Below are 40,690 nucleotides of genomic sequence, written 5' to 3'. Positions count from 1 at the left end.
CATTTTATGACTTAGGTGCTTTTATGCATGAGCTTTTGCTCAGGCGAACCTTTATTACCTTAGTCATTTTATGACTTTATAGACTTTACTATTCAGTGAAACTGGATTAGTAAGTCTTATGCATTTGCGTAGGCAAATGCATACCTTTATTTATAATAAACGAAGCACAAGGTTCAAATTGCGGCCTTGTGCTTTTCCTCTATTACCTTAGTCATTTTATGACTTTATAGACTTTACTATTCAATGAAACTGGATTAGTAAGTCTTATGCATTTGCATAGCCCAAATGTATACCTTTATATAATAAAAGAAGCACAAGGTTCAAATTGCGACCTTGTGCTTTTCCATAAATTGTATCAGTCCTCTTTGACAAAGAGCCAAAAAAAGCCTCCCGAAGGAGGCTTTAAAAATTCTATCAAAGATAGAAATCTATATTATTCGTTGATTACTGTAACAACGCCTGATCCAACAGTACGTCCACCTTCACGGATAGAGAAACGAGTACCGTCTTCAATAGCGATTGGAGAAATTAATTCAACATCCATTTCAACGTTATCGCCAGGCATAACCATTTCAGTACCTTCTGGTAAAGTAACAACACCTGTTACGTCAGTAGTACGGAAATAGAATTGTGGACGGTAGTTAGTGAAGAATGGTGTATGACGACCACCTTCATCTTTTGATAAAACGTAAACGTCCGCTTTGAATTTAGTGTGTGGTGTAATAGTACCAGGAGCAGCTAAAACTTGACCACGTTGGATGTCATCACGTGAAACGCCACGTAATAAAGCACCAATATTGTCACCAGCTTCAGCGTAGTCTAATAATTTACGGAACATTTCTACACCAGTAACTGTTGTTTTGCTTGACTCTTCTTGCATACCAATAATTTCAACTTCTGCACCAACTTTGATTTGACCACGTTCAACACGGCCTGTAGCAACAGTACCACGACCAGTGATTGAGAATACGTCCTCAACTGGCATCATGAATGGTTTGTCAGAATCACGTTCTGGAGTTGGGATGAAATCATCAACTGCTTGCATTAAGTCTAAGATTTTTTGCTCATAGTCAGCGTCGCCTTCAAGAGCTTTTAATGCTGAACCAGAGATTACAGGTACATCGTCACCTGGGAAGTCATATTCGCTTAATAAGTCACGAACTTCCATTTCTACTAATTCTAATAATTCTTCATCGTCAACCATGTCAACTTTGTTTAAGAATACAACTAATGCTGGAACACCAACATTACGTGATAAAAGAATGTGCTCACGAGTTTGTGGCATTGGGCCATCAGCAGCAGATACTACTAAGATAGCTCCGTCCATTTGTGCAGCACCAGTGATCATGTTTTTAACATAGTCAGCGTGACCTGGGCAGTCAACGTGCGCATAGTGACGTTTTTCAGTAGTGTACTCAATGTGAGAAGTATTGATAGTAATACCACGTTCTTTTTCTTCTGGAGCGTTGTCAATCATGTCATATGATTGTGCTACAGAGTCACCATTTTTTGCTAATACAGTTGCAATAGCAGCTGTTAAAGTAGTTTTACCATGGTCAACGTGACCAATAGTACCAATATTGGCATGTTCTTTTGAGCGGTCAAATTTTTCTTTAGCCATTATAAAATCTCTCCTATTCGTTAGAAAATTATTTTTAATTTATCTCTCATGACAGTTTCTCACCATCATGAGAAGATGGATTATAATTTGGAAATAAAGGTCCATACAGTACCTTTATAATGCATTTTTCCCAAAAAATCAATTGATAAAACAACAAGCTATATAATTAAGCTTTATGTGTATTGTACAGACAGTCGTCGTACAATACAAGTTTAATTATTCGGCTTTATTGCCAGTGTTTTTCTTAACAATTTCTTCAGCAATTGATTTTGGAACTTCAGCATAGTGATCAAAGTACATTGTATAAGTACCGCGACCTTGAGTGTTAGAACGTAATGAAGTTGCATAACCGAACATTTCTGAAAGTGGTACAAAAGCATTTACAACTTGTGCGTTACCACGAGGTTCCATACCATCAACACGTCCACGACGAGATGTTACGTCACCCATGATGTCACCCATGTACTCTTCAGGCATTTCGATTGTAACTTTCATCATTGGTTCTAAGATAACTGGATCACATTTTTTAGCTGCTTCTTTAAGCGCTAATGATGCAGCAATTTTGAAGGCCATTTCTGATGAATCGACATCATGGTATGAACCATCAAATAATCTAGCTTTAACATCAATTAAAGGATAACCAGCTAATACACCGTTTTCCATTGAATCTTTAAGACCTGCTTCAACTGATGGAATGTATTCACGAGGAACTACACCACCAACGATAGCGTTTTCGAATTCGAAACCGCCACCTGTTTCGTTAGGTGAGAATTCAATTTTAACGTCACCATATTGACCACGACCACCTGATTGACGAGCAAATTTACCTTGAACTTCAGCTGATGCTTTAAATGTTTCACGGTATGAAACCATTGGCGCACCAACATTACATTCAACGTTAAATTCTTTCTTCATACGGTCTACTAAGATATCTAAGTGAAGTTCACCCATACCACCGATAATAACTTGTCCAGTTTCATCGTCAGTGTGTGCATGGAATGTTGGATCTTCTTCTTGTAACTTAACTAAAGCTGTAGTCATTTTGTCTTGGTCTGCTTTAGATTTAGGTTCAACTGATAAGTGAATAACAGGTTCTGGGAAATCCATAGATTCCAAGATGATGTCATTCTTCTCACCACATAAAGTATCACCAGTACCAGTATCTTTAAGACCTACTGCAGCTGCGATATCTCCTGAATATACTGTGTTTAACTCTTGACGAGAGTTAGCGTGCATTTGTAGTAAACGACCTACACGTTCACGTTTGTTCTTCGTAGAGTTTTTAACGTAAGAACCTGATGTTAACGTACCTGAGTAAACACGGAAGAATGTTAATTTACCAACATAAGGGTCAGTCATTACTTTGAACGCTAAAGCAGCGAACTCAGCATTGTCATCAGCTCTTGCGATAACTTCTTCTTCTGGGTTGTCAGCACGGTGACCAACGATTGGTTTTACGTCTAACGGTGATGGTAAGTAATCAATTACTGCGTTAAGCATTAATTGAACACCTTTGTTTTTGAAAGCTGTACCAACAAGAACTGGATAGAATTCAATGTTGTTTGTAGCTTCACGGATAGCATCTTTTAATTCAGAGACAGAAATCTCTTCATCAGCAAGATATTTCTCCATTAATTCATCATTAGTTTCAGCTACTGCTTCAATTAATGTTGAACGAGCTTCTTCAGCTCTTTCTTTATGATCTTCAGGAATTTCAATTTCTTCAATTTCAGTTCCTAAGTCATTGTTGTATTTGAAACATTTCATTTCAACTAGGTCAATGATTGCTTCAAATTCGTCTTCTGCACCAATTGGTAATTGGATTGGTTGTGCATTTGCTTGTAAACGGTCATGGATAGTGCTTACTGCGTATTCGAAGTTAGCTCCTAATTTGTCCATTTTGTTAACGAAAACAATACGAGGTACGCTATAAGTTGTTGCCTGGCGCCAAACTGTTTCAGTTTGAGGTTCAACACCTGATTGAGCGTCTAATACTGTTACTGCGCCATCAAGTACACGTAATGAACGTTCAACTTCTACAGTGAAGTCTACGTGTCCAGGTGTATCGATGATGTTAACACGGTGGTCATCCCACTGTGCTGTTGTTGCTGCAGATGTGATAGTGATACCACGATCTTGCTCCTGTTCCATCCAGTCCATTTGTGAAGCACCTTCATGTGTTTCACCAATTTTATGGATACGTCCAGTATAGTAAAGAATACGTTCAGTCGTAGTTGTTTTACCAGCATCGATGTGAGCCATGATACCGATATTACGTGTTCTATCTAAACTAAAATCTCTAGCCATGTATTTTTCTCCTTCCAGTATAACTGCGAATAAATACTATAAATATGGCGATGCCCTAAACACGAACCTGTGATAGTAATCTATCAATATGGAACATGTTCAGGGAAACAGCTACTATCCTACCAGCGATAGTGAGCGAATGCTTTGTTAGCTTCAGCCATTTTGTGTGTGTCTTCACGTTTCTTAACTGCGCCACCAGTGTTGTTAGCAGCATCTAAGATTTCGTTAGCTAAACGTTCTTCCATAGTTTTTTCACCACGAAGACGTGAATAGTTAACTAACCAACGAAGACCTAATGTAGTACGACGTTCTGGACGAACTTCTACTGGTACTTGATAGTTAGAGCCACCAACACGGCGAGCTTTAACCTCTAATACTGGCATAATGTTATCGATAGCTTCTTCAAATACTTCAACTGCTTCACGACCACTACGTTCTTTAACTAAGTCGAATGCAGAATAAAGAATTCTTTGTGCTGTTCCACGTTTACCGTCTAACATAATTTTGTTGATCAATTTTGTAACTAATTTAGAGTTGTGAATTGGATCTGGTAATACGTCTCTTTTTGGTACTGATCCTTTACGAGGCATAATATAAATCCTCCCTTCCGATTATAATATAATTCTTTAGTTTATAGCGAAAATTTACGCAATCTTAAACTTATTTTTTAGGTTTTTTAGTTCCGTATAATGAACGGCCTTGTCTACGTCCATCAACACCTGAAGTATCAAGTGCACCACGTACAATATGGTAACGCACACCAGGTAAGTCTTTTACACGTCCACCACGTACAAGTACAACACTGTGTTCTTGTAAGTTATGTCCGATACCAGGAATGTACGCATTGATTTCAATGTTGTTAGACAAACGAACACGAGCATATTTACGTAACGCGGAGTTAGGTTTTTTAGGTGTCATTGTTCCTACACGAGTACAAACACCACGTTTTTGTGGAGAATTTAAGTCAGTAAATTTTTTCTTTTTACTGTTAAAGTTTCTATTTAATGCTGGTGAATCAGATTTTTTAGATTTACTTTGTCTAGGCTTACGTACCAATTGGTTAATAGTTGGCATTGAATGTTCCTCCTCTCTTCATTTATAATCCCACACATCCAGGTGGTTCATTTTAAGGGTAAATAAAATTTAGTAAGAATGGTTCTTACTAATCTCATTTTAATAATGCAACGATTGTTGCACTAACGTTTATACCTACATATTCTCCTAAAGCCTTTTGGCTTTTGAAAAATGAAACAGGCATGTGTTTGTGATTGATTTGGCTTAACACGCGAGTCATAAGATGAATCTCAACGTCTTCAGCGATAATCAATGATGTAACTTGATCTCTATTCAAAGCTTTGAGCGTTTGTTTAAGACCAATAACATGATGTTGTTTGTTAAAGCGTGCAACTTTTTCATTAGACATCAAAATATCCTCCAAAGTTCTGCTTGCATCAACCTTAATAATAATAACACTTTCAGTACTGCTGAGTCAACTTTTATTCGTACTTTTCAATAAAAATTTTAAAAACATCAGAAGTCGGATAGAAACCACAATTTCAAATGTGGGTTTCTAGTTCCACTTCTATAGTCAATAGCATTAAAGAGCCCGAGACATCTAATAACATCTCGGACTCTATGTTTATTGAATACTAAATATTATATTTCAGTAGTTTGAGCTTCTTCAATAATTTCAGTATCTGGTGTTGCTTTGTCGTATTCAACGTCTCTATAACGTCTCATACCTGTACCAGCTGGAATCAATTTACCGATAATAACGTTCTCTTTAAGTCCGAGTAAGTTATCACGTTTACCTTTGATTGCTGCATCTGTAAGCACACGAGTTGTTTCTTGGAATGAAGCTGCTGATAAGAAGCTTTCAGTTTCAAGTGAAGCTTTCGTGATACCTAGTAATACTGGTTTAGCTGTTGCAGGACGTTTACGTTCTTTGAACGCTTCACGGTTAGCATCAGTAAAGCTATGAATATCTACTAATGAACCAGGTAATAATTTAGTATCTCCTGCTTCAATGATACGTACTTTACGTAACATTTGTCTTACCATAACTTCAACGTGTTTATCATCGATTTCAACACCTTGCATACGGTAAACTTTTTGAACTTCTTTTAATAGATAACTTTCTGTTGCGTTTAGACCTGATACAGATAAATAGTTCTTAGGCTCAATTGAACCTTCAGTAAGTACTTCACCACGTTCAACACCTTGTCCAACTTCAACTTTCAATCTTGAAGTACCAGAAGCTAGATAAGATTTCGTTTCGTTAGCACCTTTAATTACGATTTCTTGTTGACGGTCTTTAGCAAGCTTAATGTCATCAACGACACCTTCGATTTCAGTAATCACGGCTTGTCCTTTAGGATTACGTGCTTCGAAAATCTCTTGGATACGAGGAAGACCTTGTGTGATATCGCTACCTGCTACACCACCTGTGTGGAATGTACGCATTGTAAGCTGTGTACCTGGTTCACCAATTGATTGGGCAGCAATTGTACCAACTGCTTCACCAACTTCAACTTTTTCACCAGTCGCAAGGTTTTTACCGTAACATTTTTCACATACACCATGACGTGTATTACATGTAAATGCTGAACGGATATACATTTCTTCGATACCTGCATCTGTAATTTTCTTAGCAATGTCTGGTGTAACTAATTGATCTGGGTTAACAATAACTTCATCTGTCTCTGGATGACGGATTGTTTCTTTAGAATAACGACCTTCAATACGTTCAATGAATGGTTCTATCATTTCTGTACCTTCTTTGATATCAGAAACAAGTAAGCCACGGTCAGTACCACAATCTTCTTCACGGACAATGACATCTTGAGCCACGTCAACAAGACGACGAGTAAGATAACCTGAATCGGCAGTCTTAAGTGCTGTATCGGCAAGACCTTTACGCGCACCGTGAGTAGAGATGAAGTATTCTAATACTGTTAAACCTTCACGGAATGATGAAGTGATTGGTAATTCAATAATCTCACCAGAAGGCGCGGCCATAAGTCCACGCATACCAGCTAACTGTGTAAAGTTAGATGCGTTACCACGGGCACCAGAGTCACTCATCATAAAGATTGGGTTTGTTTCTTCAAGTGATCCCATTAGTTCATTTTGAATTTGGTCTTTTGCATCAGTCCAAATTTCAATTACAGCATTGTAACGTTCGAAATCAGTAATTAAACCACGATTGAACTGTTTCGTTACTTTATCAACTAATTTTTCATGTTCATCAAGGATATCTTGTTTATCTGGTAATACCACGATATCAGACACACCAACAGTAATACCTGCTTTAGATGAGAACTTGAATCCTAAGTCTTTCATTCTGTCTAACATCATTGACGTATCAGTGATGCTGAAACGGTTAAACACTTCGGCAATAACATTTCCTAAGAAATTTTTATTGAACGGTTTAACTAATTCTTGCTCATCAAAGTAAGCTTTCAATCCACCTTCACCAATTTCTGTTGGTGCAATGAAATATCTTTCCGGTGTTTTATTTTCTAAATTTGTTTGTGTCGGCTCGTTAATATATGCGAATGAATCTGGAATGATTTCATTGAATATTACTTTACCAACAGAAGTTAACAAGATTTTTTTGTTTTGTTCTTCAGTAAACGTTGGATTATTGAATGATGATGCGTGTACGCCAATACGTGTATGCAAGTGAACATAGCCATTTGCATAAGCTTTGAGTACTTCATTTGTATCATTATAAATCGTACCAGTGTTCACAGCTTCTTTACGTTCAAGAGTTAAGTAATAGTTACCTAATACCATATCTTGTGATGGCGTAACAACTGGTTTACCATCTTTAGGATTCAAGATGTTTTGCGCAGCTAACATTAACATACGCGCTTCAGCTTGTGCCTCTTTAGATAATGGTACGTGAACAGCCATTTGGTCACCATCAAAGTCAGCATTGTAAGCTGTTGTAGCAAGTGGATGTAGACGAATGGCACGACCTTCAACTAATGTAGGTTCGAAGGCTTGGATACCTAATCTGTGAAGTGTAGGAGCACGGTTTAAAAGAACTGGATGTTCTTTAATTACGTCTTCCAATACATCCCATACTTCGTCATCCATACGCTCAATTTTACTTTTCGCGTTTTTGATGTTTGTTGCAATTTCACGCTGAACTAACTCTTTCATAATGAAAGGTTTGAATAACTCTAATGCCATTTCTTTAGGTAGACCACATTGATACATCTTCAAGCTTGGTCCAACTGCGATAACTGAACGACCTGAGTAGTCAACACGTTTACCTAATAAGTTTTGACGGAAACGACCTTGTTTACCTTTTAACATATGTGAAAGTGATTTTAATGGACGGTTACCTGGTCCAGTAACTGGACGACCACGACGACCATTATCGATAAGTGCGTCAACAGCTTCTTGTAACATACGTTTTTCGTTTTGAACGATAATGCCAGGAGCACCTAAGTCTAATAAACGTTTCAAACGGTTATTACGGTTAATAACACGACGATATAAGTCATTTAAATCACTTGTTGCGAAACGGCCACCATCTAATTGAACCATTGGTCTGATTTCAGGTGGAATGATAGGAAGTACGTCTAAAATCATCCATGCTGGATTATTACCAGAATGTCTAAATGATTCAACAACTTCTAAACGTTTGATTGCACGTGTAAGTCTTTGACCAGTAGCTGATTCTAACTCATCACGTAAATGTTTAAGTTCAGCATCTAAGTCTATTTCTTCAAGTAATTCTTTAATACCTTCAGCGCCCATTTTAGCAGTGAATTTGCCTGGGAATTTATCGTAGTACTCTCTAAATTCAGCTTCAGATAATAATGTCTTCTTCTCTAACCCGGTTGGACCTGGATTAACAACAACGTATGAAGCAAAGTAAATAACTTCTTCTAACGCTCTTGGTGACATGTCTAATAATAGACCCATACGACTTGGAATACCTTTGAAGTACCAAATGTGAGATACAGGTGCAGCTAGTTCAATGTGCCCCATTCTTTCACGGCGCACTTTAGATTTAGTTACTTCTACGCCACATCTGTCACAAACCATACCTTTATAACGTACACGTTTGTATTTACCACAACTACATTCCCAGTCTTTTGTAGGTCCAAATATTCTTTCACAGAATAGACCATCTTTTTCTGGTTTTAAAGTACGATAGTTAATTGTTTCTGGCTTTTTAACCTCACCAAAAGACCATGAACGGATTTTTTCGGGTGAAGCAAGTCCTATTTTCATATAATGGAAATTATTTACATCAATCAAGGAGCCTACCTCCTTCAATTTAGATTAGCTGTGCAAATTGATTGATTGCTCTATATCAATAATAGAATAACCAATGTAGAGACTTAGTCCATTTCTAAACTTCATCTCTACAAGGCTATTCATTTATAAACTTAAATGCAATTAGTCTGTAACTTCTTTTTGTGATTGCGGTGCATCTTTTTGTTGAAGATCCACTTTACGCTCAACGACATCATCATCTTCATTGTCTTGCATGTCAATTTCATTGTCATGCTCATCCATGATTTTAACGTCTAGGCCTAAACTTTGTAATTCTTTCATCAATACTCGGAATGATTCTGGAACACCAGGTTTAGTGATGTTTTCACCTTTAACAATAGATTCGTATGTCTTAACACGTCCTACTGTATCATCTGATTTATAAGTTAAAATTTCTTGAAGTGTATATGCAGCACCGTAAGCTTCAAGTGCCCATACTTCCATCTCACCGAAACGTTGTCCACCGAATTGTGCTTTACCACCAAGTGGTTGTTGCGTTACTAATGAGTATGGTCCAGTTGAACGCGCATGTAATTTATCGTCAACCATGTGTGCAAGTTTCAACATGTACATTACGCCGACTGAAATTCTATTATCGAATGGTTCACCAGTACGTCCATCGTATAAGACGGTTTTACCATCACGTGCCATACCAGCTTCTTCGATTGTTGACCATACGTCTTCATCACTTGCACCATCAAATACTGGTGATGCAACATGGATACCTAAGTTTTTAGCAGCCATACCTAAGTGGAGCTCTAATACTTGTCCGATATTCATACGTGATGGTACACCTAGAGGGTTCAACATGATATCAATTGGTGTACCGTCTGGTAGATAAGGCATATCTTCTTCAGGAACAAGTTTAGAAATTACACCTTTGTTACCATGACGACCACACATCTTATCTCCTACGTGAATCTTACGTTTTTGAACGATATAAACACGAACTAATTGGTTAACACCTGGAGATAACGTATCGTCTCCTTCTTCACGGTTAAAGACTTTAACATCTAGAACAATACCACCTGCACCATGAGGTACGCGTAATGATGTATCGCGAACTTCACGTGCTTTTTCACCGAAGATTGCGTGTAATAAACGTTCTTCTGCAGTTAATTCTGTCACACCTTTAGGTGTTACTTTACCTACTAAGATATCTCCATCATTAACTTCAGCACCGACATATACAATACCACGGTCATCTAAGTTTTTAAGCGCACTATCTGAAACGTTTGGAATATCACGTGTGATTTCTTCAGGCCCTAGTTTTGTATCACGTGCTTCTGATTCATACTCTTCAATATGGATAGAAGTATACACGTCATCTTTAACTAGGCGTTCACTCATGATTACAGCATCCTCATAGTTATAACCGTCCCAAGTCATGAAACCAACAACTACGTTTCTACCTAATGCCATTTCACCAAGTTCCATAGAAGGACCATCAGCTAAAATTTCGCCTCTTGCCACTACGTCGCCAGAAGCAACGATAGGTCTTTGGTTATAACATGTACCAGTGTTTGAACGTTTAAACTTAGCTAATGGGTAGCGATCTAATTCGCCTTCGTATTCTTGGCCATCTTCTTCAATAAGTTGACGAACAAGGATTTCATTAGATTCAACGTGTTCAACACGGCCTTTACGTTTTGCAACAATTGCCGCACCAGAATCACGTGCTGCCACGTGCTCCATACCTGTACCAACAAATGGTGATTCAGGGTTCATCAATGGCACTGCTTGACGTTGCATGTTTGCACCCATCAATGCACGGTTAGAGTCATCGTTTTCTAAGAAAGGAATACATGCTGTCGCAGCAGAAACAACTTGTTTTGGTGAAACGTCCATGTAGTCCATTTTTTCTTTAGCCATAACTGTGTTATTACCACGGAAACGACAAACGACTTCATCATCTAGGAAACGACCATTTTCATCTAATTTAGAGTTGGCTTGTGCTACCACATAGCTATCCTCTTCATCAGCTGTTAAGTAATCGATTTGATCAGTAATGCTGTTTGTTTCAAGGTCTACTTTACGATACGGCGTTTCAATGAAACCAAATTCATTTACACGTGCATAACTAGACAATGAGTTGATAAGTCCAATATTTGGACCCTCAGGCGTTTCGATTGGACACATACGACCATAGTGAGAATAGTGAACGTCACGTACTTCCATTTGAGCACGTTCACGTGTTAAACCACCGGGTCCTAGAGCAGATAAACGACGTTTGTGCGTTAACTCTGCTAATGGATTAGCTTGGTCCATAAATTGTGATAATTGTGAACTACCAAAGAACTCTTTGATAGATGCAATAACAGGACGAATATTGATTAATTGTTGCGGTGTTACAGAATCTGTGTCTTGAATTGACATTCTTTCACGTACCACACGCTCCATTCTTGATAAACCAATACGGAATTGGTTTTGTAACAATTCACCTACTGAACGTAGACGACGGTTACCAAGGTGGTCAATATCATCTGTGAAACCAATACCACTTAATAAGTTAAAGAAGTATGACATTGATGAAATAATATCTGCTGGAGTAATACATTTCACTTCTGAATCAGGGAATGCATTACCAATCACTGTCGTTGTACGTCCTTCTTCATCATTAGGGACATAAACTTTAATTGATTGAATCTCAACAGGTTCATCAATCACTGTACCTTCTAATTCAAAGACTTCACTGTTAGCATTTGATTCTAGTACATCCATGATTTCATCTAAATTACGACGATCAAGTACTGTACCTTCTTCAGCTACGATTTCACCTGTTTCAGAATTAACAATTGGTTCTGCTAATTTTTGGTTAAACAAGCGATGTTTCAAGTGAAGTTTTTTGTTTGCTTTATAACGACCTACACTTGCTAAATCATAACGTTTCGGATCGAAGAAACGTGAGTATAAAAGACTCTTAGCATTTTCGACTGTAGGTGGTTCACCAGGGCGTAAACGCTCATAGATTTCTAATAGCGCTTGATCTGTATTTTCTGTACCATCTTTTTCTAACGTATTACGTAAATATTCGTTTTCACCTAAAAGATCAACGATTTCTTGATCAGTAGAGAAACCTAAAGCACGTAATAATACTGTTAATGGTAACTTTCTTGTTCTATCAATACGTACATATACTACATCTTTAGCATCAGTTTCATATTCTAACCATGCACCACGGTTTGGAATAATTGTTGCATCGAAGTTTGTACGGCCGTTTTTATCTAGTTTTTCATTGAAGTATACGGATGGTGAACGAACTAATTGTGATACGATAACACGTTCAGCACCGTTAATTACGAATGTACCTGTATCTGTCATTAATGGGAAATCACCCATAAACACTTCTTGTTCTTTTACTTCGCCAGTTTCTTTGATAATTAAACGCACTTTAACACGTAGAGGTGCAGAATACGTTGTATCACGGTTTTTTGATTCTTCTAAATCATATTTCGGTTCTCCGAGTCTATAATCTACAAACTCTAAAGATAGATTGCCTGTGAAATCTTCAATCGGTGAAATGTCTCTAAACATTTCTAATAAACCTTCTTCTAAGAACCAATCGTAAGACTTAGTTTGAATCTCAATTAAATTCGGTAATTCTAATACCTCTGAAATTCTCGCATAGTTTCTACGTTTACGATGTCTTCCATATTGGACAAATTGACCTGCCAAACAGATTCACCCCTCAAAAATTGCGTGTTTACTTTTAGTAAATCACCAAATATAATTAGACAAAAAGAAAACGGTAGCATACTTATGACACCATTTTCTATTTCACCTTATATACATTGTTAATTTATACGTAAAAGTACACACTTATTGAACATAATTTTTTACATTCTATTACTATATCAGAATACAGCTACTTAATCAACCTTTTACACTTCTTAAAATGTAATAGCCTTTGCTTTTTTCTAATACTTCAACGTTGTCGAATGTTTCTTGCATTTTTTTCTTTGCAGATGGCATACCTTGCTTTTTTTGAATTACTACAAAAAGTTCGCCATCAAGTTTTAATTTAACATAAGCGTCTTCCAAAATGCGATGTACAACTTCTTTTCCTGCTCTAATCGGCGGATTAGTAAGGACAAAGTCATACGTGTTGTCTTCTACTTGTGATAAACCATCACTTTCTTTAACTTCAACATTGTCTATACGGTTTCTTTTTTTATTTTTTCTTGATAAATTTAGCGCGCGTTGATTCACATCAACCATTGTCACTTCGTGGTGTGGGGAAACTTTCGCAATCATTAAACCGATAGGGCCATAGCCACAACCAACATCTATGATATTCTTTGTAGGACCAGGGGGATATGTTTTCAAAAAAGTTTTCACTAGTAAATCAGATCCAAAATCTATTTTCCCTTTTGAAAATACACCAGCATCTGTTACAAGTTCTAAATCATGGTTATCGTAGGAGTACGTAAAAAGCGATTCTTCACTTTCTACTTCAGGATTTTCATCATAATAATGACTCATGACTACACCTCTTTTAATCTAATTCGTCTTAGATTAATACTATACCCAAATATTTTAAATTTCGACTTCAAAGCCTTCATTTAAATATTAAAAATAGGTAATAGATAAAATAAGATAAAACCCCGTTATAGTAATAACGGGGTTTTCATTTCTCAAAGACTTCAGATAGTCCATGATACGCTTAATATCAACGTACCGAAGCAGTTAATGCATTAAGCTACACGAACCATCTTCCATATATAATTATCAACTGTTAACCAGCAGAAATTATTTTAATTCTACTGTTGCGCCAGCTTCTTCTAATGTTTCTTTAAGTTGTTCAGCTTCTTCTTTAGGTAAAGCTTCTTTAACTACTTTAGGAGCTCCGTCAACTAATTCTTTAGCATCTTTTAATCCTAAGCCAGTTGCTTCTTTAACAGCTTTAACGACTTTGATTTTTGATGATCCAGCTGAAGTTAATTCAACATCGAAATCAGTTTTTTCAGCTTCAGCGTCTCCGCCACCAGCTGCGCCTGCTGCTGCTACTGGAGCTGCTGCAGTTACACCAAATTCTTCTTCAATTGCTTTTACTAAGTCGTTTAATTCTAAAACTGACATTTCTTTAATCGCTTCAATGATTTGTTCTTGATTAGCCATTTTTAATATTCCTCCATTAATTTTAATTAGTTTATGCGCAATTACTCAGCGCTTTCTTCTTTAGATTCTTTCTCTTCTCCAACAGCTTTAACCGCATAAGCGAAGTTGCGTACTGGAGCTTGTAATACTGATAATAGCATAGAAACAAGACCGTCGTGTGATGGTAATGTACCAACAGTGTTAACTTCTTCTGCAGAAATAACGTTGCCTTCCATAACACCTGTTTTAATTTCTAATGCTTGATGTTCTTTTGCAAATCCTGCGATAACTTTTGCTGGAGCAACAACATCTTCTGTTGAAGTAGCAACTGCAGTAGGACCTACTAAGAATTCATCTAAACCGTCGATACCAGCTTTTTCTGCTGCACGGCGAACCATAGTGTTTTTGTAAACTTTGTACTCAACACCAGCTTCACGTAATTGTGAACGTAATTCAGTTACTTCAGCAACGCTTAGACCACGATAGTCAACGATAACTGTAGATACTGAGTTTTTGAGTTGTTCAGCAATGATATCAACTTCTTGTTTTTTTGCATCGATGATAGCAGACATTTAGACACCTCCATAGATTTTAGTTTGGTGCTTTTAATTTTGAAGTAATCATTAACGAATCGTATTCGCTTGGTATTACTCAATAAAAAAAGCACTTTCTACCCGTGGCAAAAAGTGCTTGAAAGATCTAAATTCTTCACGTTCAAGTCAATTTTAGCCTCGGTAGGATTTAATTTTAAGTTATTACTAACTCCTACTGTCTTAGGTAAAATAATACATTAACCAATATAACTAAATTAATGTACTATGTCAATATTTTTTTAAAGGCTGAAAGCATAAACTTTCAGCCTAAATAACTTTTATTTTAATAGGTTAAAGTTTGATGCTTGAAGTATCAACTTTAACTCCAGGACCCATTGTTGTAGTTACAGCAATAGATTTGAAGTACGTACCTTTAGCTGAAGCAGGTTTTGCTTTAGTTAATACGTCTTGTAAAGCTCTGAAGTTTTCAACAAGTTTGTCTGTATCAAATGATGTTTTACCAATTGATGCGTGAACAATACCTGATTTCTCAGCACGGTATTCTACTTTACCAGCTTTGATTTCTTCAACTGCTTTTTTAACGTCCATAGTTACTGTTCCAGTTTTAGGGTTTGGCATTAAACCTTTAGGTCCTAATACACGACCAAGTTTACCAACTTCACCCATCATGTCTGGTGTAGCTACTACTACGTCAAAATCAAACCAACCTTGTTGGATTTTTTCTACGTATTCGCCTTCGCCAACGAAATCTGCACCTGCTGCTTCTGCTTCAGCTGCTTTTTCTCCTTTAGCGAACACTAATACACGTTGTGATTTACCAGTACCGTTTGGTAGCACTACTGCTCCACGGATTTGTTGGTCATTTTTACGTGTATCAATACCTAAACGGAATGCTACTTCAACTGATGCGTCAAAGTTAGCAATGTTTGTTTCTTTAGCTAGTTCAACAGCTTCTTGTACATCGTAATGTTTTAAGCGATCGATTTTGCTAGCTGCTTCTTGATATCTTTTGCTTTTTTTAGCCATTTCATGTTCCTCCTTTAGTGGTTTTAGCGGAATTTCCTCCCACATTTACTTGCTTTCACAAGTTAAGAGCAGATAACAGAGAGGTATAAATTATGTTTTATCTTAGAATTAAATTCCTTAATAAATGACATTTTTCCTCATATTACGACAATATTGAACGCTGTCATCATGTTTGTCATTTCTGTCATCTGCTTCTATCGTCAATCTATATATTCATTAATGTTTTTATTATTGAACTGTGATTCCCATACTACGAGCAGTACCTTCAATGATACGAACTGCCGCTTCTTCGTCTGAAGCGTTTAAATCTTGCATTTTTTGGTTCGCAATTTCACGTACTTGATCTTTAGTTACTGTAGCAACTTTGTTTTTATTAGGTTCGCCTGAACCTTTTTCAACGCCTGCTGCTTTTTTAAGTAATACTGGAGCCGGTGGTGTTTTTGTAATAAATGTAAATGAACGGTCTTCATAAACACTGATTTCTACCGGAATGATTAAACCTGCGTCTTCTTGTGTACGTGCGTTGAATTCCTTACAGAATCCCATAATGTTCACACCCGCTTGACCTAATGCTGGACCAACTGGTGGTGCTGGATTTGCTTTCCCTGCAGGAATTTGTAATTTAACTACTTTTTCTACTTTTTTAGCCACGATGTGCACCTCCTTGATATCGTGATGTGGTCACAGGACTGAGTTTTGTCCTCCCACTCTTCTACATTTCGTGACGAAATGAACGCTCTATGAGCGCGACCACAGTATTATAACATTAATTCATTACGTAAAGCAATGGTAAAATGTAAGTTTTTTTTATAGAACCCCTTATCATTTTAATGATTAGGGGTTCTTAATGCATGTCATGTAAAGTAATATTTCTTGCTTTAGCAAGTTTAGCATTTCTTAATATAAGTACTATTGCACTTATATTCCCTTATAATTTTTCTACTTGGTCAAACTCCACTTCTACCGGTGTTTCTCTACCAAACATGTCTACAAGAACAGTAAGTTTGAATTTATCAGTTTCAATTTCTTGAATTTCTCCAACTTGGTTAGCAAATGGTCCTGATTTAATTCTCACTTGTTCACCTAATTCAACTTGGACATCAATCGTTTTCTCTTTCATGCCCATTTGTTTAAGAATGAAGCGTGCTTCTTCAGGAAGTAATGGATTAGGTTTTGATCCAGCACCAGCCGAACCAACAAATCCTGTTACACCAGGTGTGTTTCTTACTATATACCATGATTCATCAGTCATAACCAATTCAACTAACACATAACCAGGAAAAGTTTTTTTACTTAATGTTTTGGCTTTGCCATCTTTAACTTGTGTCTCTTCTTCTTCTGGTATAACAACTCTGAATATTTTTTCGGTCATATTCATAGATTCAACACGTTTTTCTAAATTCTTTTTAACTTTATTCTCATAACCAGAATAAGTATGCACAGCATACCAACGCTTTGCGCCGATTTCTTCAGACATGTCGTCACTCCTATCTATTTAATTAATTCTATAATTCTACCAATTCCTAAGTCTAAGGCATAGAAGAACACTAAGAAAAATACTACTGTAGCTACAACAATGACTGTGTATTTAAATAATTCTTCTTTCGTTGGCCAACTTGTCTTTTCCATTTCTGACTTTACGCCTTGGAAGAAATTTTCTTTTTTAGCCATTTATAAGACCTCCGTATATTTCGTTATTCCTTATTTGCTTATTCCATACAACAAATCAAGCAAATACAATACTCTCATCTTAATTTGGAAGGGCATGTTTACTCAATCGTGAACTTTCATATGTCGTTATATTATTTTGATTCCTTGTGCAACGTATGTGCATTACATCTCGAACAAAACTTTTTTAATGCTAATCTAGATGTTAGATTACTTTGTTTGGGAACGTTATAATTTCTACTACCACATACATCACAATTTAATGGTACTTTTTTCATTAGACTTCCCCTTACTCATTATAATACCAATCTACTATACATAACATCTGAGTCAATTGTCAATCGTCAAACGTGGACCTACACACGCAATACAACTCTTTTCACTAACAATCATAAACCTTTGAATTGTGCTAATCATCATTCATCTATATGATGTCTTAGTTTTATTTTACAACGATGTATCGCGTTGTAAACTACTTTCTTCTCTAACTTTAATAATTGAGCAATTTCTTTCGGCTTATAATCTTTTAACAAATAAATGATAACCATTCGTTCTAACTTAGTTAACTTCAACATACATTGTTGTATATGTTCGCCTACTTCTATAGCTAGGATGTGTTTGTCTATAGGGTGTTCCATCTTGTTATTATTGTAAGATACTATAAACTCATTAATCAATAAAGTTTGTATTTCATAACCATAAAACTTCTTGCGAATATAGTCATTTTTAACATTTTTAATGACACGATTCACATAATGTTCAATAGGTGTAGTATCCTTAAAGTCGAAATGTTTAAAAGCTTGATAAAGTTTAATAAGCACCTCTTGGCATAAATCCTCTTGATCATTCGGATGAATAGAGAAGTGTTTTAACCTTTTACGAATTAAAGGCATGAGCGTCGTAAATATTTTTGGTAATTCTTGTTTTTCAAAAGTGATTTGTGCTGAATTTTTCAAGGATGTAAAGTCATTGTTGTTTTGTTCTAACATAGCAGCTTCCTTTCTTAAAAAGTAAAGATAGGATACAGCGGCTATGGCAAAAAAATCAAGTAGACAATAATTTTATTGATGATTGTCTCCACGTCTAAGTTTTTCAAATTCTTCTAAAATTTCATTTGAAAGTTCTATCCTTGTTCGCGGCTTTTGTTCATTAAAGCCATCTAGTTTTTTAGACACAGACATTTCATTTTCTCTTAAGTCTCTCCACATTTCTCGTGAAGATACACGATATGCTCCAGCGCCAAATATTGCATGTTGTTCACTCATATCGCTCGTGACAACTGTAATGTGTCTAGTATGCTTATCATATAAGTCATACACATAGCGTTCAATATAGCTGTCTGCTGTTTCTTTTTCTTTGGTGAATATCGTTTTAACGCCATGATACATATATTCAGAATGGGCACCTGATTGCTCATAAGCATCAAAAACACAGACCACTTCATCAGCAATTACTGCATTGTAGTTTGCTATCGCTATAAGCAATTGTTCACGTGCTTCTTCAAGATTATCTTGCGCAATACGGCTCAATTCCTGCGAATGACCAATCATATTATATCCATCAATGATTAAGTACCTATCCTTCATGTCTTATCTCCAGTGTTGTTACGTTTACGAAATACCTCGTACATCATTAAACTCGCTGCTACAGAGGCGTTCAAGCTATTTACATGTCCAACCATCGGGATATTGATATAAAAGTCACATTTTTCTTTTACTAAACGACTCATACCTTGGCCTTCGCTACCAATAACGATTGCTAACGGCATCGCTACATCCATTTCTCTATAGTCCGTAGAGTTATCCGCTTCTGTACCCACAACCCAATAGCCATTGTCTTTTAATGTTTCAATTGTATTGGCTAAATTGGTCACTCTCATAACTGGTATATGTTGAATCGCACCAGTAGATGCTTTAGCTACAGTTTGTGTTAACGCTACTGACCGTCTCTTAGGTATGATGACGCCATCAACACCTGAAGCATCTGCAGTTCTCAAGATAGAACCTAAATTATGCGGATCCTCCAAACCATCTAATATTAATACCGTAGATAGTTTATCTTGTGCTTTTTGCTTTTCTAAAAACGCATCAAAATCTGCATATTCGTATGGCGCAATATAAGCTGCTATCCCTTGATGAGGAGAGTCAGATAATCCATCAATTTTTGATTTTGGCACTGATTGAACTATAATTTTTCTATTATTTGCCTTTTTTAAAATTTCATTAATTTGGCCTTTTTTGATAGTATCTTGAATTAAAATTTTATTAATTGTATGCCCTGAAACGATTGCTTCTTTCACAGCATGTCGCCCAACGATTACGATCTCTTCCATATTATCACTACCTTTCGTTTACATTTTGTACGACGCTTTCCAATAAAGCTGTCAAACGTTCTTGTTCTTTTTCTAAATATAAATAGCCAATGACTGCTTCTAAGCCTGAACTTTTTCTATATGTTTGTATATCTGTATTTTTAGCTTTAGTATAACTTTTAGCATTTCTACCTCGACGAACAATATCTAATTCATCTTCAGTGAACCAATCATTTCCCATTAAAAACTCAAGCGTCTGTGCCTGACTTTTAGCAGAGACATAACGTTTGGCTTCTTGATGTAACCTATTAGGTTTCGCTTTTAATTTTAGTACAATATATTCCCTTACGTGTTGATCTAAAACTGCATCGCCCATATAGGCAAGTGTTAGCGGATTTAATAATTTATTATCAATATTAGCCACGTTTAAATCTCACACCCTGAGCCGTGTCTTCAAGTATAATGTTTTGCGCTTTTAATTGGTCGCGAATTTCATCAGCGCGTGCAAAGTCTTTTTCTTTACGGGCATTGTTTCTTTCTTCTATTAAAGCTTCAACTTGCTCATCTAATAATTCGTCATTTGCCTTATCTTTTAACGGAACACCAAGGACATCGCTGAATATTTTGTACACTTCTTTAAAGCGCGCTAAAACTTTTACAGAAGTAGTATTTTCTAACACATATTTATTAGCCAATTTCGCTAAATCATACCAAGCTGTAATTGCATTAGCAGTATTAAAATCGTCGTTCATTACAGTTTCAAATTGTCTTAAAATATTATCGATTTCAGTAATATATGCAGATTGATCCTCTACATCTGTCGCAATTGCTTCGCGTTCTTCAATAGCTTGATAACTATTACGCACACGTTCTAAACCACTTTTCGCCGCTTCAACAAGTTCCATATTATAGTTGATTGGGCTTCTATAGTGTACGCTAATCATGAAAAAGCGTAGAACATCTGGGTCAATTTGTTTAATAATGTCATGTACTAATACAAAGTTACCTAATGACTTACTCATTTTTTCATTATCTATGTTTATAAATCCATTATGCATCCAATAATTAGCAAAAGGAGCATGGTTATGTGCTTCTGACTGCGCAATTTCATTTTCATGGTGTGGGAATTGTAAATCTGTACCACCTGCGTGAATATCAATTGTCGCACCAAGTTCATGGTATGCCATAACTGAACATTCAATATGCCAACCTGGTCTACCTTCTCCAAATGGACTCTCCCAGCTTATCTCGCCCGGTTTCGCTTTTTTCCATAATGTGAAATCTAATGCGTCTTCTTTTTGTTCACCCTGTTCAATACGTGCGCCTACTTTAAGGTCATTAAGTGATTGATGACTTAATTTGCCATAATCCTCAAATTTACGTGTTCTAAAATAAACATCGCCACCACTTTCATATGCATAGCCTTCGTCCACAAGCTCTTTTATAAACTTGATTATATCGCCCATGTGATTCATCACACGTGGATTAGATGTTGCTTTTTTTACATTTAAAGCACCTACGTCTTCATAAAACGCTTCGATGTAACGATCCGCAATTGTTTCAACTGATTCATCCAATTCTTTAGAACGTTTAATTAATTTATCATCAACATCAGTGAAGTTAGATACATAAATCACTTCATAACCTTGATACTCAAAATATCTTCTAACTACGTCATAGTTTATTGCTGGTCTTGCATTACCAATATGAATGTAATTATATACAGTTGGTCCACAAACATACATTCTCACTTTACCTGGTTCAATAGGTTCGAACGTCTCTTTTTGACGTGTTAATGTATTATATAATGTAATCATCTTGAATCTCTCCATTTCTTGTTTTCTCAAGTTGTTTTTCTAATTCTTTTAATTGCTCGTAAATTGGGTCAGGTAAATTACGATGATCAAACGTTTTCCCGATACGTCTACCATCTTGTTTCACGATATGTCCTGGTATTCCTACTACTGTTGAATAACTTGGCACTGAATTTAACACTACTGAATTAGCTCCAATATTCACGTTAGCATTAATTGTTATATTACCAAGCACTTTTGCTCCCGCAGCAATTAATACGTTATCACCAATATCTGGGTGGCGTTTTCCTTTTTCTTTACCCGTGCCGCCTAACGTTACGCCTTGATAAATCGTTACGTTATCACCAATACGACATGTTTCTCCAATGACTACGCCCATGCCATGATCGATAAACAAACGTCTACCAATTTGGGCACCTGGATGTATCTCAATGCCTGTAAAAAAACGTGTGACTTGAGAAATGAGTCTTGCCAATACGTACTTTTTCTTTTTGTACAGCTCATGTGCAATCAAATGGCTCCAAACTGCATGTACACCTGCATAAGATGTAACGACTTCTAACGTAGTACGCGCAGCTGGGTCTTGTTCAAACACCATATTCACATCATCTTTAATTCTTTTCAAAATTTTAAACAAGGTTGCTACCTCCTTATTAAAAAAGCGCCTCTAACTAAAATTGTTAGAGGCGCTTTTGCTTTAGCACGGTTCCACTCTTATTTTAAACACAGTCACTTGTTTAAATGCATTCGCAATTACCCAAAGTTAAACGACTTTTGTTTAATCTTTATAGTTTATTTAGTTTATTTGTACAAAGGTGCATTCCACAATTTCAGTGATGTGCTTGCAGCTACCGCACACTCTCTATACACTTCCATCACGTACTAATCCTTTGCCATTTTCAATGTTAATCATAGGTTGTTTGATGTAATTTTTCAAGTGTTATCTATTTAACACAATCTTTACATGTCACAACTTTACTTTAAACGTATTTTTTTAAGCGAGACAATACTTTTTCTCTACCTAAAACTTCAATAGTATTCGGAAGTTCAGGGCCATGCATTTGGCCAGTCACAGCTACACGGATAGGCATAAATAATTGTTTACCTTTAATACCTGTCTCTTTTTGAACTTCTTTGATTGTTTTTTTAATTTCAGCCGCTTCAAATGGCTCAAGTGCTTCTAATTTACCGTATAAATGGTTCATAAGTTCAGGTACTTGTTCACCATTAATCACTTCTTGCTCGTCGTCACCTAAAATTTGTTCGTCGCGGAAGAATAGTTCTGATAAAGGTACAATTTCTCCAGCATAACTCATTTCTTTTTGATAAAGCGCTACAAGTTTACGTCCCCAGTCTAAATCTTCTTCTGTTGGGTTTTCAGGAATTAACTCTGCTTTAATAAGGTGTGGTAACGCTAATTCAAATACCGTTTCACTGTCTTTTTGCTTCATATATTGGTTATTAACCCAAGCTAGTTTCTGTTTATCGAAAAATGCTGGCGACTTAGATAAACGTTTTTCATCAAAAATCTTAATAAATTCTTCTGGAGAATAGATTTCATCTTCACCTTCTGGTGACCAGCCTAACAATGTAATAAAGTTAAATAATGCTTCTGGTAGATAACCTAAATCACGATATTGTTCGATAAATTGTAAAATTTGTCCATCACGTTTACTTAATTTTTTACGTTCTTCATTAACGATAAGTGACATATGAGCAAACCTAGGCGCTTCCCACCCAAATGTTTCGAAAATCATCAACTGTTTTGGCGTGTTAGAGATATGGTCATCTCCACGAATAACATCAGAAATTTCCATATAATGATCATCTATTGCTACAGCAAAATTATACGTAGGAACGCCATCTTTCTTAACGATAACCCAATCACCCATATTATTTGAATCAAATGAAATTTCGCCTTTTACCATGTCATCAAATGAGAAGGTTGTATCTTTTGGTACACGGAAACGTATAGATGGTTGACGACCTTCAGCTTCGAACTGTTGACGTTCTTCTTCTGTCAAGTGCGCGTGTTTACCACCATAACGTGGCATTTCACCACGTGCGATTTGTTGTTCACGTTCTTCTTCTAATTCATCTTCTGTCATATAACATTTATAGGCTTTATCTTCATCTAATAATTGCTGAATTAACGGGTTATAAATTTCCTCCCGTTCTGACTGACGATAAGGACCATAACCCTTATCTTTATCTACAGACTCATCCCATTCTATGCCTAACCATTTTAAGTTATCAAATTGTGATGATTCTCCATCCGCTAAGTTACGTTTACTATCCGTATCTTCAATACGAATTACAAAATCTCCGTCATAATGTTTAGCAAATAAATAGTTAAATAATGCAGTTCTTGCGTTACCGATATGCAAATAACCTGTTGGACTTGGCGCATATCTCACTCTTACACGATCACTCATTATGTTCACTCCCGTTTTAAATGTTTATTTTTTATTGGTTAAGTTAATATTCAGATTACACAAATTCACACAGTAAATAGGCCGAACGTGTGTTAACTCGTCTATGCGTAGTTCACCAAGAAAATAACGCTCAACTATTAATAAGTTTATGATTTATCGCTTATTAATCATACCATAGCTTATAATTTTTTAAAGTATCCTATATGAAAAGCACTTTGCATAATTTTATACAAAAGAATAAACAATTCACCTTTATAGAAATACAATTTCGCTATCTATTGTAGCACTTTAACTAGTAATATGATATCTCTGTGCTTAAATTATCCTATAGTTCTACTTATTTTTTCAAGACGTTTATTTACAAAAAAATAAAGGTTTCATATGAAATTGTAACTGTAAGCGCTACAATTATATACGAAACCTTTACTTATGAATTAATTTATTTTTTTAGCAAAAATAATTCGACCCGAAGAAGTTTGTAACAAACTTATTACTTCTAAATCGATATGTTCACCAATATGTTTTTTAGCATTATCTACAACAACCATCGTACCATCGTCTAAATAACCTACTGCTTGACCAGACTCTTTACCCATTTTCGTAAGCAGTAGCTTAAAACGATCACCTTGATGTACTGAAGGTTTAATTGCTTCAGATAGATCATTAACATTTAACGCTTGAATACCTTGAACATGGCACACTTTATTAAGATTAAAATCTGTCGTTATAATATGTGCTCTATAATGTTGTGCTAATTTAATTAACATCGCGTCTATATCACTATGAGACTTAGTTGGATGAATGATTCTTGTTGGATGATTTGTATCATATAATTCATTTAGTATATCTAAACCTCTTTGGCCTTTTTCCCGCTTCACACTGTCATTCGCATCTGCAACGACTTGAAGCTCATTAATAACACCTTGAGGAATTAATATTTCTCCATCAATAAAGCCACACTCGATAATATCTAATATACGGCCGTCGATAATAGCACTTGTATCAATAATTTTAGGCACCGCGTTACGGGCATTAATTGACATTGAACGCGCCATATTTTCTGGTAAAAATAGTAACATTTCATCACGTTTTCGCAAACCAAATTGAAAGCCGAAATAACCTAAAATGATTGTAACTATAATTGGCACAAAATGATTAATGATATTATTGCCGATAATTTGAAAAATAAAAGATATCATAACAGAAATTAATAAACCGATCATTAGTCCAATTGTAGCAAATAATATTTCTACTGCACTTTGACGCATAATTGTTTGTTCTAATTCTTTTAAAGCATATGTTGCTTTTTTAATAAACCAACCAAAGATTAAAAAGAATATAATAATCCCTAGTAGCCCATTGAAATAAGTATTTGTTAATAGGGGTAAATGATTTAGACCAGCGTCATTGACTACCTCTGGTAACAGATACACACCTATACTTGCACCCAAGATAATATAGCACAAGATAACAATGAGTCTTATCATGTTCACAGGTTAACTCACCTTCCTTAAGAAAGTCATTTAGGCCAAATATATTTTATACTTAGCCTAAATAGCTTTGTGTTTTTAAATTAATGTTTGGTTAGTGCATATTTTAATGCTTCATGGACATTTTTAACACCTATGACCTTGATGTCATTTGGAAATTGCCATCCACCTATATTTGATTCCGGAATAATCACACGCTTAAACCCTAATTTTTCTGCTTCTTGTACACGTTGTTCTATACGTGAAACACGTCTAACTTCTCCTGTAAGCCCTACTTCTCCAATAAAACAGTCTAAACCGTCGACCGTTAAATCTTTGAAACTTGAAGCAGTCGCAACAACAATACCTAAATCTACAGCTGGTTCTGTTAAACGTACGCCTCCTGCCACTTTAATATAAGCATCTTGTTGTTGTAGTAAATAATTCTCTTTCTTTTCCAATACTGCCATCAGTAAGCTCAATCTATTATGATCGATGCCCGTGGCCATACGTCTTGGATTATTAAATGTAGTAGGTGTCACTAATGCTTGTACTTCTATAAGTAATGGTCTTGTACCTTCCATCGTAGAAACAATGGTCGAACCAGGCACATTAGTTGATCGTTCTTCAAGGAACATTTCTGAGGGGTTTTTCACGCCTTTTAGCCCAGTTTGTTTCATTTCGAAGATGCCCATCTCGTTTGTAGAACCAAAACGGTTTTTAACTGCTCTTAAAATACGATACGCGTGATGCTCATCACCTTCAAAGTATAGGACTGTATCTACCATATGTTCCAGTAAACGCGGGCCAGCTATTTGGCCTTCTTTCGTAACATGTCCCACAATAAATGTAGCTATATTTAATTGTTTCGCTATATTCATCAAACTTTGCGTACTTTCTCTAACTTGGGACACAGAACCTGGCGCAGAACTAATTTCTGGATGAAAAATAGTTTGAATTGAGTCTACTACAAGTAAATCTGGTTTAAGTTGTTTAACTGTTTCATGTATTACTTCTAAATCTGTTTCAGCAAACACATTTAATTCGCTTGAATCTTCGTCTAATCTTTCCGCTCTTAATTTCGTTTGATTTAATGATTCTTCACCAGTAATATACAGGACATTTTTAGATTGTGATAATGCTGCACAAATTTGTAAAAGTAATGTAGACTTACCGATACCCGGATCGCCACCTATCAATACAAGTGAGCCATTTACTATACCGCCACCAAGCACTCTATTAAATTCTTCAGAATTTGTTTTTACTCGTGGCGTTGTTTCATGTTTAATATTATTTAATTTTTGTACTTTAGAAATATTGTCTCGACTGCGTACGCCATGTTTTGGACTCGCGGCCTTTTGTTCGACTATTTCTTCCATTTGGTTCCAACCACCACAATTCGGGCATTTCCCCATCCACTTTGGAGACTGGTAACCACAGGCCATACATTCAAAAATTACTTTCTTTTTAGCCAAAACAGCACCTCCATCTTTCATTGAACAAATCTATTTTAAACCTCTGTCTGTTTAAAAACAAATTTTATTCATAATCAAACAATTCAATCGAATAATATTCGTATATAGTTATTTAAAAATCTTAATAATTTAAAGATTCTAATATTTAGCTAAAAGCTATTTTTATAAAATACCACGCTTGTGTTTATAGTAACACTGATATTATATTTTGACTTTTTAAATATTACTCGTTTATAAATATAAATACTACTTTATTGTTTATAAAACTCTAAAAAACAAAGCAGCACTCCCCAAATATGCACTTACATATTTGAGAAGTACTGCTTTAATTCATACTTAACTTTTAAGATTCAGTTGTTTCTTTATCTTTAGTTGTATCTTTTCTATCATGAATATCATACTTAAATTCTTTACCGTCATGATTAATTATAACTTCTTTACCTTCAACTTGATTACCTTCTAAAATTAATTCACTTAAGTTATCTTCAACTGTTTTTTGAATTGCACGGATTAATGGTCTAGCACCATATTCAGGGTCATAACCTTCTTCAGCAATTTTTTCTTTTGCCGCTTCTGTAACCTTAATATTAATATCTTGTTCAGAAAGGCGTTCTGTAAGTTTATCCACCATCATAGTTACAATTTCTTTCAATTCTTCTTTAGAAAGTTTGTGGAATACGATAATATCATCAACACGGTTTAAGAATTCTGGACGGAATGCGTTCTTCAATTCTTTCATCATTGTCTTACGGATTGTTTCGTAATCTTGGCCTTCAGACGCGCCTCCAAAACCAGCAAAACGTTGGTCTTGTAATTCTTGCGCGCCTACGTTAGATGTCATAATAATAACTGTATTACGGAAATCTACGCGGCGACCTTTTGTATCTGTTAAGTGACCATCATCTAATACTTGTAACAGAATATTGAACACATCAGGGTGTGCTTTTTCAATTTCATCAAATAAGATTACTGAGTAAGGTTTACGTCTTACTTTTTCAGTCAATTGGCCACCATCGTCATGACCTACATAACCTGGAGGGGCACCAACTAAACGACTGACAGCATGTTTTTCCATAAACTCACTCATATCAACTCGGATCATTGCATCATCTTCACCGAACATAGACTCAGCTAATGCACGTGCTAATTCAGTTTTACCTACACCTGTTGGTCCTAAGAAGATAAAGCTACCGATAGGACGTTTAGGATCTTTCAATCCAGCTCTAGCACGTCTAACTGCTTTACTAATAGATGTAACGGCATCTTTTTGACCAATCACTCTATTGTGAAGTGTGTCTTCTAAGTTAAGCAGACGGTCTGATTCTGTTTCATTAATTTTTGTTAATGGGATTCCTGTCCAACCAGCGATGACTTCACCAATATCTTCTTCTGATAGAGATGTGTTATCACCATTTTGAGAATTTTTCCAGTTGTTATTTGCTTCTTCATATTGTTTTTCTAATTTTGTTTGTTTATCGCGCAAGTTTGCTGCATTTTCAAACTCTTGAGCATGAACAGCTGCATCTTTTTCATTCTTAACTTGTTCTATTTGTTGTTCAATTTCTTTTAAGTTTGGTGGTGTTGTATGACTCTTAAGTCTTACTTTAGAACTTGCTTCATCAATTAAATCTATCGCTTTGTCTGGTAAGAAACGATCTGAAATATAACGGTGACTTAATTTAGCAGCTGATTCTAAAGCTTGATCTGAAATGTTAATACGATGATGCGCTTCATAACGGTCACGTAATCCTTTTAAAATTTCAATTGTATCTTCGACAGTTGGTTCACCAACTTGAACAGGTTGGAAACGACGTTCAAGCGCTGCATCTTTTTCAATGTTTTTACGGTATTCATCTAAAGTAGTTGCACCGATACATTGTAATTCGCCACGAGCTAATGCTGGTTTCAGAATATTAGATGCATCTATAGCACCTTCTGCACCACCTGCACCTACTAATGTGTGTAATTCATCAATGAATAATACTACATTACCTGCTTGATGGATTTCTTCCATTACTTTTTTCAAACGTTCTTCAAACTCGCCACGATATTTTGTTCCAGCAACAACTGTCCCCATATCTAGTGACATTACGCGCTTACCTTTAAGCGTTTCAGGTACTTCGTTATTAACAATGGCTTGAGCTAAGCCTTCAGCAATCGCAGTTTTACCAACACCCGGTTCACCAATTAATACAGGGTTGTTCTTAGTACGACGACTTAAAACTTCAATGACTCTTGTAATTTCTTTTTCTCTACCAATGACAGGGTCTAAAGTGCCATCTTTTGCGATAACTGTTAAGTCACGAGCAAGACTGTCTAGTGTTGGTGTATTATTAGATTTATTAGCTTGAGCATTTTTATTACTTGTTTCTGGACTGCCTAAAGCTTTAACAACTTGTGCGCGCGCTTTCGTAATATTTAAATCTAAGTTTGCAAACACACGAGCTGCCACTCCTTCATTTTCTCTGATTAATCCAAGTAAGATATGCTCTGTTCCTACGAAATTATGGTGTAATTTTCTAGCTTCATCCATTGATAATTCAATTACTTTTTTCGCACGAGGTGTATAGTGTAATGCGCCCATTTGTTCTTGACCATGGCCGATTAATTTTTCTACTTCTTCAACTACTTTTTCTTCAGTAATATCAAATGTTTCTAAAACTTTAGCAGCAATACCTTCCGGCTCTTTCATTAAACCTAAAAGTAAATGTTCAGTTCCAATATTTGAATGATTTAAGCGTATTGCTTCTTCTTGAGCATGTGCCAGTACGCGTTGAGCACGTTCTGTTAGTCTACCAAATAGCATATAGTATGACCTCCTAATTTATATGTTCTCTTAATATATCTGCTCTTTTTTCATTAACTGCTCTATCATCTTCTTCGTCTAATAAGAATGGCGATTGTATTGCAACCATTAACTCGTTAAACTTGAAGTCTTCTAATTCAATATAGCCTAAATCTAAACCAAGTTTCACTTCACTTAATCTTAGCGAAGCTTCCTCCATAGATATTAGTCTACTATATTTTAATATTCCTAACGAACGATATACTCTGTCTAGTGTTTCAATATGATTATGTCGGTTTAATCGTTCGCGAATTTGCATTTCTTCATTAATAATTTGTTGCACTACCTCTGATAAACTTTCAATGATTTCTTCTTCTGTTTTACCTAAAGTAAGTTGATTTGAAATTTGGTATATATGACCATAAACTTGGGATCCTTCTCCATAAATACCTCTAATTGTAAAACCGAAACGATTAATTGTTTGAGCAATACGATTCATACGTTTCATTATTGTCAAACCAGGCAAATGCAACATCACACTAGCACGCATGCCTGTTCCAATATTAGTAGGGCATGTTGTTAAATAACCTAAAGTTTCATCAAAACTTACATCTAATTCACTATCAAGTTGATCATCAATTTTAGAAGCTTTTTCATATAAAGATGATAGTGATAAATCGTTACCCATGGCTTGAATACGAATATGATCTTCTTCATTAATCATAATGCTTAAAGATTCATCTTCATTGAGTAATACGGCAGAAGCAGGTTGTCTTATTAATTCTGGACTTATAAGATGTTTCGCGACAAGCTTGTATTTGCTTTGTTGATCCATTGAATCTAAGCGCTGTACAGACAAGTCAGGAAGCGCATCTTGTACATCATTAATTATTCGAAAACCATCTTGTTCAGATAAAAACATTAATGGGTGCACATGATTTTCTAAATTTCTTGCCAATCGTATTCGCGAAGACATGACAATCGGGCTTTCTTCTCTATCACGCATCCATTCACTCATGTATGCACTAATATCATTTTTACTCATCATGCTTCACCTCGCCATCTTCTTTCAATGCTTTAATTTCATCACGAACAACGGCGGCTTCTTCAAAGTTCTGTTCTTCTATCAATTGTTTTAAATAGGAACTTTTTTCTTCTATTTGTTTTTTTAATGCTAACTTTCTATGTGAAGAATGTGGTGTTTTTCCTACATGTTCAATTTGACCACCTTGTACGCGTCGTACAATATCAACGATGTCCTCTTTGAATGTCGCATAGCAATCTGAACAACCAAATTTACCAACATGTGCGATATCTTTTAATGTCATATGACAAGTAGGACATCGTTTTTCTTCTTTAAAAGCAATTTCGTCAAAATCGATACCGTGCTTAGCAGCTAAGTGCTGTAAGATTTGCTTTACTACAAATGCGCCTTCAATATCATCTTGGGATTGTATTTGTTGATTTTGAGTCCACGGATTGCCACCTTGTGCACATGTAGAACAAACCCATTTTTCATTTATACCATCTTGACCTTTCACTGCCAATTTCACTTCTGCTTCATTCAAATGACAATTCTCGCATAGCACGACGAAACACCTCAATTTAATAATAATTTATAACATGCAATAACCGTTTTATAATATTTGCTCGAATGATATCTCTGGATAATACATCCATTTTTAATGTCTCTCTGTCTATAACGGCATGTATCATTTTTGCTTCACGTTCATTAATGTAATTTTTATCCAATAAGCCATCTACAATGTAATATGCTTGCTGTTGTGAAATAGATGGACCAACTAATTGAAGTAAATGATTAATGTAACCTGTCTCATCTCTGTTTTCAATTTTGGTGATTCGAATATATCCGCCACCACCTCTTTTACTCTCAATCTCATAGCCGTGCTCATTTGTAAAGCGTGTTTTGATTACATAATTAAGCTGGGAAGGCACACAGTCAAAGCGCTGTGCAATATTGGCACGTTGAATTTCTACAACGTCTTCATTGGTGTCTTCAAATAACTTTTTAATGTATTGTTCTATGATGTCAGACATGTTGTGCATGATTATCACCTCTTTTGACCTTCTTTGACTATATTATATGACCAACTTTGACCTTTTTCAACCAATATGTTTTAAAAATTTTTAATTAAAGATGTAAGTGCTATCTAATTTATTGTATTATAGAAGTTAAGAAAAATTAAAAGGGATGAATGACTTATGCATATTATTATTGGTTTAATTGGGATAGCAGTGTTTCTTGCATTGGCGTTTCTATTTAGCTCAGATAGAAAAAATATTCGTTGGCAATATGTCGGTTTATTACTTGTAATACAATTAGTATTCGCATTTATTTTACTCAAAACAAAATTTGGGATTACAGTTATTGGTGGCATATCAGACGGATTTAATTATTTATTAGCAAAAGCAGCAGAAGGTGTGAACTTTGTGTTTGGTGGATTTGAATTTGTAGATCCAGATAACCCGCCTTTCTTCTTTAATGTATTATTACCAATCGTGTTCATTTCAGCTTTGATTGGTATTTTACAATATACAAGAATCCTACCTTGGATTATTAATGTTTTAGGTTTAGCCATTTCGAAAATTAATGGTATGGGTCGTTTAGAATCATATAATGCTGTTGCAGCAGCAATTTTAGGACAATCTGAAGTATTTATTTCATTGAAAAAGGAATTAGCACATATTCCTAAACAACGTCTATATACTTTAACAGCTTCTGCAATGTCTACTGTATCAGCTTCAATTATCGGGGCTTATTTCACATTAATTGAACCACGTTTTGTAGTTACAGCCGTTGTACTAAATCTTTTTGGCGGTTTCATTATTGCTTCTATCATCAATCCTTATAAAGTTGATGCTAAAGAAGATAAACTTATCGTTGAAGAGAGTGAATCAGGAAAACAATCATTTTTCGAAATGTTAGGTGAATATATCCTAGATGGTTTTAAAGTCGCAGTCATCGTAGGAGCAATGTTAATTGGTTATATTGCCATCATCGCCTTACTTAATGGTGTTGTTAGTGCAATCTTTACTGGTTTATCTGGTGGCAGTATCACTTGGGACTTCCAAACACTAATTGGCTTTATCTTTGCACCGTTTGCATTCTTAATTGGTGTACCTTGGGACGATGCAGTACAAGCTGGATCCATTATGGCTACTAAATTACTATCAAATGAATTTGTTGCAATGCAAAGTTTAAGCGAAATTAAAAATATGAGCGCGCATGCTAAAGGCGTTATTTCAGTATTTGTAGTATCATTTGCAAACTTTAGCTCTATCGGAATTATTTCTGGGGCAATTAAATCACTTAATAATGAAAAAGGTGATATCGTAGCACGTTTTGGACTAAAATTATTATTCGGTGCCACACTTGTTTCATTCATTTCAGCAGCTATTGCCGGATTCTTTATTTAAAATGTAACTTAGACATAGTTATTGATAAATGTTAAATTGCTTGTTCGTTTGGTTTAAGAATTATTTAAATAAACTCAACTACTTTTGTTACAAAAATAAAATCTTGCTACATAACGCAAACAAACTATAAAAAGCACACTTCTTTTCAAATGGAAGTGTGCTTTTTAGATACTTAGTAAATCATCTCTTAATCTGTCCATAATTACTATTCAAACAACATAAATCAATAATTTAAACTCTTCCCTATACAAATCATTAAAATTTTAATACCTAATCACTAAGGCAAAATTTATTTAAACTAAAATGAGACACTTCGTCTTGTAAAATAATTGCTCATCATTTTATAACGAAGTGTCTTATTAATTAAATTCTTATACGATAATATATATTTTAGTGAAGTTTTATTTATTATACATTTTCTATCATCAAAGTAGGTTTTACGATTTCTTCTATAAAATACTGTGTCATTCTATAGTCATCAGTTAATTCTGGATGGAAGGATACTCCTAAGTACTGACCTTCTTGAACCGCTACAATTTTTTCACCCACTGTACTTAATACTGACACCTCACCATGTGTCGCTTCAATATGTGGCGCTCTAATAAAAACACCTTCAATATCTTCTGCGATACCTTGTACATTTAATTCACTTTCAAAACTATCCACTTGTCTACCAAATGAATTTCTTTGAACAGTGATGTCTAATTTATCTAAATAGCCTTCTTCACCAACAATATGCTTAGCCATAACTATTAATCCAGCACACGTTCCAAACATAGGTAATGTAGATTGTTGTAGTGCTTCTTTAAAGCCATATAAATTCATTAATCGACGTAATGTAGTAGATTCACCACCAGGTAAAATAAGACCATCAATGTCATCTAATTGTTCTGTACGCTTAATTGCAATACCTTCATGACCGCTAAGTTCAATATGACGTATATGTTCCCTTACTGCACCTTGAAGTGCTAGTACACCAATTTTCATACTACCATCCACGCTCTTGCATACGTTCTTCTAAAGTTAATTCATTGATGTCTAAACCTTTCATAGCTGTACCTAAGTCTTTAGCTAAACGTCCGATTAATTCATAATCTTGGTAGTGAGTTGTAGCTTGCACAATAGCTTTAGCGAATTTTTCTGGATCTTCTGATTTAAATATACCAGAACCAACGAATACACCATCTGCACCTAATTCCATCATTAGTGCTGCGTCTTGAGGCGTAGCCACACCACCAGCAGCAAAGTTAACAACAGGTAATTTACCATTTTCTTTAATATTTTTTAATACTTCAAATGGCGCTCCAATATTTTTAGCTTCAGTCATGATTTCATCATCATTCATCACTGTTAATCTTTTTACTTCTGCATTAACTTGACGCATGTGTCTAACAGCTTCTACAATGTTTCCTGTACCCGGCTCACCTTTTGTACGTAACATCGCCGCGCCTTCACCAATACGTCTTGCAGCTTCACCTAAGTTACGGCATCCACATACAAATGGCACTGTAAACGTGTCTTTTAATAGATGATACTCTTCATCTGCAGGCGTTAATACTTCTGATTCATCAATGTAGTCTACACCCATTGATTCAAGTACACGAGCTTCAGTAATATGGCCAATACGTCCTTTTGCCATTACAGGAATTGAAACAGCGTTCATAACTTCTTCTACAATTTTAGGATTAGCCATACGTGCAACACCACCAGCAGCCCTAATATCAGAAGGTACACGTTCTAATGCCATTACTGCAACTGCTCCTGCTTCCTCTGCTATTTTAGCTTGTTCAGCATTGACAACGTCCATAATTACGCCGCCTTTTTGCATTTCTGCCATTCCTCTTTTAACTCTCTCTGATCCAGTTACTTTAGACATTTGTTTTTCCCCTTTACTTAGTTGATTAAATTCATTTTAAGAGATAAACTGGTATTTAAAAAGGTTCAATTTCAATTTAATTTTGGGGGTCAGTTTTATGTCAAAATCACATCTTTATATCGATTTATATAAAAATTTAAAAACTCAAATCATTGAAGGTCAATATAAATCAGGAGATAAATTTCCTTCTAAACGCGCATTAGGGCAACACCTTTCAGTTAGTAATACAACAATTGAACATGCCTATCAATTTCTACTCGATGAAGGTTATATATACTCTAAACCACGTTCAGGTTATTTCGTTTCAGATATTGAAACATTACCTATAATCAATAGAAAAACACAATTCAATACAGATGAATATTTATCATCCCAAAATAATAATCATGATGCTTATTACAAATATGCATTCAATTTATCAGAAATTGATACTGATTACTTTCCAATTCAACAGTTTAGAAAATATGCCCGAGATGCTTTTGAAATAAATCAATTGCAGTTACTACAACATGCAAATCCCAAAGGTGAGTGGTCATTAAGACAAGAAATTGCTCACTATTTATTCAACAGCCGTGGTGTATCATGTCACCCTGAACAAATTATTATAGGATCATCAACTGAACAATTAATTAACCTGCTAACAGACATTTTAAATAAAGCACAATTCTTTATTGAAAATCCAAGTTATCCTCCAATTAAGCAAGTATTAGAAAAAAGACAAATACCTTATATGCAAGTCCCAGTAAATCAAACTGGCCTTGAGCTTAATTATTTAAAGACCGCAAATCACAATATTGCGTATGTGACGCCCTCACATCAATTTCCTACTGGTTATGTAATGAATTTAAAAAAGCGTACCCAGCTTATTACATGGGCACACGAATGTGATAATAGATATATTATTGAAGATGATTATGATTCTGAGTTTCGCTATTTTGGCAAACCGATTCCTGCGTTACAAAGTTTAGATACTAAGGATAAAGTAATTTATATTAGTACATTCTCTAAATCACTATTTCCCAGTTGCAGAATTGCCTATCTTGTTTTGCCCAAAAAGTTACTTAGTCAGTATAATAATTTGGCACATAAAGAAGGTAATACAGTACCAGCACACTTACAAAAAATTGTGGCAAGTTTCATGGAATCAGGGAGCTTTGAAAGACACTTAAACAAAATGAGAAAATTATATAGACGCAAATTAAAATTTATTATTGAAGCACTCAAGCCTTATGAAGATCAATTAGAAATTGAAGGTGCCTTAGCTGGTATGCATTTTAATTTAACAGTGAAAAATGGTCTTTCTATAAAAGAATGTCTAAAAAATGCAGAAATGAATAAATTAAAAATAACACCATTTAATCAATACGATGCTACGCAACAATCTGTAAAATTTATATTAGGATTTGGTGGCATCCCTTTTTCAGAACTTGAAGCACATACAAATGCATTAATTGATAGTTTATGCGTTTAAAGCTCATGTATTCCTTATAAATTCATAAATGCAGATAAATATAATTTTGATCCATTAATATTAGTAACTACTTTTTGATAAGGGCGATCCGTATTAAAACGTCGTTTTAATAAATGATTCGCTTATTTTAAATTCATATTTATAATGCTTACCCTTAAAAATGCATTCCATAAGTTAAATTTTTAGTCCAATTTTTGGGGTGCACATCATAATTGGCTGGCAACATCCTACTCTTGCGGAACGTAAGTCTGCTGCCTTCGGCGCTAAAGACCTTTCTTGTCGTGAGACAAGCGCTCGCATCTTTTCTCACTTGCACGCTTTCCTCACTCACTTACCACTCGTAAGCTCGTTTCGTCATTCGTTTAGTTCGTCAGCTTCTAAAGTCCCACTTTTATATTCTAACTTCTAATTTATTTAGATAAAACTTGTTGCTCTCTTATCAGATTATATTTCGTTGTATTAGTGGGACTTATGCATGAGCTTCTGCTCATGTATTCCGTTGCGACTGACAATTGTTTTACGTTGAAGTTAAGCTCTTCGCGCATAAAAAAAGACCCTATTGGGTCTTTAATTGCCTGGCAACGTCCTACTCTTGCGGAACGTAAGTCCGACTACCATCGGCGCTAAAGACCTTTCTTGTCGTGAGACAAGCGCTCGCATCTTTTCTCACTTGCACGCTTTCCTCACTCACTTACCACTCGTAAGCTCGTTTCGTCATTCGTTTAGTTCGTCAGCTTCAAACGCTTTCTCTCAACAATTGTTTTACGTTGAAGTTAAACTCTTCGCGCATAAAAAAAAGACCCTATTGGGTCTTTAATTGCCTGGCAACGTCCTACTCTTGCGGAACGTAAGTCCGACTACCATCGGCGCTAAAGAGCTTAACTTCTGTGTTCGGCATGGGAACAGGTGTGACCTCTTTGCCATTGTCACCAGACAATGAAATGTATGAAATTATACATTCAAAACTAGATAGTAAGTAAAATATGATTCAACCAAAACAAAACATTTAAAAATTGATTAAGTCTTCGATCGATTAGTATTCGTCAGCTCCACATATCGCTATGCTTCCACCTCGAACCTATTAACCTCATCATCTTTGAGGGATCTTATAACCGAAGTTGGGAAATCTCATCTTGAGGGGGGCTTCATGCTTAGATGCTTTCAGCACTTATCCCGTCCATACATAGCTACCCAGCGATGCCGTTGGCACGACAACTGGTACACCAGAGGTATGTCCATCCCGGTCCTCTCGTACTAAGGACAGCTCCTCTCAAATTTCCTACGCCCACGACGGATAGGGACCGAACTGTCTCACGACGTTCTGAACCCAGCTCGCGTACCGCTTTAATGGGCGAACAGCCCAACCCTTGGGACCGACTACAGCCCCAGGATGCGATGAGCCGACATCGAGGTGCCAAACCTCCCCGTCGATGTGAACTCTTGGGGGAGATAAGCCTGTTATCCCCGGGGTAGCTTTTATCCGTTGAGCGATGGCCCTTCCATGCGGAACCACCGGATCACTAAGTCCGTCTTTCGACCCTGCTCGACTTGTAAGTCTCGCAGTCAAGCTTCCTTATGCCTTTACACTCTATGAATGATTTCCAACCATTCTGAGGAAACCTTTGAGCGCCTCCGTTACTCTTTAGGAGGCGACCGCCCCAGTCAAACTGCCCATCTGACACTGTCTCCCACCATGATAAATGGTGCGGGTTAGAAATCCAACACAGCGAGGGTAGTATCCCACCAACGCCTCCACGTAAGCTAGCGCTCACGCATCTCAGGCTCCTACCTATCCTGTACAAGCTGTGCCGAATTTCAATATCAGACTACAGTAAAGCTCCACGGGGTCTTTCCGTCCTGTCGCGGGTAACCTGCATCTTCACAGGTACTATGATTTCACCGAGTCTCTCGTTGAGACAGTGCCCAAATCGTTACGCCTTTCGTGCGGGTCGGAACTTACCCGACAAGGAATTTCGCTACCTTAGGACCGTTATAGTTACGGCCGCCGTTTACTGGGGCTTCGATTCGTAGCTTCGCAGAAGCTAACCACTCCTCTTAACCTTCCAGCACCGGGCAGGCGTCAGCCCCTATACATCACCTTACGGTTTAGCAGAGACCTGTGTTTTTGATAAACAGTCGCTTGGGCCTATTCACTGCGGCTCTCCTGGGCGTTAACCCTAAAGAGCACCCCTTCTCCCGAAGTTACGGGGTCATTTTGCCGAGTTCCTTAACGAGAGTTCGCTCGCTCACCTTAGAATTCTCATCTTGACTACCTGTGTCGGTTTGCGGTACGGGCACCACAATTCTAGCTAGAGGCTTTTCTCGGCAGTGTGAAATCAACGACTCGAGGAAACAATTTCCTCTCCCCATCACAGCTTGACCTTAAGAGTGCCGGATTTGCCTAACACTCAGTCTTACTGCTTGGACGTACAATCCAATCGTACGCTTCGCCTATCCTACTGCGTCCCCCCATCGCTTAAAACGAATTATGGTGGTACAGGAATATCAACCTGTTATCCATCGCCTACGCCTATCGGCCTCAGCTTAGGACCCGACTAACCCAGAGCGGACGAGCCTTCCTCTGGAAACCTTAGTCAATCGGTGGACGGGATTCTCACCCGTCTTTCGCTACTCACACCGGCATTCTCACTTCTAAGCGCTCCACATGTCCTTGCGATCATGCTTCAACGCCCTTAGAACGCTCTCCTACCATTGTCCTTACGGACAATCCACAGCTTCGGTAATATGTTTAGCCCCGGTACATTTTCGGCGCAGTGTCACTCGACTAGTGAGCTATTACGCACTCTTTAAATGATGGCTGCTTCTAAGCCAACATCCTAGTTGTCTGGGCAACGCCACATCCTTTTCCACTTAACATATATTTTGGGACCTTAGCTGGTGGTCTGGGCTGTTTCCCTTTCGAACACGGACCTTATCACCCGCGTTCTAACTCCCAAGTTAAATTGATTGGCATTCGGAGTTTGTCTGAATTCGGTAACCCGATAAGGGCCCCTCGTCCAAACAGTGCTCTACCTCCAATAATCATCACTTGAGGCTAGCCCTAAAGCTATTTCGGAGAGAACCAGCTATCTCCAGGTTCGATTGGAATTTCTCCGCTACCCACAACTCATCCGCTCACTTTTCAACGTAAGTCGGTTCGGTCCTCCATTCAGTGTTACCTGAACTTCAACCTGGTCATGGGTAGATCACCTGGTTTCGGGTCTACGACCAAATACTCAACGCCCTATTCAGACTCGCTTTCGCTACGGCTCCACATTCACTGCTTAACCTTGCATCAAATCGTAACTCGCCGGTTCATTCTACAAAAGGCACGCCATCACCCATTAACGGGCTCTGACTACTTGTAAGCACACGGTTTCAAGTTCTATTTCACTCCCCTTCCGGGGTACTTTTCACCTTTCCCTCACGGTACTGGTTCACTATCGGTCACTAGAGAGTATTTAGCCTTGGGAGATGGTCCTCCCGGATTCCGACGGAATTTCTCGTGTTCCGTCGTACTCAGGATCCACTCAAGAGTGAACAAACTTTCGACTACAGGATTATTACCTTCTTTGATTCATCTTTCCAGATGATTCGTCTAGTTTATTCTTTTGTAACTCCGTATAGAGTGTCCTACAACCCCAACAAGCAAGCTCATTGGTTTGGGCTCTTCCCGTTTCGCTCGCCGCTACTCAGGGAATCGATTTTTCTTTCTCTTCCTGCGGGTACTAAGATGTTTCAGTTCTCCGCGTCTACCTTCAGATATGCTATGTATTCACATATCGATAACATGACATAACTCATGCTGGGTTTCCCCATTCGGAAATCTCTGGATCAAAGCTTACTTACAGCTCCCCAAAGCATATCGTCGTTAGTAACGTCCTTCATCGGCTTCTAGTGCCAAGGCATCCACCGTGCGCCCTTAATAACTTAATCTTTTTTGACTTTCAACACGAACAAGTCGGTTGAAAACCCAAAATGTTATTAATCTGTGAGTGTTCTTTCGAACACTAGCGATTATTTCTTTTTGAATTCAAAGCTTGTT

Annotated in this window: 32 protein-coding genes, 2 rRNA genes and 1 other annotated feature; of the genes, 2 read left to right on the top strand and 32 right to left on the bottom strand. The window is 36.5% G+C overall.

Translation table 11 applies throughout. The features are described 5' to 3' along the window. Nucleotides 1-433: 433 nt before the first annotated feature. The 28 genes from tuf to J5E45_RS12805 form a co-directional block, all read right to left on the bottom strand. Nucleotides 434-1,621, bottom strand: coding sequence for an elongation factor Tu (tuf, locus tag J5E45_RS12940; RefSeq protein ID WP_039068586.1), 1,188 nt, complete (start codon nt 1,619-1,621; stop codon nt 434-436). A gap of 216 nt (nt 1,622-1,837) precedes the next feature. Then, complete coding sequence (fusA, locus tag J5E45_RS12935; protein ID WP_208182308.1) at nt 1,838-3,928, bottom strand: elongation factor G; 2,091 nt, start codon at nt 3,926-3,928, stop codon at nt 1,838-1,840. A 119-nt stretch (nt 3,929-4,047) separates the two neighbouring features. Further along, nucleotides 4,048-4,518, bottom strand: a complete 471-nt coding sequence (gene rpsG, locus J5E45_RS12930; RefSeq protein ID WP_002484155.1) for a 30S ribosomal protein S7 — start codon at nt 4,516-4,518, stop codon at nt 4,048-4,050. Between the two features lie 70 nt (nt 4,519-4,588). Continuing rightward, a complete protein-coding gene (rpsL, locus tag J5E45_RS12925) occupies nt 4,589-5,002 on the bottom strand; it encodes a 30S ribosomal protein S12 (protein ID WP_002484156.1) in 414 nt (137 codons plus the stop codon). A gap of 94 nt (nt 5,003-5,096) precedes the next feature. After that, nucleotides 5,097-5,351 (bottom strand): ribosomal L7Ae/L30e/S12e/Gadd45 family protein, encoded by a 255-nt coding sequence (locus J5E45_RS12920; protein ID WP_039068589.1) that lies wholly within the window; start codon nt 5,349-5,351, stop codon nt 5,097-5,099. 233 nt (nt 5,352-5,584) lie between these two features. Continuing rightward, entirely contained in the window at nt 5,585-9,181 is a 3,597-nt protein-coding gene (rpoC, locus tag J5E45_RS12915) for a DNA-directed RNA polymerase subunit beta' (RefSeq protein ID WP_172643889.1), read from the bottom strand. A gap of 168 nt (nt 9,182-9,349) precedes the next feature. Then, nucleotides 9,350-12,901, bottom strand: a complete 3,552-nt coding sequence (rpoB, locus tag J5E45_RS12910) for a DNA-directed RNA polymerase subunit beta (protein ID WP_039068591.1) — start codon at nt 12,899-12,901, stop codon at nt 9,350-9,352. Between the two features lie 198 nt (nt 12,902-13,099). Continuing rightward, nucleotides 13,100-13,708, bottom strand: coding sequence for a class I SAM-dependent methyltransferase (locus J5E45_RS12905; RefSeq protein WP_039068592.1), 609 nt, complete (start codon nt 13,706-13,708; stop codon nt 13,100-13,102). Nucleotides 13,709-13,975: 267 nt separating this feature from the next. Continuing rightward, the gene (rplL, locus tag J5E45_RS12900; RefSeq protein ID WP_017723037.1) at nt 13,976-14,344 is read right to left on the bottom strand and encodes a 50S ribosomal protein L7/L12; all 369 of its coding nucleotides are present in this window, start codon (nt 14,342-14,344) and stop codon (nt 13,976-13,978) included. Between the two features lie 41 nt (nt 14,345-14,385). Continuing rightward, on the bottom strand, nt 14,386-14,895 hold the full coding sequence (gene rplJ / locus J5E45_RS12895; RefSeq protein ID WP_017723038.1) for a 50S ribosomal protein L10: 510 nt from the start codon (nt 14,893-14,895) through the stop codon (nt 14,386-14,388). A gap of 76 nt (nt 14,896-14,971) precedes the next feature. Continuing rightward, nucleotides 14,972-15,119: a sequence feature (ribosomal protein L10 leader region), on the bottom strand. Nucleotides 15,120-15,207: 88 nt separating this feature from the next. After that, the gene (gene rplA, locus J5E45_RS12890; protein WP_017723039.1) at nt 15,208-15,903 is read right to left on the bottom strand and encodes a 50S ribosomal protein L1; all 696 of its coding nucleotides are present in this window, start codon (nt 15,901-15,903) and stop codon (nt 15,208-15,210) included. Between the two features lie 228 nt (nt 15,904-16,131). Beyond that, nucleotides 16,132-16,554 (bottom strand): 50S ribosomal protein L11, encoded by a 423-nt coding sequence (gene rplK, locus J5E45_RS12885; protein ID WP_017723040.1) that lies wholly within the window; start codon nt 16,552-16,554, stop codon nt 16,132-16,134. Between the two features lie 277 nt (nt 16,555-16,831). Then, nucleotides 16,832-17,380 carry a transcription termination/antitermination protein NusG gene (gene nusG, locus J5E45_RS12880; protein WP_069792826.1) on the bottom strand — a complete coding sequence of 183 codons (549 nt, stop codon included), beginning with the start codon at nt 17,378-17,380 and terminating at the stop codon, nt 16,832-16,834. 14 nt (nt 17,381-17,394) lie between these two features. Continuing rightward, nucleotides 17,395-17,574 (bottom strand): preprotein translocase subunit SecE, encoded by a 180-nt coding sequence (gene secE, locus J5E45_RS12875; RefSeq protein ID WP_002484168.1) that lies wholly within the window; start codon nt 17,572-17,574, stop codon nt 17,395-17,397. A 131-nt stretch (nt 17,575-17,705) separates the two neighbouring features. Further along, a complete protein-coding gene (rpmG, locus tag J5E45_RS12870) occupies nt 17,706-17,849 on the bottom strand; it encodes a 50S ribosomal protein L33 (protein ID WP_080750302.1) in 144 nt (47 codons plus the stop codon). A gap of 138 nt (nt 17,850-17,987) precedes the next feature. Next, nucleotides 17,988-18,560, bottom strand: a complete 573-nt coding sequence (locus J5E45_RS12865) for a sigma-70 family RNA polymerase sigma factor (protein WP_039068593.1) — start codon at nt 18,558-18,560, stop codon at nt 17,988-17,990. Nucleotides 18,561-18,632: 72 nt separating this feature from the next. Next, on the bottom strand, nt 18,633-19,157 hold the full coding sequence (locus tag J5E45_RS12860; RefSeq protein WP_039068594.1) for an NYN domain-containing protein: 525 nt from the start codon (nt 19,155-19,157) through the stop codon (nt 18,633-18,635). Beyond that, a complete protein-coding gene (rlmB, locus tag J5E45_RS12855; protein ID WP_069792828.1) occupies nt 19,154-19,903 on the bottom strand; it encodes a 23S rRNA (guanosine(2251)-2'-O)-methyltransferase RlmB in 750 nt (249 codons plus the stop codon). The genes J5E45_RS12860 and rlmB overlap by 4 nt, the downstream gene beginning before the upstream one ends. Nucleotides 19,904-19,910: 7 nt before the next feature. Then, the gene (locus J5E45_RS12850) at nt 19,911-20,258 is read right to left on the bottom strand and encodes a Mini-ribonuclease 3 (RefSeq protein WP_172643890.1); all 348 of its coding nucleotides are present in this window, start codon (nt 20,256-20,258) and stop codon (nt 19,911-19,913) included. 40 nt (nt 20,259-20,298) lie between these two features. Then, complete coding sequence (gene cysS / locus J5E45_RS12845; protein WP_039068598.1) at nt 20,299-21,699, bottom strand: cysteine--tRNA ligase; 1,401 nt, start codon at nt 21,697-21,699, stop codon at nt 20,299-20,301. Beyond that, entirely contained in the window at nt 21,683-22,324 is a 642-nt protein-coding gene (gene cysE / locus J5E45_RS12840; RefSeq protein WP_039068620.1) for a serine O-acetyltransferase, read from the bottom strand. Before cysE ends, cysS begins: the two co-directional genes overlap by 17 nt. Nucleotides 22,325-22,676: 352 nt before the next feature. Further along, nucleotides 22,677-24,131, bottom strand: a complete 1,455-nt coding sequence (gltX, locus tag J5E45_RS12835) for a glutamate--tRNA ligase (protein WP_208182307.1) — start codon at nt 24,129-24,131, stop codon at nt 22,677-22,679. A gap of 434 nt (nt 24,132-24,565) precedes the next feature. Further along, nucleotides 24,566-25,624, bottom strand: coding sequence for a PIN/TRAM domain-containing protein (locus J5E45_RS12830; RefSeq protein WP_039068601.1), 1,059 nt, complete (start codon nt 25,622-25,624; stop codon nt 24,566-24,568). A gap of 80 nt (nt 25,625-25,704) precedes the next feature. Next, nucleotides 25,705-27,075 (bottom strand): DNA repair protein RadA, encoded by a 1,371-nt coding sequence (gene radA / locus J5E45_RS12825; protein ID WP_069792830.1) that lies wholly within the window; start codon nt 27,073-27,075, stop codon nt 25,705-25,707. A gap of 343 nt (nt 27,076-27,418) precedes the next feature. Next, nucleotides 27,419-29,881 carry an ATP-dependent Clp protease ATP-binding subunit gene (locus tag J5E45_RS12820; RefSeq protein ID WP_039068604.1) on the bottom strand — a complete coding sequence of 821 codons (2,463 nt, stop codon included), beginning with the start codon at nt 29,879-29,881 and terminating at the stop codon, nt 27,419-27,421. Nucleotides 29,882-29,894: 13 nt separating this feature from the next. Then, nucleotides 29,895-30,905, bottom strand: a complete 1,011-nt coding sequence (locus J5E45_RS12815) for a protein arginine kinase (protein WP_180948481.1) — start codon at nt 30,903-30,905, stop codon at nt 29,895-29,897. Beyond that, complete coding sequence (locus J5E45_RS12810; protein ID WP_107548588.1) at nt 30,898-31,449, bottom strand: UvrB/UvrC motif-containing protein; 552 nt, start codon at nt 31,447-31,449, stop codon at nt 30,898-30,900. The genes J5E45_RS12815 and J5E45_RS12810 overlap by 8 nt, the downstream gene beginning before the upstream one ends. 16 nt (nt 31,450-31,465) lie before the next feature. Continuing rightward, nucleotides 31,466-31,927 (bottom strand): CtsR family transcriptional regulator, encoded by a 462-nt coding sequence (locus tag J5E45_RS12805; RefSeq protein WP_017723054.1) that lies wholly within the window; start codon nt 31,925-31,927, stop codon nt 31,466-31,468. Between the two features lie 156 nt (nt 31,928-32,083). Between J5E45_RS12805 and J5E45_RS12800 the strand changes: the two genes are divergently transcribed. Beyond that, nucleotides 32,084-33,298, top strand: a complete 1,215-nt coding sequence (locus J5E45_RS12800; protein ID WP_039068609.1) for a NupC/NupG family nucleoside CNT transporter — start codon at nt 32,084-32,086, stop codon at nt 33,296-33,298. Nucleotides 33,299-33,706: 408 nt separating this feature from the next. Here J5E45_RS12800 and pdxT read toward each other — a convergent pair whose 3' ends face one another. Both pdxT and pdxS read right to left on the bottom strand, forming a co-directional pair. Next, entirely contained in the window at nt 33,707-34,285 is a 579-nt protein-coding gene (pdxT, locus tag J5E45_RS12795; protein ID WP_208182306.1) for a pyridoxal 5'-phosphate synthase glutaminase subunit PdxT, read from the bottom strand. A gap of 1 nt (nt 34,286) precedes the next feature. Continuing rightward, nucleotides 34,287-35,174, bottom strand: coding sequence for a pyridoxal 5'-phosphate synthase lyase subunit PdxS (gene pdxS / locus J5E45_RS12790; RefSeq protein WP_029377948.1), 888 nt, complete (start codon nt 35,172-35,174; stop codon nt 34,287-34,289). Nucleotides 35,175-35,271: 97 nt separating this feature from the next. Here pdxS and pdxR point away from each other — a divergent pair, with 97 nt between their 5' ends. Next, nucleotides 35,272-36,645, top strand: coding sequence for a MocR-like pyridoxine biosynthesis transcription factor PdxR (gene pdxR / locus J5E45_RS12785; RefSeq protein ID WP_039068612.1), 1,374 nt, complete (start codon nt 35,272-35,274; stop codon nt 36,643-36,645). Nucleotides 36,646-37,464: 819 nt separating this feature from the next. Here pdxR and rrf read toward each other — a convergent pair. Both rrf and J5E45_RS12775 read right to left on the bottom strand, forming a co-directional pair. After that, a 5S ribosomal RNA gene (gene rrf / locus J5E45_RS12780) occupies nt 37,465-37,579 on the bottom strand. A gap of 79 nt (nt 37,580-37,658) precedes the next feature. Further along, a 23S ribosomal RNA gene (locus tag J5E45_RS12775) occupies nt 37,659-40,581 on the bottom strand. Nucleotides 40,582-40,690 lie beyond the last annotated feature (109 nt).

The organism is Staphylococcus shinii (assembly GCF_017583065.1).
In the GTDB taxonomy this organism is placed as follows: Bacteria; Bacillota; Bacilli; order Staphylococcales; family Staphylococcaceae; genus Staphylococcus; species Staphylococcus shinii.
The sequence above is the reverse complement of the archived record's forward strand: the minus strand, read 5'-3'. Positions and strand labels throughout refer to the sequence as shown.

Bases quoted from the DNA above. Each gene is read 5' to 3' on its own strand.
- tuf (WP_039068586.1), bottom strand. From the start codon at position 1,621: ATGGCTAAAGAAAAATTTGACCGCTCAAAAGAACATGCCAATATTGGT.
- fusA (WP_208182308.1), bottom strand. From the start codon at position 3,928: ATGGCTAGAGATTTTAGTTTAGATAGAACACGTAATATCGGTATCATG.
- rpsG (WP_002484155.1), bottom strand. From the start codon at position 4,518: ATGCCTCGTAAAGGATCAGTACCAAAAAGAGACGTATTACCAGATCCA.
- rpsL (WP_002484156.1), bottom strand. From the start codon at position 5,002: ATGCCAACTATTAACCAATTGGTACGTAAGCCTAGACAAAGTAAATCT.
- J5E45_RS12920 (WP_039068589.1), bottom strand. From the start codon at position 5,351: ATGTCTAATGAAAAAGTTGCACGCTTTAACAAACAACATCATGTTATT.
- rpoC (WP_172643889.1), bottom strand. From the start codon at position 9,181: ATGAAAATAGGACTTGCTTCACCCGAAAAAATCCGTTCATGGTCTTTT.
- J5E45_RS12905 (WP_039068592.1), bottom strand. From the start codon at position 13,708: ATGAGTCATTATTATGATGAAAATCCTGAAGTAGAAAGTGAAGAATCG.
- rplL (WP_017723037.1), bottom strand. From the start codon at position 14,344: ATGGCTAATCAAGAACAAATCATTGAAGCGATTAAAGAAATGTCAGTT.
- rplJ (WP_017723038.1), bottom strand. From the start codon at position 14,895: ATGTCTGCTATCATCGATGCAAAAAAACAAGAAGTTGATATCATTGCT.
- rplA (WP_017723039.1), bottom strand. From the start codon at position 15,903: ATGGCTAAAAAAAGCAAAAGATATCAAGAAGCAGCTAGCAAAATCGAT.
- nusG (WP_069792826.1), bottom strand. From the start codon at position 17,380: ATGTCTGAAGAAATCGGCGCAAAGCGTTGGTATGCTGTGCATACTTAT.
- secE (WP_002484168.1), bottom strand. From the start codon at position 17,574: ATGGCTAAAAAAGAAAATTTCTTCCAAGGCGTAAAGTCAGAAATGGAA.
- rpmG (WP_080750302.1), bottom strand. From the start codon at position 17,849: ATGAAAAAAGTACCATTAAATTGTGATGTATGTGGTAGTAGAAATTAT.
- J5E45_RS12865 (WP_039068593.1), bottom strand. From the start codon at position 18,560: ATGTTAGAACAAAACAACAATGACTTTACATCCTTGAAAAATTCAGCA.
- J5E45_RS12860 (WP_039068594.1), bottom strand. From the start codon at position 19,157: ATGAAGGATAGGTACTTAATCATTGATGGATATAATATGATTGGTCAT.
- rlmB (WP_069792828.1), bottom strand. From the start codon at position 19,903: ATGGAAGAGATCGTAATCGTTGGGCGACATGCTGTGAAAGAAGCAATC.
- J5E45_RS12850 (WP_172643890.1), bottom strand. From the start codon at position 20,258: ATGGGCGATGCAGTTTTAGATCAACACGTAAGGGAATATATTGTACTA.
- cysS (WP_039068598.1), bottom strand. From the start codon at position 21,699: ATGATTACATTATATAATACATTAACACGTCAAAAAGAGACGTTCGAA.
- gltX (WP_208182307.1), bottom strand. From the start codon at position 24,131: ATGAGTGATCGTGTAAGAGTGAGATATGCGCCAAGTCCAACAGGTTAT.
- J5E45_RS12820 (WP_039068604.1), bottom strand. From the start codon at position 29,881: ATGCTATTTGGTAGACTAACAGAACGTGCTCAACGCGTACTGGCACAT.
- J5E45_RS12815 (WP_180948481.1), bottom strand. From the start codon at position 30,905: ATGAGTAAAAATGATATTAGTGCATACATGAGTGAATGGATGCGTGAT.
- J5E45_RS12805 (WP_017723054.1), bottom strand. From the start codon at position 31,927: ATGCACAACATGTCTGACATCATAGAACAATACATTAAAAAGTTATTT.
- J5E45_RS12800 (WP_039068609.1), top strand. From the start codon at position 32,084: ATGCATATTATTATTGGTTTAATTGGGATAGCAGTGTTTCTTGCATTG.
- pdxT (WP_208182306.1), bottom strand. From the start codon at position 34,285: ATGAAAATTGGTGTACTAGCACTTCAAGGTGCAGTAAGGGAACATATA.
- pdxS (WP_029377948.1), bottom strand. From the start codon at position 35,174: ATGTCTAAAGTAACTGGATCAGAGAGAGTTAAAAGAGGAATGGCAGAA.
- pdxR (WP_039068612.1), top strand. From the start codon at position 35,272: ATGTCAAAATCACATCTTTATATCGATTTATATAAAAATTTAAAAACT.